Origin of the sequence: Emticicia soli, assembly GCF_037860775.1 — a bacterium.
In the GTDB taxonomy this organism is placed as follows: Bacteria; Bacteroidota; Bacteroidia; order Cytophagales; family Spirosomataceae; genus Emticicia; species Emticicia soli.
Map to the genome: position 1 here is coordinate 1 of NZ_JBBEWC010000001.1, position 57,671 is coordinate 57,671.

Consider the following 57,671-nt stretch of genomic DNA (forward strand, 5'->3'; position numbering starts at 1 on the left):
TCTCCAATTGCTTGAATAATTTTATGAATTATGCATTCTTGCAAAATTCGGGATGACTCATGTTTGTTTTTTATTATGCTTTCTTGATAGTGAAGCTGATTTTATAGTTTTCCAGACTAATCGGGTCAGGCGTTTGTGGATACGGTGCTACATCCGACACCTCAATAACATAAGTAGTTCCGTTTAGTTCTACTGTAGCTTTCGGAGCCCTCGATTTATCGCCTAGTATTTCAACTACGGCCTCTTTAGTAGTATTACCTTCGCTCACACTAAAAAACACTTTTACCATACCTTCCCAAACACATACAACGCTTTTCGGGCAGCGGCTGTCTTCTATTTTAGTAACTTTTACTTCAACACCTTCTTGCAGCACTACTGCTTTAGAATATGCTGTTTCAATTGTACTACCCAACGAAGCCTTAGGGGCTGTTACTTCATCTTTCGAACATGCCATTGCCGCTGCAACCAACATAATAACCATTAACCGTTTCATAATTATTCTTTCTGATTTTTTATAATATCTTTCATACATTCAGAGTCATCTATTCAAAAAATATACCAAGCGTTTTTTGTCTAAATTTCTCTACATTTACTACTAAGATGCCAGATGTGGCTAAAAGGTTGGAATATTCTGAAATATTAATAAAATAACCACTCCGTCAATAATCCAGTCCATTTGTGTAGTTTTTTTTGAAAGATATATTGCTAAACCTCTATATTCGTCATAAAATCATAAACCCAATTATATAGCTATGCGTTCTCACGAAATTGACTACAAAATATTTGGAGAAGACATTCAGATTGTCGAAATCGAACTTGACCCTTATGAAACTGTAATTGCCGAAGCAGGTTCTATGCTCTATATGGAAGACGGCATTCAGTTTGAAACCAAAATGGGCGACGGCTCGCAGCCTCAACAAAGTATTTTTGGCAAATTATTACAGGCAGGTAGCCGTGCACTCATGGGCGAGTCTATCTTTCTGACGCACTTTACTAACCGTGTACCTCAAATGAAACGTAAAGTGGCATTTGCTGCGCCGTATCCGGGTACTATCAAAGCGGTTGACTTAGCAAACATTATGGGCAACACCCTTATTGTACAAAAAGATGCCTTTTTATGTGCTGCTATGGGTACAAGTATCTCTATCCATTTCAACCAGCGTTTAGGCTCTGGTTTCTTTGGCGGAGAAGGCTTTATTCTTGAAAAACTCCAAGGTGACGGTATGGCATTCATTCACTCTGGTGGAGTTGTTATTGAGCGTCAGCTAAATAACGAAGTGTTACGTATTGATACCGGTTGTGTGGTAGGTTTTGAACCACAACTTCAATTTGACATTGAGCGTGCCGGAAATCTTAAATCAATGATTTTTGGTGGTGAGGGCTTATTCTTAGCTACACTTCGTGGTACGGGTAAAGTATGGATTCAGTCATTGCCTATTTCAAAACTTATCCAACGTCTGGCCCCTTATGGTGGTAATGCTAATAAAGAAGGTGGCTCTATCCTGGGTGGCTTAGGCAATATATTTGAAAGCTAAAATTTTATATATTTCTGTTATAAGGCACAGATAGGAGGCTATCTGTGCTTTTTTGTATTAAAACTACTTTAAGGCTTCCTCGTAAAAAAACCATACTTTAAATTCCATTTGTGCTATAAAATCCACTAACTTGCCGTATCTTTTTAAAACCCAAATTCTACGACAAAAAACTATGATTATCAATCGCAGAAAATTCTTACAGCAATCTGCTTCTTTGGCAGCATTAGCCCTTATAGCTAATCGTGTAGATGCCAAAGGAACATTGAAACAATTTGGTTGCCAGCTATATAGTATCCGTGATGTATTGCCTAAAGACCCTAAAGGCTATATGAAACAATTGGCTGATATGGGCTACGAATATTTTGAGAGTTACTCGAAAGACCCACTTTGGGGAATGACTCCTAAAGATTCTAAAAGCTATCTTTCTGATATTGGTGTAAAAATGGTAAGTACACACTTGGGCTTGCCTGATACCAACGAAGAAATGATTGCTAAATGTGCAGAAGCCGGCTTGAAATACGTAATCTGCCCTGGTATTGGTATGCAACCATCGGCTGATGCATGGAAGCAAAAAGCTGATGCTTTCACTAAAAATGGCGAAATTGCTAAAAAATACGGCATAAAATATGGTTACCATAACCACTCTTACTCATTCCAGAATGCTAATGGTGTAAAAGGACAACGTATTTTATTAGAAAACACCGACCCATCGTTAGTAATGTTTGAGTTAGATATGTGCTGGATTGAGGCTTCGGGCGAAGATACTTTGGCTCACTTGAAACAATACGGCAAACGCTACGAATTGTGCCACATAAAACAATTGGAAACCAAAGACCCTAAACCAAAACAAACTGATTTGGAAAAAGGTATCATTGATTACAAAACATTATTGCGTGCAGCTAAAGATGCTGGCATTAAGTATTACTTAGTAGAGCAAGAGCAATACCCTGTAAGCCCGATTGATAGTATGAAAAACGATGCGGTTTATCTGAAAAATTTAAAATTCTAAGATACCCCATTATTTATAAGCCAAACCCTTGTAGAGCCTAGCTTTGCAAGGGTTTAGTATTTTATGCACTTAAAGCTTGTTCGATGATAAGGTGTAAGGCCATATTGCATAATTGCATTGCGGTGGTGAGTGGTCGGATACCCTGCATTTTCATGCCATTTGTAATAGGGAAACTCCAGCCCTAATTTTTCCATCAGGTCATCACGATAGGTTTTGGCAAGAATCGATGCCGCTGCTATTGATAGAAACTTTTCGTCGCCCTTCACAATACAAGTATGCGGTATAAGCGGATAAGTTACAAATCTGTTACCATCTACCAGCAAATGTTCCGGTTTTACCAGCAAAGCATCTACGGCTCTGTGCATAGCCAGAAAACTGGCTTTAGATATATTAATTTCGTCTATTTCGGCTTCTGATGCCTGAGCAACATGATATGCCAGCGCATCTGTTTCTATTTCTTTTCTTAAACGAATCCGCTGTTTCTTGGTCAATTGCTTCGAATCGTTCAGCAACGAATGCTTGTAATCTTTAGGCAAAATTACAGCCGCCGCCACCACAGGCCCGGCAAGGCACCCTCTGCCTGCTTCGTCAATACCAGCCTCTACTACGTTTTCGTTGTAATACGACCAAAGATTTTTTTCTTTCATGCGCCTGCTGTTTCTACAGAAAATTGCTCCGATTTTTTCATTTTATTTACCAGATAATAGAATCGTGTGGTTAATAATACCGCCGACATACTTAAGCCCGCCCATAAACCTATCCAGATACCAACAGCATCTTGTTTTAGCGGAAAACCCAGAAAATAACCCAGCGGCAAAGCTACAACCCAATAAGCAAACATGGTAATCCAGGTCGGAATATTTACGTCAGAAATCCCACGTAATATGCCTAAAGCAACTACCTGTATACCATCTGATAGCTGGAATACAGCCGCTATGAGCATCAACCTGACAGCTATTTCTATCACTTCAACATCTGATATATACAAACCTATCAAGAAGCGTTTTAGCATAATCATGAGTATCATCATGAGTGTCATAAATGCACCCACAATGATAAGTGCCACATTGCCTGACATTCTTATTTTCTGAATATTTCTCAGTCCTCTACCCTCTCCTACCCTTATACCACCAGCTACACCTAAGCCTGATGCCATCATATAGGTTGTAGAAGCCACATTAATAGCAATCTGATGAGCTGCTAACTGGTTTTCGCCCAGCCAACCCATCATTATTACTGCTAACGAAAAAGCGGCGATTTCGAAAAAAAACTGTAAACCACTTGGCACTCCTATTTTAAAAATATGCTTTATTAAATCGCCCACAGGTAATGGGTTATATCTACGGCTCAAGTACTTCTTAAATGTTTTAGCTCTAAAAAGGTATATCAGTATTCCTGCAAGCATAAGTATTTTTGTACAAAGTGTAGAAATAGCAGCACCATTTAAACCCAATGCCGGAAAGCCCAAGTAACCCTTTATAAGTATTGCATTAAAAACAAAGTTAAAAAGAAGCCCCAAAATCGTAATTATCATTGCTACATAAGTGCGTGAGAGACCATCTGATAATTGTTTTGAAGCAAGAAACAAAAAAGTAAATACATTAGATATAATAATAATACCCATAAAGCTCGGCGACTTGGCATTGATTTCGGCCGATTGTTGAAAAACATCAAAGAAAAAAATACAAAGAAAACCTAAAGCCCCCAAAATAAGCCCAAACCAGAAGGCTACCCATAAACCTGCCCTGAATAAACGGTTGATTTCGGGAATATTTCGTTCGGCTTTGGCTTTAGATATTAAAGGTGCAACTACTGCAAGCCCGCCAATACCAATCGATGAAATTACAAAAGCAATAGAATTGGCAATACCCGCCACACCAAGGCCAATTTTACCCAGATAATGCCCTACCATAATGTTGTCGGTTACCCCCATAAGTATAGAGCCCAATTGCGCTACTATAATAGGAATAGCCAGCGACACAGTTTTTTTTACTTCTTCCTGAAAAGGAGCAGATAATAGATTTGTTTTCATAGCATTTGCGAAAAACAACAAGCTGATTGCTTTTAGAATACCGGATTTATTTTGTTGTACAATAGCCTTGGCAGAAGCCCGAAGGTAGGTATATTTTCAGGAGTTAAACACAAGTTGTGCGAAGCTCAGATATTAATGTTCGGTATTTTGACTCATAAAAATAGTACGTCTTTTTAAACAACACAGTCTCGGTGAAAAAAATTTGATGCCCGGCAAAAAAATTTAAACAGCATAATAGTCCATAGAAATAAAACATAACACCTTTATACTCAATACTTTATAAAAACCCTTAAATACAAAGCTGTAATTTACGAAAAATATACAATTTGATTTAAAATTTTTAAATACATAAACAACTCACTGTCAAGTATTTGCAAAATTTAATGAAATTTTAAATCTTAAAATCTCACAATTTTTTATAGATTTGTAACTTCACTTAATTAAAAAAAGAAAAAGTTATGAGTATAATGGGCGTTATGCTTGCCTATTTGTTAGGATCAATCCCAACGGCTGTTTGGTATGGTAAAATATTTCATGGTGTTGATGTTCGCCAACATGGTAGTGGCAATGCAGGAGCAACTAATTCTTTACGTACTTTCGGCCGAAAAGCAGGTATAATCGTACTTATCATCGACTTTCTCAAAGGTTTTCTTGCCGTTTTTTTAGCGCAATATCTATTTCCTGATTCCAATCAATATTTACCTCTCTTAATGGGGGTTGTTTCGGTTATAGGTCATCTTTATCCGGTTTTTGCACAATTCCGTGGAGGCAAGGGAGTAGCAACTGCCTTAGGAGTAATTGCGGCCTCATTCCCTATGACGGTTATTATCTGTATAGCGGTTTTTCTGATAATAGTTTTTACTACTAAGTATGTTTCGTTGGGGTCTATCCTGAGTGCTTTGGCTTTTCCGGTACAAATCGCTTTTAATGTATGGGGTATTAATCCTAATCAGGACCCCTATTACCTAGCTTTTGCTATTGCTTTAGCCCTTATTCTGGTATTTACTCACCGCCACAATATCCAACGATTAATGAACGGAACCGAAAACAAAGTTGGTTCTAAGAAATAAATCAGGCTTTTCCAAAATTCTTGTATTCTCTCTCTCAATTACTTTACTTTGTAGTAAGGTAGCAATATCCTTTTTGCTTTTACTCAAGAACGAATTACATATTTGCCCAACTAGCACGGGCAGTCAACAACACACATATATGAGTACTTATTTAGACCAGAACAAAGACCGTTTTCTGAACGAGTTATTTGATTTTCTAAGGATTCCGTCTGTCAGTGCCGATTCTAAATTTCAGCCTGATATGATTCGTGCAGCCGAATATATTAAAGAGAAACTGTTGGCCGCAGGGCTCGACTCAGCCGAAATAGTACCAACAGCGGGGCATCCGGTAGTATATGCCGAAAAAATTGTAGATGCTTCTTTACCTACTATTCTGGTATATGGCCACTACGATGTGCAACCTGCCGACCCTTATGAATTGTGGGATTCGCCACCGTTTGAACCAACTATCAAAAAAACCAAAATACACCCTGAGGGTGCAATCTTTGCCCGTGGCTCTTGCGACGACAAAGGGCAGATTTATATGCACGTAAAGGCCATTGAAATGATGCTTGCTGATGGTAATCTGCCTTGCAATGTAAAGATTATGTTTGAGGGAGAAGAGGAAGTGGGCTCTGAGCACTTGGGAACATTCGTAAAAGAAAACAAAGAAAAACTCAAAGCTGATATTATTCTTATTTCAGATACGTCTATTATTGCTAACGATATTCCATCGGTAGAAACTGGTTTGCGTGGGCTTACTTATATGGAAGTATCAGTTACAGGGCCAAACCGTGATTTACACTCAGGTGTGTACGGCGGTGCAGTAGCTAACCCGATAAATGTGCTAAGCCAGATGATTGCCTCTTTGCACGATGCCGATGGCAAAATAACTGTAAAAGGCTTCTACGATAAAGTTATTGAACTAAAACAAGAAGAAAGAGACGCTTTAGAAGCTGCACCTTTCAACCTTGATGACTATAAAGCAGATTTAGATATAGCCGAAGTAAGCGGCGAAAAAGGCTACACTACCCGTGAGCGTGCTGCTATACGCCCTACTCTTGATGTTAATGGTATTTGGGGCGGCTATACAGGCGAGGGTTCAAAAACAGTTTTACCATCAAAAGCATTTGCTAAAATATCGATGCGTCTGGTTCCTGACCAGGATTGGGAAGAAATAGCAGAATTATTCGATGCGCATTTCAGAGCCATTGCTCCACCTACGGTTAAAGTAACGGTTACTCGCCATCATGGGGGCCAACCTTATGTAACACCTACCGAATCGGCCGGATACAAAGCAGCCATGCTTGCAATGGAAGAAGCCTACGGCAAAAAACCTGTACCAACCCGTGGCGGTGGCAGTATTCCGATTGTAGCCTTATTTGAAAAAGAACTAGGCTTAAAATCTATCTTATTCGGCTTTGGTCTTGATTCTGATGCCCTGCATTCGCCTAACGAGCATTATGGTCTGGTTAATTTCTTCAAGGGTATCGAAACTATCCCATTGTTTTATAAGCATTATGCAGCCTTGATGAAATAAAAATTCAGATGGATAAACAACCAAAACAAATCGTTTTTGAAGAGTTAAAAGCACTTCTGCACGAACGTGTAGTAGCTGATGAAGCCATTAGAAACGAACATGGTGTAGGATTCAGCTATCATGCTTGTACTCCGCCAGATTGGGTTGTTTATCCATCTTCTACTGAAGAAGTCGCCGAAATCGTTAAGATTTGTGCTGCTTATCAGATACCGATTACTCCCTTTGGTGCAGGTACGTCTGTTGAAGGGCATATATTAGCCTTGAAAGGCGGCGTTTGTATAGACTTTAAGCTGATGAATCAGCTACTTGAAGTCAATCAGGCTGATATGTATGCTACCATCCAGCCGGGTATTACCCGCAATCAATTAGATGATACGCTACAAGATACCGGCTTCTTTTTCCCGATAGGTCCCGGGGTGAATGCCACATTAGGCGGTATGGCAAGCACCCGTGCATCGGGCACAAATGCCGTTCGTTACGGCACCATGAAAGACAATATATTGTCGCTCCAAATAGTATTACCAGACGGAAAAATTATAAAAACCGGAAGCAAAGCCAGAAAATCTTCGGCAGGCTACGACCTAACCCGTCTTTTTATAGGAGCCGAAGGGACTTTAGGTATTATTACCGAACTCACTATTAAACTTCATAGTTACCCACAAGCCATTTATGCGGCTGTTTGTTGTTTTCCTACAGTAGAAGCCGCCGTTAATACTGCTATCCAAACTATTCAGAAAGGCATACCAATTGCCAAAGTTGAGTTGTTAGACGCACAAATGATGATGGCTATTAATAGATACTCGGCGCTTAATTATGAAGAATCTCCCACCCTCTTCTTAGAGTTTCATGGTTCACCGTCAGAATTAGAAGAACAGATTGCTCAGGTAGAACACATTGCCCAAAGTTTTGGCGCAAAAGAATTTATTTGGGAACGAGACGAAGCCGCCCGTACAAAACTATGGCGTGCCCGCACTGATGCCGCACCTGCCTCAGTAGCTCTAAGAAAAAATGCCCAACTGATGTCGACCGATGTTTGTGTGCCTATTTCAAAGCTAGCAAGCTGTATTACGTCCACTCAGCTCGATATTGAGGCAACAGGTATATTAGCACCAATATTGGGGCACGTGGGTGATGGAAACTTCCACCTGACTATTGTAATTGACCCTAACGATGCAGAAGAATTTGCCAGAGCTAAAGCCTTAAATAAACGATTGGTAGAAAGAGCCTTGGCTATGGAAGGTACCTGCACAGGCGAACATGGCATTGGCATCGGTAAATTATCATATATGCCTTTAGAACATGGCGACGCCATAAATACGATGTGGGCAATCAAAAAAGCCCTCGACCCGCTTAACATCATGAATCCCGGCAAATTACTTCCTGCCCAGGATTAAAACTTTACCTCTCTTATCATCCTGAAAGTTTATTGGTTTGAAAGTCGTAATAAATAAATTTTATTTTAAACTTTGTAAATGTTTTACTGACTCCTCTCAAACCTATGAAAACTTTTCTTTACGCACTGCTATTTGTTCAGATTTGTGTTGCTCAAACACCGAAATTTGTCCCACAAACTATTGACAATCAGGTTAGTATTGGCTACGGCTTAGCCATAGGCGATGTAGACGGCGATAAAAAGCCTGACATAATAATGGCCGACCAAAAACAATTTGTCTGGTACAGAAATGGCGACTGGAAACGTTTTGCAATGGCTGAGAATCTGACGACTCGTGATAATGTATGTATTGCAGCAAGAGATATAGATGGCGACGGAAAAGTAGAAGTAGCTGTTGGAGCAAACTGGAATCCGGGTGAAACGAATGATTTAAGTAAATCGGGCTCGGTTCATTACCTGATTCGTCCGAGCGACCCTACGCAAAAATGGGAAGCCGTGGAATTACACCATGAGGTAACTATTCACCGCATGAAATGGGTAAAAACCAAAAACAAATATCAATTGGTAGTTGTACCTTTGCATGGTTTAGGCAACCGCAACGGCGAAGGTGCCGGAGTAAAAATATGGGCTTATGATTTACCTGCGAATCCTAAAACAGAATGGAAGCGTACGTTGATTGACTCAACTATGCACCTAACGCATAATTTTGAAATAAAAGAAGATAAGAATGTTACGTATCTGACCATTGGCGGTAAAGAAGGTTTACGTACCTACCAATATACCGACAAATGGGAGAAAACAGATAAAGCACATAAAAATATGCAGATTGGCGAATTAAAATATGCAGAAGTAGGCAAAAATGGCTATTTTGCGACCGTTCAGCCTATGCATGGTAATAAGTTGGTATGGGTGAGCGATACTAAAGAACCTGTCGTACTGAACGAAAACCTCAACCAAGGGCACGCACTTGCCATGGCCGATTTCCTGAAACTAGGCAGGCCACAAGTTGCCGTTGGCTGGCGTGAGCCTAACAACGATAAAAAGGTAGGAATCAAGTTTTATGTACTTGATGCCGCATTATCAAAATGGATTGAATATGTAATAGACGATAACACAATGGCTTGTGAAGATATGCAAAGCGCCGATTTAGACGGCGATGGCAGAATAGACATAATTGCAGCAGGCAGAGCCACCAAAAATCTGATTATTTACTGGAATCGCTGAAAGATTCTGTAAACATCATCATAATATTACAAATAGCGTTTAATTAGCAAAGAAAATACAATATGTCTCTTGGTTTAGAAAAACTGGCAACAGAATCGAGTTCGCACTACGATAATCTTGAAAAGATGTCGATAAACGAATTATTGGTAAACATCAATAATGAAGATAAAACCGTACCCAATGCCGTAGAAAAGTGTATTCCACAAATTGAAGCATTGGTGAGCCAGATAGTACCTCGCATGAAAGCCGGCGGCAGAATTTTTTATATTGGTGCAGGTACAAGCGGCCGCCTGGGTATTGTTGATGCCTCTGAATGCCCGCCTACCTTTGGCGTACCTCATGGCATGGTAGTAGGTATTATGGCAGGTGGAGACAAAGCTATCAGAAAAGCTGTTGAGAATGCCGAAGATGACATTGAACAAGCCTGGAAAGATTTAGCAGAATATGAGATAGACGAAAACGATACCCTGATTGGCATTGCTGCTTCAGGCCGTACACCTTATGTGATAGGCGGATTAAGAACAGCACGCCAGAAGGGTATTCTGACAGGTTGTGTGGTTTGTAATGCCGGAAGTGCCGTAGCAGCCGAGGCGGAATATCCGGTTGAAGCGGTTGTTGGGCCCGAATTTGTAACAGGTAGCACCCGCATGAAAGCCGGGACAGCCCAGAAATTGATACTCAACATGATTTCTACCGCAGTAATGATTCAGCTTGGCCGTGTACGAGGCAACAAAATGGTAGATATGCAATTGACCAATATTAAACTGGTTGAGAGAGCTACAAGAATGGTAATGAACGAGTTGAACATTCCGCACGAAGAAGCTCACGAACTGGTACTTCGATATGGTAGCGTAAGAAATGCGGTAGACAACTATAAGCAAGCAAAGTAATACAGAAAAATAATTAATCACTCATTTACCAATCACTAATTCACTCAATTAGCGATTCACTTATTAACCCATGTGGGATTGGTTTTCATTTGATTGGCTTAGTTGGCAAACCCTGCGTTCGTTCGTTTGGGCCGATCGTATTTATTTATACTGCATCGCCGGAATCCCCTTTTTATTTGTACTCCGCTGGTTGTTTTATAACAGAGGGCAACAGAAATTGGGTTTGTCGCTCAGTAGCCCTCAGTTACAGCCTCGGCTGGTAAGTTATCTGCGTTTTCTTCCTCCCTTGTTTTTTATTTTGGGCATTGCCTGTGTGTTGCTTTCATTGGCTCGCCCACAACGGGTAAAAGAGAGTAAAGAACAGTTTTCAGAGGGCATTGATATTATGTTGGCAATGGACATTTCTGAATCAATGCTGGAAAAAGACCTGAGCCCAAACCGGCTGGATGCGGCTAAAAACGTAGCTCGTGAGTTCATAAAAGGTCGTTTTCAGGACCGCATCGGTTTAGTGATTTTTGCTGCGGATTCTTACTCCATCAGTCCGCTCACAACCGATTATGATATGCTGAATGAATACCTGAACGAAATCAATAGCAGCATGATTAAAACCTCAGGAACAGCTATTGGTAGTGCTATGGCTACCTGTATAAACAGGCTGAGAGATGTACCAGGCAATAGCAAAGTAGCCATTATCTTGAGCGATGGAGATAACACAGCCGGAACACTCGACCCACTCACAGCCGCCGACTTAGCAAATTCGTTTGGTATAAAGGTTTATACAATTCTGGTAGGTCGATACAGCCAGAATGTAAAAGTAGATGAATCGACCCTGCGTAAAATTGCCCAACAGGGCAACGGCCAGTTCTTTAGAGCCACTGATAATCAGACCTTAAAAACCATCTTCGACCAGATTAATCGCCTCGAGAAAGTAAAAATCAAAGATAGCATCTACCGTGATGTTGAAGACTTTTATTACATCTATCTCAACTGGGCAGTAGTATTTCTACTAATTGCCTTTATATTCAAGAATACTTTTGTGGGGAATATTTTGGAGGATTGAAGGGAGAGGGACAACCAAATTTTTACACAAAAATTTGAAATCATATAACTTATTCGTTATTTTTAGACTCAAACCTTTTGATAATGATTTAACTATCACTTTTCCAGAATTTGAAATTAATTTACCATTGATACTGATATTTTCTTTTGTTTCTTCTACAAAGCTTATTTTTAAAGTTTCACCCTATATATAGTCAACAAGTTCTGAATCATCTACTTTAATAAGTATATACCATTCGCTTTATAAGCTATACGTGTATTGCCCAGATGGTCGGTGTGGAAATATTCATAAGTCCATCCTCCACTTTGATAAACTGCTCTGCCCTCTGGTGTAGCCAGTTGGTAGAAAGCACCATTCTTGAAAACCAGTCCATCAAGATACTCCCAGTATTCTCCTGTCGAATAACTAGTTTTATATAAACGCCCTGAGCCATCATAGAAGTTTTTAATCCATCTGTTGTTGCTGAGCTGTATCTCAATGGGTTGACTTAAATCTTTTTCGTTAGTTACTTCATCTGCAAAATTATAGCCCAAATTGGCTTTATAAACTCTACGAGTTAAGCTCCATACTAAGAAGCCCACCCAATAAAAATTTCGGATGGGCTTTCTTGATAAAATTAATCAACTTATTCCAAGATGAAATAATCAATTTTCCAAAACTGTTTTAATCTTTAATGATGTAGGTTGCTTTAGAATTGATATAATTTTATCTTGATTTAAGGCTAAGTTATTAATTGTATTATCATGTTTCATCATTAGAGTTTTACTTTGTCGCCTCAATTCTACTAAGTTATTTATTCCATACTCTAAAATTTTAAGTAGGTTTTCTGATTTATCTGTATTAGAATAAACTACGATTCTAATACCAGACTTATTGAACTCCTTATCGGATCCATAGTATTTATATTTTGACGGATAACCACTTAAATTGTCGTAAGCTAGTTCATACTCTAATGTATTAATTTGGGATGTGCTAATAATTAAATATATCAAAGGTAATTGATGATTATGGTAGTACTTCTGAATATATTTGTTACATAATATTGCATAATGTTTTTTAATTGTACTATCTGCATCAGTAGATGAAGACGTATATACTACATTCTTCATTTTAACAGTAAAATAAGACTGTGCTCTGCCCTTACTTGCTATAAGTATGCTCGCTATTAAGATGAAAACAACTTTTCTGAATAACATAATTATTTTTTTAAGGTTTTCGCGGGAAATGAAGCCACAACTCCCGTTTTATTATAAATATATACCTGATTACTACTCATCCCAAAAACATATCCCGTTCTATTACCTATATTATCTATATCAATATTTGACAGCGGTTGTGTAAAGCTAAATGTATTAATTTGCCCACTCATCACTATTGTCCCATTGCCTTGCTTGGGACCTTCTTCTATTTGTCCACTTGGATGGCTATGATATTGTGCCCTTGTAATAGCTGTTGTTGTTATATTTAAGTGAGCATGGGAGTCGAATTTAGGATTAGCTACATCTCCAGGACTTTCAACTGTTATTGTACCGTTATTTACTGCCCCTCCATATTCTCTATTATTAGCATTAGATGTCCCTCCTTTTCCATTATCAGCAGATACAACACCTTGCATTTGTTGCATTACAGCTTTATTTTCAATCTGTACAGTATTAGCTTGTACTAAAGGATTGTTTACATCCCCACTCTTAATTGAAGCTTCTGTAGCCTTGGCATCACTTTTACTAATACCACTCACTGCAGGTGCACTCCCATCTTTAATTTGTTCGGGAGAATATAAGTCCGATTGTTTATCAGTTGTCTTAACAATAAATGTCCTATCAGGTTGGTCATTCTTTACACGATAAATTTCTTGGCCACTCCTATTTAAATATATATCATCTAGTGGTGATGCCAACATTCCGTTGGTGTCTATAAATCCTATTGGATTATCATAACAAAATGTATAAGAACTCCAACGTCTTGAAACATCCGCCAAAGGATCAACCCGATCAAATCTTCCTATAGAGCCATTATAGCTCCTTGCTCCAAAGTCAATTCTTCTCAAATTAAACGTACTCTCCTTTTCTTTATTTTGATACTCAAATCTATTTTGAAAAGTATTCACTAAGCCTGCGTCTCTTAACACAATACCCCACGGGTCAAAAGAAGTTTCAGAGGTTTTAGCCAGTGCTGTGCCGTTCGCTTTATAAGCTATACGTGTATTGCCCAGATGGTCGGTGTGGAAATATTCATACGACCAAGCACCACTTTGATAAACCGCTCTGCCTTCTGGAGAAGCCAATTGATAGAAAGCACCATTCTTGAAAACCATTCCATCAAGATACTCCCAGTATTCCCCTGTCGAATAAGTGGTTTTGTATAAGCGCCCTGCGCCATCATAGAAGTTTTTAATCCATCTGTTGTTGCTGAGCTGTATCTCAATGGGTTGATTTAAATCTTTTTCGTTAATCACTTCACCCGCAAAATTATAACCCAGATTGGCTTTATGAGTTAAGTTACCATACTAAGAAGCCCACCCAATAAAAATTATCGGATGGGCTTTACTAGTAAAATTAGTTAACTTTTTCAGAACAAATTAATTGAACATTAATCTGAAAGAGGGTTGCCTTGATTATATTTTGCAATAGTTACTAAGAAGATAAAACCAATTATAAGTAAAGTAATAAATAAACGTTTCGCTTTTTTTATACTTTGCTCGTTCGCTTCATCTGACGAATACTTATCTACTTCATTTAATTTCCAAGTGAAATAATGTAGAATAAAATACATTGCTAACAATACTGGAAGATAACCAATTCTTGTCTTAGGAGTGTTAAAACTAATTTCAATCCAGTGTAAGTTGTTTTCAAATATATTTAAAATGGGTAAAAGCCAAATCCACACTAAAACACAAAATGCTAACTTCGCAATAAAAAGCCTTGCATTACCTTCTGAGTATTTCATACTTTTTTGTCTACTCTGATAAATAGCTACAATCATTTTATTTATTTCATTCATTTTATTTTAATTTTCCTAGTGTCAACTATTTGAGAATTAATTATTCTACTTGAGTTAAAATTATCAATTGTGGTATCAATTGCATTAAAAAAAGAATCTTTACCTCCTGAAGCTCCCCAAATTCCATCAGCTATTCCAATTAAAGGTTTAGCTAAAAGTGCTTCGGGTGCTAGAATTCCAACTGCAAACATTCCTACATCTAAACCTGCCTTTAGCAAATTACCAGTGCTTGGATTATCTATTGCACTCATAGTAGAGCTAACCGCCCCAGTAAAACCTGTAATATTCCCGACTACATCCAATACATTTCCAACCGCTTTAAAACCATCTGCTGCATCTCCTGCTTTATCTAATGACTTTGCTACATCCATTACAGTAGCTTGAAAATCCCCGGTTAATCCGAATGCGTCACTTACTCCGAAGCCTACATCCATAACTGACATTTCTGAGCCTGCTTTTGAAGAAACATTAACTTCGCTTAGCATGGTTGAACTAGTAGCTGTACCATCGGCATTAAGGTTTACTTGTTGACCTTTCTGATTCATATAAACACCTGCTTTTCCTAAGTCAGTTGCTAAGCTTCCATATTTGGCGGCAGCTTGTGCTTGATTGCTTACAGCAGCATCGAACTTAACGCTTCCATCTTCTAGCTTTATCCAGTCAGTTGGTGCCCTACCATCCAGGTCAAAGAATCTAAGCGGATTATTGGATAAATAATTATAAGTACTCCATCTTCTCATCTGGTCAGCCAACGGATCAACCCTATCAAACCTCCCAATACTCGCATTATAGCTCCTTGCTCCAAAGTCAATTCTTCTCAAATTAAACGTACTCTCCTTTTCTTTATTTTGATACTCAAATCTATTTTGAAAAGTATTCACTAAGCCTGCGTCTCTTAACACAATACCCCACGGATCAAACGAAGTTTCAGAGGTTTTAGCCAATGCTGTGCCGTTCGCTTTATAAGCTATACGTGTATTGCCCAGATGATCGGTGTGGAAATATTCATACGACCATCCTCCACTTTGATAAACTGCTCTGCCCTCGGGTGTAGCCAGTTGATAGAAAGCACCATTCTTGAAAACCAGTCCATCAAGGTATTCCCAGTATTCTCCAGTAGAGTAGCTGGTTTTGTATAAACGCCCTGCGCCATCATAGAAGTTTTTAATCCATCTGTTGTTAGTGAGTTGTATCTCAATGGGTTGATTGACATAGGTACTATAAATGATGTCGTTGATAGCTTCGTTCTTGTCAGCTTTCAAAGCTCCGTTTGCATAATAGCTGTAGTCGTCGCTTGCCGAGTTCCGGTTTACAAAATCTACTTCATAATCACCTGTAACAGTATCTTCCACTTTCATTAGTTGGTTTCCTGTATAGCTATAAGTCAGGTTGTCCATTAAGCCGTATGTACTGGTCAGTTTCCCATTTCGTTGCAAGCTAATAATATTGCCGTTTCTATCATAATTAATGGCAGGTAAACTATAGTTTTCTGAGCCTATTCCGTTGTAAGTAGCTGTCTTTAGTCGAGAGCCAGCATCGTAGGTAAAAGTATAAGTACGAATACCCGCAGGCGCATTATTGGTGCTTGCCTGCCAGTATTGTTTACCGATGTTGCCATCATAATAACCGGCAGTTTCGTAATCAAGCTTATAGCTGAATAAATCACCCTGACTGGCATTCGGTACCGGATTACCCGAACCATCCAGGTTAATGCCCCTCAATTGCCCTCTCAAATGATAAGCATAATCAATAGTCTGTAAGCCACTAATAGAAGTGCCATTGGCGGTGTAAGTGCCTGTAGCTCTTATTTTAGCTTGTTTTAAACGCCCTGCTTCATCATATTCTGAGCGTCTGACCTCCGCTACGGCAGTGTTAATGCCATGCGATACTTTCAGGCGTCGGCCGGTATTATCATACTCGTAAGTGGCAAGTGTTTCGGTATTTGCCAAACCATCTACCTGATACAAAACTTTTTCGTTAGTCACTTCACCTGCAAAATTATAACCCAGATTAGTTATAACCGGTTTAGTAGCTAGCGTTTCTCCTCCCTTATCGTGTGTACGGAAGGTTTGCATCGTTCGCCCCTTGTAATCATAATAGAAAACCGAGTGATATAGTTTATTGGGGTCGTCCTGGCTACGAGCTGCGCTTCCTGACAGGAGCCCTTTAGCATTGCTATAATAGTTGCCCGAATTATAAGCAATGCCTGCATTAAATGCCCATTCGGTGGCAATCCAACTATAGGTATCATAAAAATTCCAGGTCTTTTCGGCCGTTGCGCTATACGTAATCGGAAAACTAACTGACGAATACCCCACAGCGCCAAGCCAGGTTTCATACGCTATCGAGATACCATTAAAACTTGTCTGAAGTACAGCCCGGCTAGATGTATTCTCCAGTTCTCCCATAACAATGTTCCGACCAAATTGATCATATTTGGTAAACGACCACTTGTTTAAACTATTCTGGCTGGCATCCTGTGTCAGCACCGGTAAATCGTTCCGGTCATATACAGTATATCCCCAACCTCCTCCGGGCGTATGTTTTTCGATAAGTCTTCCTGCTGCATCGTAATTATAGCCAAATACCCATTTAGTCCAGGCGTCTGAGTCTTTGGCAATGCTTGCATTTAAAGCATAAGCCTCAGGCTGCATAACGGCTCTTAGTCTCTGCCATTGGTCATAAACATAATACGTAATAAGTGTTTCTGCACCTACGGGCTGCTCACGCTGTATCAGGTTGCCCAACTTATCTTTTATTTCAACAGTCGTATTTCCCTGTTCGTCTATCACCCGTATTTTATAAAGACTATTAGCCGGAAAATTTCCGTTGAGCGTAATATTGCCAGAGACGTCTGCATCATAAAGGCGGACGCTAGCACCGGCTATTTCATCAAAAGTCTGAATATTTTTAGTATTGGTGCGCCATGCCTGCCCAGGGCCATATTGTATCTTTAGCCGGTTTAATGGCGAATTATCAAAAGCAGTAATTTCACTATAAGCATAATTATCGCCATAAAAAGTAGAAGCAAGGCTAGACGGATTAGCCTGGTATTCTCCGGTTTGTACAGTAGTAGGAGCTGTCAGGGCTGTTTTGAACGCACGGCCAAAGGTATCATAAGTTTTGCCTTCAAATACAATATCTTTTGCTGTAGGAGACTGCCGATAACCCACCGTTTGGAGTGGGCGGCCCAGGCCATCGGTATACTGTATCGAAATGAGTGCTTTGGTTGCATCACTGGCATCGCTTATACTGGCACCGCTAACACGAAAAGAACTGTGTACAATGGCATTTTTATGATTGGTAATGGTTTGTCCCCAGCTGCAGAGAGGAAACAATAGCCATAAGATTATATTTTTTTTCATTGAAAGTGTAGATTTAAAACGCAACTCTGTTGATATCTATAAATTTGTTTGGCCTATGCCTCAGAAAGTAATAGCATAGAAATACCTGTAAAGGTCTGTCAGGGCTCCCGTATGGTCTTTGATAGCACTTAGCCTGTTGATACTATCATACTCAAAGGTGTTTTTTAACCCATTAGGCGCTTTTATCTGGCTGAGGCCAATGCCCGACCTCATTACGCCTGAAGTTACCATTGCTGAGGGGAGATTATTTCTTAGGTTTGTGCCAATGGTTTCTATATTGGCAGCCGTGTAAATATCTGCGACTTTTTCCAGGCTACCGATTACGGCTTCTACATTGGCTACACTTGCATTTTGTACAGAAGCAACGGGGTACGAGTGCTTGTAGCCCCATACATAAGTAGTTGGTGGCTGGTTAAGCCTTTTTATCTCTATGGGGTTACCCTTACTACTATACTTCCGGCTTTCAAACAATTTAAATTCAGGAAGAACAAACAGAGCCGGATTATGAGAAAGCGTAACCAGCGAAGCATTTTCATAACGGTATATTTCAGCAGGATTTCCGTTAGCGTCAGTCTTAACCATAACTCCATCAACAGTTTTATTATCTACATTGCGGATAACCTTCAGCGGTATGCCAATAATATTTTTGCTTTTTAGTTGGTCAATGTTTGTGTTATTAATGTTGTTAAAGTCATTTGTGTAATAATTAATAGTTATATCTGTTTTACCCTTGCTGTTGGTGGTTGTGGTACTTCTCAGAAGTACTTCTGGCGTATAGATATAACTTATGGTATTACTTAAGGCCACCCCACCCGAATATTCAGTAATAGTAGACGACTGTAAATTGTAGCGATCGCTGAATACAGGAGTAATTACATGGGTAAAATAATCATAACTGAATCCTGACGAAATGGCTTCTTGTGTACAAGCCATAGTTCTGCCTGCTTTAAATCCATACTGAGTAATAGGGTATATAGAAAGAGCACTATAAGTATTTGTCAATTCTTTTACAGGTGTTGAGGCGTCTTTCTCAAATGTTTGCTCTTTTGCCAGATTACCGCTTCGCCAGTTTAAGTTAACAGTGGCTGCATGCGGTGTGGCAGAAACCGGCCCACCAACATAAGAGTTGCCATTAAACCCATATACTTTTTTCCCGTTTTCTCCGGCAGCCCCATAGGTTTCGGTTACTTTTCTATACTCTATCTGATAACCATCCCAGTTATATACATTATTTTCTGATACAAAATATCTTGAACCACAAGAAGTACACGGAGCTGTTGGATATGGCGCACTATTTAGTAAGCCCGATTCAATAGCTGTAACATAATAAGGAATAGCTAAAAGATTAGCTTGTTCGTAAGTTATAATTCTCTCGTTAGATTCTAACGAACCTGTATTATCTACAATACGTGATACACGATTACCCCCTATCTGTAGTCTGATGCCTCCGCCGGGCTGAGAAGTTTCAGGTGTTTGTGTTTTTAAGAAGAAGGGTATCTCCGAAGCATTACTAAAGGTTGCTATATTGGCTTCATAAAAGATCTCTGTAAACCCCTTAGTAGGATAATTTATCTTTTTGAGCATACCTATCTTTGAATACGTATTATCTGCTCGCCTGTCGGCAAATCCGAAATTTGTTAAATGAGTAGAGGTAATTTCAGAATAATTGACATTCGGAATTTTATTAGGATTCCCTGTCATTCCGTTATAATAGCCCCAATGGTCAACCCCATTGTTAGCTGCACGAATACCACTTGGTGTCATAAGAGACGGAATTGGAATATCGTCTCCTATCTTCTCGTAATATTCAAATGAAGTGGTCTGAACAGCCGCATACGGGGCTTGATTTTCAAAGACAGATACCGAATTTAATTTCAGGCGATCATTGGTTCCAATATAACCATATTCAAAACCAATCCGGTTAGTTTCCTGGCTTGCTTCATCATATACTACAATTGCAGAAAGACCTTTGGCCTTCGCACCCTTACTACTTATCAGGTCATTACGATTAAAAAACTGAAAATCTACGGTCTTTCCCTTCCAGGTAATATTGTCCAGAACATACTGTGAAACATTTGTTTCGGTTAAAGTTTTGCTCATGGCAAATCCGCCATTATATACACATAAAGCTCCACCGGTAAACCCTGTTGAGTAAGAAACGCCTTCAACATTGGTTTGGTAAGAAATATCCGGAGCGTAGTTAAAATCTACTACAACGCCATTGGGCGATGTAATTTTTTGAAGATACCACGTAAAACTGCTGAGAAAAGAAGGGTCAATAAACGGATGTACATACCCATCTGTGAAATATCCGACATTATTTACAGACAATGTAAAGGCAAATGCATAACCTTTTTCATCAGTAATAGTAAATGAAAATGGGGCATACTCAATTTTTAGTGGCATTTTGTTCATCAGAATGATGCTGTCGCCAGAAAAATAAAACTTACCACTTCTGCCAAGAAAATTGAATGAAAAAATATCATATTGCGAATCTTGTTGACCATTCAATACTTCGTTTAAATAATTATATCGATCGGGGTCAGGCATTGTTCCTTTCAAATAATTTTGCATTTGTAGCCTAACCCCTGGATTTGTTAATCCGTTACCATTTAAATCAGAAATGCCATTGATTTGCTGAACTATCGTTCCGCCAACTTCCAGGTTCCAGCCATTACCTACCCATGTAGGCACATCCTGAGGTTTAAGACCAGTATTACTATAAACTAACTGAATAGGTATTACTAAATTTTCATCTACCTGAATCTGGTAAAGTGGCATATTGAAATTTAATTGACCTGTGCTGAAATTAATCGGAACATTGCCGAACTCCTGCGTCTTGGCAGCATTAGGAGGCAATAGCCTTAGTCTCCCCGAAGTACCTTCAAAAGGAGAAATGAGTGAAGAGCCTTGTTGTGCCACTGAGCTAATACAGAGGAAGATAAACAAAGCAGAGATGAGTGAATTTTTCATAGAAATTCCTGAGAATTTGATTAATTAATGAAAGAATTAGAAAATTTAAGCCATAGCAAAGCACGCCCAATGATTATTGGGGTAGTCGAATCAAAGATCCGAAACACGTAAGCGTTAACGCTTATCCGGCTTATGAGACGAAATACAAAAAGATTTGCTATTCATCGGAAGTGGAACATGAAGTCGATTTGTCTTTTTTGATTATCACATACAATCAGAATTTACTTGTTATCTTAATTTGTGGAATTAAATAAAGTATGTAAAGGTGCTCTTAAGCCATAGCAAAGCCATCCCAACGATTATTGGACGTAATCTAATCAATTACTCAAAACAAGAGGCTTTAATACTTATGAAACGAAACGCCAGAAGGTTTGGTAATCATCAGAACCAAACTATAAGTTAGTAGTTGCTTTTTTGTCGCATGCAAAGTAATTTATTTGTTTATTTAGTTTTGTGGAATTAAACAGACATGATAAGTCCAGATTCTTGAAGTTAGCGTACCTTCTCATTATCTACGAGTTATCATAAGCCAAAATTAATATGTTTATTTAATAGATTTTTTTTTAAAGAATCAAATATCAACAATCCGTGTTGATAATAGTTTTACATCGGAAATTTTCATCATAGACTTATAATCTGGCTGCCTATATAACTCCCGTTTTCTTACCTAAAGTCAAGAAATTTTGCTTTTTGAACAGATAAATTTGTGCTTTTAATCATTCAAAATAATTACGCAATGAAAAAGTTTAGAACAGTACAAATCTTATTAATCTTCGCTGGCATTATTGGTATAGGCGTAGGCGGTGCGCAGTTGTTTATTCCTGTAGTTTTTGAATCTTCAGCGAGTATCAACCTTGGCAATAACAGTAGCTTATTAAGTGAAATACGGGCTGCAGGAGGCACTTTGTTAATAGCTGGCATTATAATAATGGCAGGTGCTTTTATTCCCCAAATAACTTATAGTTCAGTTGCGCTATCGGCTTTGTTTTACCTGTCTTATGGAGTATCTCGTATGTTAAGTATGTCAATAGATGGTATGCCAAGCGAGTCGCTTGTGATGGCAACCGTAGCTGAAATTATTGTGGGTGTGTTTAGCCTTTGGGTATTTGCTGGTTTGCAGAAAGAAAAAGTGTACTGAGAGTTTATTTTTTCAAGCTTTATTGGCCATTATTCGTTTTCTGATTCTGCTAAAAGATTCGGGAGTAACGCCAATAAAGCTTGCAATTTGGTGCAGAGGAATTCTGTTTAAAAGTTGGGGGTGTTTTTCTATTAAAATCAGGTATCGGTCTTCGGGTTTATAAGCATTAAGTAAGGCAGCATAATTTTCGGCCTTACTATAATCCTGAAGCATTAAGCTGTAGGTAAGGTGTTCAAGTTCAGGATAATTCTTACGCAATTCTTGTTCTTGAGCCCTTGTTCCTGTCAGTAAAACACTATCCTCTACACAAGACAGAAAATAGTTTGTCGGAATTTTCTTTAAGTAACTGGAATATAAAACCGCAGGTTGGCCTTCTAAAAAGAAACTCGTGGTTTTTTCTTGGCCGTCTATTATTTGGTATTGCCGCAAGCATCCTTTTAAAACAAGATAACATTTATCGCTTGTCTTTCCTTCTTTCACTATTAAATCTCCCTTTTTAAAGATTTCTACGGCTGTATGCGCTAAAATCGCATCAGTTTCTTGCGCATTAAACAGGTTGAGCTTTTTGATTAATTGCGTAGCTATTTCTTTCATAATAATGTATTTCTGATTCAGGGTCTAAATTGTTTCTCTTTTAAAACTACCAATTATCAGTTGCACAATATATCTGATTCTTTAATTTTTTCAAACTCAAAAAAGTTTTTTCATAAATCTGTAACGAATGGCTTCGCCTTCATACTAACTGTACAAAAACCTTAAAACAGATAAATATTGAAATAATATGAAAAAGCTCTTTTCTTTCTTTGTTGGCGCAATTTGCCTTGTTTCGCACATCTCTTTTGCTCAGGAAAACAACAGCATGCTATGGGAAGTATCTGGCAATGGACTGCAGCAGCCTTCGTATGTACAGGGTACGTTTCACATGATGTGTGCTAAGGATTTTCAGATGAAACAAAAAACAATAGATGCATTGGGTAAAGTAAAAAGATTGGTACTGGAACTTAATTATACCGACCCAACCGAAATGGCAGCAGTGCAAAAAATGATGCAGTCAGACCAAAAACTTAGTGAAAAACTGTCGGCAGACGAAGCAACAGAACTCAATGAGGTACTGAAGTCTTACGGCGTAACTTTACAAGCAGTAAATAATTATAGCCCTCAGGCTCTATACTCTTTTATTGGGCAAAAAGCTACTCCTTGCCCGCAAACAGAGATTAAAATGTATGAGATAGAGCTATTGACTTTGGCTGCAAAGAGTGGAAAAACCTTTGGTGGCCTAGAAAAAGTAGCTGACCAGACCGATGCTCTAGGGAAATCTTACGATTTGAAAGAAATCATTCGCCAGTTAAAAGCAGGTGACGAGTATGCTATCTTATCTGAAAGTATGATTAAAGCATTTAATGAAGAAAATCTGATTGCTTTAGATGAATTACTTAAAGACGAGCGATTTATGAACAAAGAGCAGGAAGATTTAATGCTTAATAAAAGAAATATAGACTGGGTGTCGAAAAAAATGCCTGCAATGATGGAAAAAGAAAGTGTTTTATTTGCAGTAGGAGGTGGACATTTACTAGGAAAAGAAGGCGTACTTAACCTTCTTAAAGAAAAAGGATATACAATAAAACCTGTGAGATAATACGTGGATTCTAAAGAAAAACAATTTCTGGAGCTGCTAGATGCACATAAAGGTATTCTTTATAAAGTGGGGAGAATGTACACCAATACTGTGGCCGACCGAGAAGACCTTCATCAGGAAATTATTATCCAGTTGTGGAAGTCGTACGATAATTTTAAGGGAGAAAGTATGTTTTCATCGTGGATGTATCGTGTGGCGGTGAATACAGCTATTACCTATTTCAAAAACGAAAAAAGGCATAGTGGAGCCCTTTCGTATGAGCAAATTCAGGAGCCTGCGCAAGAAAACTATAATGCAGAAAAAGACCAGCAGATGGAGGTATTCTATGCGGCCGTGCAACAACTTAATCCGGTCGAGAAAGCTATTATCTTCTATTACATGGAAGGGCTGTCTCATAAAGATATAGGTATGCAACTTGGTATTACCGAAGTAAATACCCGTGTTAAACTCAACAGAATAAAAGAAAAATTACAGCAACTCATAAAAAAAACAGATTATGAATCTTGACGAACTGAAATCTGCCTGGAATAATGAACAAACGAAAGATGTTAAAATTCCGAAAAATATTAATGAGTTAGGCAAAGCAAAACACCCATTAGATAAGCTGAAGCGTAACATGAAAAATGAGTGGTTTGCACAGGTTGCAGCAATACTTTTTTTAGCTTTTGTGCCACAAGTGCAAAAAATCCATTCGTCGCTTTATGTTTTCTACTATGTAGCATATAGCTTTTTGGTTATTATTTCTGTATATTATCTAGGTCAGTTCCGAAGTTTCTACAGCCAGATAACGCATTATTCTGCCGATACAAAAGATAGTTTGACAGAAATATACCATGAGTTCAGACTTAATATAGAACGCTATCATTCTTTCGGATTTTTGCTCTTGCCTTTTGGCTTGGTCTGGATAGGAATTAGTATTTACAGTACCTTACTGGAAGAAGGCAAAAACTTGGATTCGCTTTCAGAAAAAACAAAAATGATATTGTTAGTGGCCATTATTGTTACCATACTTTTATTGGTATTGGCTATTCTGAGTTGGACAAAATATTACTACGGGAAATACCTGAAACAACTAAAAGCTATCTTGGACGAATTGAAATCAAATTAATTTCTGAAAAAGTGTAACGAATCGAAAAGATTCGATACTTACTAAATAAAAATACTACAATGGAAAGATATCAAGTAAAATCATTAGGAAGTGAGCCATTTGAACTTATTAAAGAGAATAGTGTATTGGCAACGCTCAACTATCCAAGTTTATATAATACGCTTAAAGCTGAAATAAAAATAGCAAATCAAAGCGATGTTTTAGTACTAAAATCGCCGGGAATCTGGAAGAAGAACCTTGAACTCTGGAATAGCACCCAATGCCTACTTTCATCTAAACTAGGTTGGAATCTGAGCGTTACTATTCGTATTCAGGAAACCGACTATCAATTAAAAGTAAAGAGCCTCTTAGATGGAATTTTCATATTGCAAGACACCAACGAAAACGTATTGGTAAAAATAGATGCAAGTATGGATTGGGCGTATGCAAAGGCCGATTTTGGCATACAAGTATTTGACAAAACAGAACTTTTTACCCCAGAGGTGTTACTGTTTTTGATTCATAATTGTAACTATTTCTTAGCACTGAGCGGAAACGGTAGCGCCACTGAAGGTATGCTTGCTGCTATGGTAGCATAATGCATACCTATGTATAATTTTATAATAAAGCCTTATTACTCCAGAACTTAGTGCTTTCAATGCATATAAGCTGGAGTATTTTTATTTCCGAATACCTTTCTTACCCAAAATCTTATTAATTGCTTTTTCGTAAGCATCAGCGTATTTCATCATGCCTATGTCAGTTGGGTGAGTACCATCTACGGTTGAGGCAGAATCGAAGCCTATATCTGCGGCTGTAAGTAAGTGAATATTCTTTACACCTTCTTTTTTCATGGCTTTATAGGTTTTGTTCATTACCTCACTGCTCCATTTGTAACGGTTAAAGAAGGTAGTATCAACGCCTACTTCGGGCACACCGCAGCAATGCTCTACAAGCAAAATAGGTACATCGGGGTGATTGGTTTGTAGACTCTTAACCGATGTACGGATACGATTTTCAATATCTCCTGCCGGATACACCTTTTTATCTACCAGATTAGGTTGGCAATCAAGCACAAAGAGTTTGGCGTTAGTTTCGTTCATTAAATCTATAAGCGGTTGTTCCAAACGCCCATTGCCCGAAAAGCCTAGATTAACGATAGGTACATTGAGCTTTCTGTCCAAAATATTTGTCCAGGCCAAGCCCGGTCTGCTGGCGCATGCGCCTTGCATAATAGAAGTGCCATATAAAACTAAAGCTTGTTCGTTACTTACTTGTAGAGGTGTAAAATTTTTGTCTTTACTCACTCCTATCTGCATCCATTTTGGCATATTGTATAGCGGCAAATAAAGCCTGAATTCTTTGATAGGTACAGTACTTATCACATTGGTAAATTTGTATTGCACCGTATCGCCAAAGCTGTAAGCACCTCGTATCCATTGCCAGTTATTGTTGGCATCTAAAGCGTATAAATCAACCCCGCTCACGCCTGTTGCAGGCATGTGGTCCATGCTTTTGTTTTTTGAAATCTGATACCTAACCGTAATTTCGGTGGCGTTGGTCGTAAACTTTATGTATTCTCCTGCAGTGTTTTGCCCTAAAGACCACACGGCTTGCCTTACTGTTTTTTCAGCTTTTGCAGGCAGACGGTCATAAGGCTTTGCAAGATTTGTATGCCAAGCCCGCCCCTCAATCACAGGAAATGTAGCATCGGCCGGATTCCACCAATTTATCTGCTGCGCAGAAGACGAAAGACCAATAAATATCAAGAAAAGAAAAAAAATAGAATTGTATTTCATGGCAGATATTAATTAGGTTGGTATATCGGATAAAATAGTATATCAGAGCAATTATCAGCTACTTGTTTTGAAGCGAATAGCCGATAACCACTCCTATTTTAACTTAAAGTGTATTCAGCAGATGCTTGGCTTTGGCTACAGTTTCCTCCGCGCTCTCGCTTGCTAATTCTTTAATTTCAAATGCCTTTAGTGCCGACTCCAGTTTACTTAGCTGAGCAGTTTGCTGTTTATCCTGATACTCTTTACGTAGCAAACGTATTTTTTCAAAATCCTGTATACCTTCGATTGTTTTCTCAAAACGCACCGACGATAAAGCACCCGGATATACCTGATAGGTATCGCCCGCAGGCCATGCCGAGAAGCGGCTATCAGTAAGCGGCGATTTTGTCCAGCTATTAAATGCCCAACGCAAGTAGCCATCCATATTGGTTGCGGCAGTGTACCAACCCATCCAGACCATTTCGTCAGGTGGTGAAAAAGTGAAAGCATTGGGGTATTTTTCGGCACAGCAAGTGTACCAGGTGCTTAGCTTATTTTGTTGTTTACGTTTTTCCAGAACATCATCAGGGTATTTCCATCTTGAGGCCACGCAATAATCAAAAATATCGCCTTCAATTTCAGGATGATAATCTCCGGCCAAAGACACTTTCCAACCAGTATCAATGCTTTTCAGCAATTTAATAACCGACTGCATGGCTGGCATTGGTCTTTCGTCCATGGCAATGGTTGTAATAGCAAACCACCCTTTCGTTTTCAAATGTTTGGTAAAATCAGTAAGCATTGGTGTCCAGAACGCATTGTATGCAGGTGTGCCAATGGCTTGTGTAAACACCGCTTCTTTGCCTTCGGCTTCGTCAAAATAAGTAAAGGCAATTTTCCAAGGCACCATACTGTAACAATTAATCTGTTTTGTAATGCCACAACTCATTACAAAAGACACGTATTTATCAAACAGACTATAGTCATAAATCCACTCTCCGTTTTTCTTCTTTGTCCATTTTATCAGGCTCGGAAAATCATCATAAGTCTGGTGGCCCCAAGGTTCGTTTACAATGCTGGTTGTGATAATTTTCTGTCCGGCATCGGCAAGCATCGTATAATATTTACGCATAGCTGCAAAATGCGCATCGCTCCAGGGTTCTAGTTTATGCACACGGGCAATGGCATACGGGTGTTGCCAGAAATCTAACCTATAAGCCCACTCAGATGGCGGAGGCAGGGTTTTGTCAACTACTGTTAGTGCGACTTTCAAAGTATATTTTTTATCGGCATCAACTGTAACAGTACCCGCATAAACTCCTGGGCTTGTGGCGGCAGGCACTTTCACGCTCAACCACACAGGTTGAGTGGTATTTGGCTTTACCTGCATACTTTTAATATCAACATTGATAATATCGGCTACTTTCGAAGAGTCAAAATCATAAGGTTTACGATACCCGCAACCATTTCTGAACTCATCGGTCATTACATATCCCAGAAAGCCCGAGCTGATATTCTCTTTTTTTATAAGGTCGCCTTTTGCATTTTTTAAATCGCTTATACTAACTTTCACATTGCTTAAATCGGCTTTACTCCACACCAATATTTGGGTATGCACTTTTTCGCCTTTCCATGCACTGGCAGTCCATGTGTCATTTGTTTTAATATCGGGCGGAAGTTCTTGTGCAAAGCGTTTGCTACTGGTAGCAAAACTCACATTAGTTTTTTTCGATACTTTGTTCCATTGCGAAGCCAATTGTGTAGGGCTGACATCGGGCTTTTTTTGTAGTGCCAAGCTCACATCTTGTGCCATTGCTACCTGTGTAAATACGCAGCAGGCAATTAATGTTAAATGTTTCATTCGTGTGTATTGTAGGTTTTGGTTGAATTTGTTTTCAAATTAAGTAAAAATAGTTTAGACCCATAGCCTATACCCTTTAAAAAGAACAATCGACTATTAACCACACACAAAATTTACTTACCTTTACTCAACCTTAATCATTCAGCTTATGAAAAAACTCTCTGCCCTTATTGTGCTGATTGCGCTTATCAGCTCATTTACATTTAAAGAACTTTCGTGGGTTGCCATCGGCGATTCAATCACCTACCTGAACGACCACCAGAAAGAAACCGATAACCGTATCACAAAAGGATACATGACGCTTGTTAGCGAAAAACTACCGTATATTAAGTATATCAACCAGGGCCATAATGGGTGGACATCAGGAGGAATTGCTGAGTCTATCGAAAAACTAAACTTGACTAAAGCAGATATTTATTCAATATTTTTAGGCACTAACGATTGGTGGAGAGGAAGACCATTAGGCCAACTAACCGACTATAAAAATAACACTGGTAATAATACTGTTTATGGCTCTTTCAGAATCATTGTAGATAAATTGCGTAGCCTTAACCCGCAGGCGCCAATTATTCTTATTACGCCTATGCAAAGGGTAGATTTTGTTTATATTGCCAATTTTAAAAACAATGCGCATGGCTCGTATAAACCTAAAAACAATCAAACACTTGAGTCGTTTGCCTATGCCATTGATTCTATTGGTAAGTTTGAGAAGTTTCCGGTAGTAGACCTTTATCATACCAAAGGATTGGAAATGGAAAATCTGGTTAAATATAAAAGGCTGAAAGACCCACAAACGGGCAATTATACCAATTATCCTTTCCCTGATTTCATCAATATCCCGTTTAACCCTGAAACCGACGAATACCCTTATCCGATAGAATCTATTAATAAAACGTATGATGGCTTGCATCCTTCCGACAAAGGCTATGAACTGATAGCCAAGCCACTCATAAAGATTATGAAGAAATATTAAGCTTGTGGGGCGAACTTCCAGTTCGCCTTTTTCTAATATTACAGGGCTATTTCTTTCTTACTGTTCTATTCAACTCCTCCTCGAGCACTTTATTGAAAGAAGATTTACCCAGTAAATGCTCTTCAACATAAGCACTTGTGAGTTTTGTAATGGTTTCATAAAGCTGAGCATTTTTACAATTACCCGAAGACTTCACTACAACCGGATAAGCTGAAAAATCACCATGTTCGGCAGAGTCGAGTTTTAGAATTGTATAATTCCTAGAGACTCTTTCTAAAAAGTTATTTACTGAATCTTTAGCTGTTTTTTGATTAATAGGCGCACTTTCAAATCGTAAGTACGGGCTTTTCAAAGCCATTTGCTGAAAATCAGAGCTATTTCTGATACCTTCAAAATCAGCATCTTCTTCTTTGTTATAGCCATAATGATGAAACTCTGAGCCCTCAAGAGACACAATACATTTTATATTCGGAATTTTAGCTGCCACCAAAGCACCTATCAATCCGCCCCAGCTATAACCCATTACGGCTACATTATCAAACTTGATATTTTTGTACGTTTTCAGATATTTAATAGAAGCCAGCGCATCATGTACCTGCTCCACTGCATCTTCTTTTTTCATCGTCATATCTCCCGGGAAACGGCCTATTGAGTTGACACCTATTACTATAAATCCTTTTTTGACTAATGTTTCAAATAGCAGATAATTTTCGTAGCTCATGCCATTGTAGCTTGCCATATAGACTATTACAGGAAAGTTTTCTTCTATATTTGGGGCATTTTTATAGGTTTGCGTAGCAAGTTTCAGCAAACGAGTAGAGTCAGCACATTCAAAGCCTTCGGCTAGCATCTGAGCAAATTTAGAGGCCATACCATTGCCGGCATAAGAGGCGGTATAGAAGTTGACTCTCTCTTCGAACAGTTTCAGATAATCGCCAAATGTAATTAAAGAATCACCTAAAGAAGCTTCTGTCGGATACCAAATATCAATATCTACAGGCCGATAATACAGGCTATTAGTAGAATCAACATCTGGTTTATACTTCCGTGTTTTATCACTTATCCGAATAGTCTTAAACCCAACTTCATACTCTTTTTTTTCTTTTGTTCCGAAGCTATTACAGCCTAATAGACAAACAATTAAACCAAATAAAAGGCAATGTTTCATGTAGAATAGATACTTTAAGGTGATAGCTTTTATTGGTATATATGCAGAAAAAAACTATAAGGTTGCCTACAGAAATAAGAAAGATTATAAGCTCATAGCATTAGGTATTCTTACCTATTATCATATTCTAATAGTTTTTTGTCCATTCTTTTACATTTTGCTTGATTGATAATTAATTATTCTAAAAATATTCTTTATTTGTATCCCTTAAATTTACAAAACTGCAATCTGAAATAGAGATGAGTTCTCCAGGAATATATACCAATAACTTAACCGATTCTCAGCTGTGGCAACAGTTGAAAGAGGGTAGTGAATTGGCACTAGGGAAGCTACTCAAGAAATACTTCAACCCTTTGCAAAACTATGGGTATAAGTTTATCAGAAACAGAGACTTTGTAAAAGACTGCGTGCAGGAAGTTTTTGTAGAAATCTGGAATCGTAAAAATACCATAGCACAACCCGATAGTGTAAGGGCCTATTTGCTAAGTTCGGTTCGGAAGAAAATACTCCGTGAGAGTGTTCGGCAGAAATTAACTCAGGAAAACGAAATTATAGATATCGAAAATGATATAAACTTTGTAGAGTTCTCACCAGAATTAAAGATTATCGAACAAGAGAATAGCCAGGAAACTATTAAAAAAGTATCTACCATTCTTAATTCATTACCTAAAAGACAACGAGAAGTAATTTATTTAAAGTATTACCAAAACCTTGAACGAGACGAGATTGCTGAGATTATGGATATTAACACACAATCTGTTTCAAACCTTTTGCAAGTGGCATTTCAGACAATCCGTCAAAGTTGGCCGGGGAGTTTCGCACATTATCTATTGCTGTTAAATTTCATACTGTAAAAAAAATATTCCGTATAGGCAGTATTTTAAAACAGTTATTGGCATCTTATACATATACCTTCTTTAACGATGAATTTAGATTACCGCAACTATAGTGTTGAAGACTTTAGCCGAGACGAATCGTTTCGTGCATGGGTATTCAATACCGACAATAAAAATAAACTATTTTGGACAAATTGGCTTGCACAAAACCCCGATTGTGCCGAGAAAATAAACTTGTCCAAGGCATTTTTATTGACTCTCCACGAACACGACATAGCCTTAGATGAAGATGAACTAGGGGCAATTACCCAAAAAATTATTAGAGAAAATAAAGCTGAAAAGGCCGTAAAAATATTGATTTGGAGCAATAAGGCATTTAGAGTCGCAGCTTCAATAGCCCTTATTTCAATAATCGGCTTCTTTGGCGTAAAATATTATAATCAAAAACAAGAACTGGCTTCGTTAGAAAAACTAACTGATAACCTAAGTATAAACTATATCGAAACCGAAAACTCAGAGAATATTCCTAAAGAGATAAGCCTTGCCGACGGAAGCGTTATCATGCTTTATCCTAAAAGTAAAATAAGGTATCCAAAGCAGTTTCCGACACAGGTACGAGAAGTGTATCTGGTAGGACAAGCTTTTTTTGACATCGCCAAAAATCCGAAACAGCCCTTTTGGGTTTATACCAACTATATCTCTACACAAGTGTTAGGCACTAGTTTTATGGTGAAAGCATTTGACAACGAAAAAGACATAAAAGTTGAAGTGCGCACCGGAAAAGTTTCGGTTTATAGTAGGAAGGATATAGAGAAAGCAAAACTCCAGAAAAACAATGCATTGATGGGTATTATTCTTACACCGAATCAGGCAATTGAATATTCTGTTGCAGATGCCCGACTCTTGAAATCAATCAGCAAACACCCTGAGATATTAAGAAGCGAAACACTACCCAACTTTGTATTCGATGAAGCCCCTATTGCAGATGTCTTTAAAGCACTCGAAAAAGCCTATGGCATTCAGATTATATATGACGAGAAAACAATGGAAAAATGTTATTTAACAGCCTCTTTGTCTGACGAATCGCTTTATGAGAAGCTAAACCTCATCTGTAAGATAACTCGCTCAAGCTACGAAATCATTGATGCTCAAGTAGTTATACATAGCGACGGATGCTGAAAAATATTTTTTTGCATTATTTCAAAAAAAACTTTCATAAAAACAAGTATCTACAATATTCCTTTGCCATCCATAGATAAAACCAACATTATCTATGGATTCAACCCTAACCACTACCCCTCTTTCAAACAAAGCGCTTAAATGTAGCTCTTATAACATTGCTCTGCTATCACTAACAATCCTTAGTGGCTAGCGCAGCTTTGTCTTCATTCTAGGCAAATAAAATAATTCTAATTTATTCTTTGATAAAAAATATATTAACCCTAAATTTTATCTTATTCTGATGAAAGAGTTTTTCTCCCCCTTACTATTAAAGAAACTTATGAGGGTTTCATTTATACAATTATTATTAAGCTTGATTGGTCTGGGTATTTCGTATGCTCATTCTGCCATAGGGCAAGAGGTGCTCGAACAAAGGATTAGCGTTAAAGTAACAAACGACAATTTAAAGTCGATGCTTAATTATATTGAGCATAACGTAAAAGTTAAGTTTGTTTATAATCCAAGAGAAATAAACATAGGCCAAAAAGTTTCGTTCGAAGCAAAAAACGAAACGCTGAAAGAGGTGCTGGCAAAAATCTGCAAGCCTTTACAAATCTCATATGAAGTTAATGGGAAACAAATTTTACTCTATAAAGAAAATGTTGGCTTTGTAGATAAACCTCAATTAATGCTACCTGGCAATGAAATTGAAATAGTAAAACCGCTGAAAGCTATTTCGGGCAAGGTGAGTGATGAGAAAGGTGAGGGAATCCCCGGCGTAAGTGTGGTTATAAAAGGCACAAACAAGGGTATTACTACTGATATAGACGGTGTGTATCGCTTAGATGTACCCAACGAATCAACGATACTGGTTTTTAGTTATGTAGGTTATCTTACGCAAGAAATTACGGTAGGTAACCGAACTATAGTTGATATAAAGCTCGTACCCGACGACAAAGCCCTTGATGAGGTAGTAGTGGTAGGTTATGGTGAACAAAAAAAGAGTGATTTAACAGGAGCAGTAGCATCAGTACAAAGCAGAGACATTGTAAGAGGAAACCCCGTACTGGCATCGAAAGCTCTACAAGGGCAAGTAGCAGGTGCAACAGTTACAAAAGCCGATAACAGACCCGGTAGTTCTTATAATATTACCATAAGAGGCGAAAACACCATCAATAACTCAACAGCACCTTTGGTTGTAATAGATGGCTTAATGGGCGGCGACTTAAATAATCTGAATCCTAACGATATTCAGTCGATGGATATATTAAAAGATGCTTCGTCAACGGCTATTTATGGCGCAAGAGGTGCCAACGGGGTTGTAATTGTTACTACAAAAAAAGGTTTATCTGGTAAACCAAGAGTAAGCTACGATAGCTATGTGGGTGTAAAAATACCAGCACACTTACCTAGACTGATGAACAGTGCAGAGTTTTTTAAAGCAACACATACTGACCGATTGCTGGAAGGGGCTACCGAAGCCAAATTTACAACTATTGAGCTAGAGAACATTAAAAATGGCAAATCGACCGATTGGGTTGACTTAATTACTGCCCCCGGTGTACAAACCAATCAGACTTTGAGCATATCAGGTGGTAACGAAAAAACTACCTATCGGTTTTCGGGCGGTTTTCTTAACGAAGACGGCAATGTGCTTAGTACCGATTTCAGAAGATATAACCTGAACGCAGGCCTCGACAGTAAACTTGGCGAGCGCTTTAAAGTTGGTTTTACCTCTTATGTTACCCATTCTATTCAGAATTTAGGTTCGCAGGAATCATTAAGAGGTGCTTACCGTGTAAGGCCAACCGGAGTTGCTTATTACAGTGATTTAATCAACCCTTCTGAAAATCAGGATATTGATATAAATGGTTTGGCTTTCTGGATGGGAATTAACGACAAACAAGTACCTAATCCGCTTAATGATGTTGACCCTAATCAGTCAAAACTACGGACTACTGTTGCCAATATTATGGCCAACGCTTATGTTGAGTATTCACCTATTAAAGGCTTAAGCATTCGCTCTTCATTATCGACCAATTATGGTACAACTCAAGTAGGTGATTTTAGAGGAACGTGGTCTAAAACCCAGATTGGTGCGAAACCAAGAACCCAATTAGACAACAGATTAATAGCAAGCTATACACTTGATAATATCATTACTTATAACCTGGACTTAGGCAGACACAAAATTAATTTAACGGGTCTTCAAAGTGCTTTCTATCAGAAAAACGAAGCCTCATCTATTGCAGCAAGAGACTTACCTTATGACTCAGACTGGTATGCAATTAATACCGGAACTGTTACAGCCTATAGCAGCTCTTTAGTTGAGCGCTCTTTGTCTTCTTATATGGGTCGCTTGAATTACGGTTTCAAAGATAAGTACCTATTTACAGTTACAGGCCGTGCCGATGGTGCTTCACAATTAGCCCCTGGTAATAAATGGGCGTTCTTCCCGTCTGTAGCATTGGCCTGGAGATTAATTGACGAATCGTTTATTCAGAACATCAAAGGTCTTTCGAACCTGAAATTAAGAGTAAGCTATGGCGAAGTTGGTAACTCAACTATAGCCCCTTATAGCACACAAGCTAACTTATTAAACACAGGATACGATTTTGATGGTACAGCGGCATTTGGTTTTGCCCCTGCAAACCTTGGTAATAAAGACTTGCGCTGGGAAAGAAGTAAAGAGTTGAACCTGGGTCTCGACTTCGGTTTTTTGAGAAATCGTATATCAGGTACGTTGGAGCTTTACGACAGAAAAACAGTTGATTTGATTCTGAACCAGAAACTACCTACAGCCTCGGGTTTCTCGCAGGTAATATCAAACGTTGGTAAAATACAAAACAGAGGGATAGAGTTGTTGTTGAACACTGTTAACGTAGCTACGCCTGATTTTACATGGAATACTACATTGACCTTCACCAAAAACAACAACAAATTACTTGAAATATATGGAGATGGCCAACAGGCAGATAAAGGAAACAAACTATTTGTTGGGTATCCGATCAGAGCCAATTTCGATTATAAGTTTGATGGTATCTGGCAAACAGCCGATAAAGAGCTAGCAGCAAAATACAATCAGGTGCCAGGTTCGGTGCGTGTTGTAGACCAGAATAATGATGGAAAAATTTCTTCTACCGATGGTATAGATGACCGTGTTTATCTGGGTTCCGAACTACCTAATTTCCTGATGGGTATGACCAACCGCTTTAAATACAAAAACTTCGATTTATCATTCTTTCTTTATTACCGAAACGGAACACTCTACAATAACAGAACTTTGTCGGGTACATTCGGAGAGATTAACTCACAGCGTTATAACAAATTAGCTGACCTCGATTACTGGACAAGCGAAAATCCATCGAATACTTATTTTGGTGTGGCTGCAGCAAATCCATATCGTAGTGCTATCAACTATCAGGATGCAAGCTTCCTACGAGTTTCAGACATAACCATTGGCTACAATATCCCTAAAGGACTGATGGACAAATGGAAACTTTACAACGCAAGGGTTTATACACAGCTCATCAATCCGATTATTGCTACAAAGTTTGTTGGATTTGACCCTGAGTTTAACTCAGCAATCTATCAGGACGACGTCCCATCTATGACTATCAGCTTGGGAGTTAACCTTAGTTTCTAATCTATTTTAATCGAAAGACAATGAAAGCAATATATTCAAAAACTAAATTTTTACTTATCACGAGTTTGTTACTTGTTTCGGTGAGTTGTAAAGATTCTTTTCTGGACGAAAACCCAAAAACAACCCTTACCACTGATGTTTATTACAAAACCGAAGAAGGTTTTGAAGACCTGATACGCTCGTGCTACCCTTTGTTGAGAAACATTCATCAGAACAGAATACTAGTACTTAATGGCACTGATATTTTCTCTTCATTGCCTGGTTGGAATCCGTCGGCAGTAAACGGTAAAGAAACGCCGAGTAGTTTGTTTGATGTGTACGATGCCCGTTTTAATGCTACGCTACCTGAGCTTCAAACCATGTGGCAATTATTATATGCCGAAATAGCACGTACCAATACGGCTATTACCCGTTCTAAAGATATTACTACAATGGCTGCTGCCTTGAAAGAAACCCGGGTTTCGGAAGCGAAGTTTTTAAGAGCCTTGTGTTTCTTCTATGCGGTTCAGCAGTGGGGCGATATTCCGATGCCTTTGTCTGAGATTAATACACCTCAAAAAGATTTCCCAAGAGTTGCGGCGGCCGAGGTTTACAAACAAATCATTGCCGATTTGCTTGAATGTGAGGCAAAATTACCTGTAACGGCCTCAAACTATGGGAGAATAAATAAAGGTACTGCGCAGTTTTTATTAGCAAAGGTTTACCTTACCAGAGGCTGGAACTTCAACAATTCGCTGGGTGGCTCAAATGCCGACTTCGATTTAGCACTTCAGTATGCCGATAAAATAATTGAGGCATATCCATTAGCAGCCAATTACAAAGATTTGTTCCCGAAGAGATCAGATAATCCGCTGACACAATACACAGGTGCGCAGAATGATAAAAATCCGGAAATCATTTTTGCAGTACAATACAACTCTGATGTATTGACAAATAAAACCGACCCTGCTTTTCTACAAGATGCAGCCGGAGGAAACGACCAACACTCACGTTTTGGGCCAAGTGGCGAGGGCTTTATTGGTAGCAAAGGCCGTACGACTGACTATAACCGTTCTACGGGAATCCATCAGGTAAATACTGCTACTTATCGCTTATTTGACCCACAAAATGACTCACGTTATGCGCATAATTTTGTAAGCGTAGGTTATTCGCTTTCAGCCGTGAAAGATTACAAACCGCTTCCGTTGACCAACCCTGATTTGAAAATTAACTTTGCAGTAGGCGACACCGTATTACTTTGCCGCCCTTGGAATAATCCGGCTACAACAATAGCGGAAAGAGGGGTTGATTTAGGCGGCACTAAAAAATATGCAGTTGTGAATACCGATGAATATGGCGGCGGGTATCCGATAGATAACTCCGGCCTCAACATTCAGGCTCCGCTTATGTGGAAATTCTGGCAGCCGGGTATTCCTAATGGTGATGCATACGGCACATTCAACGAAGCTGTATTCCGTTCGGCAGAGGCTTACCTGATTGCTGCCGAGGCTATTGTAAAAGGTGCCAAAGGTGGCAAACTAGGCACAGCCGAAATCTATTACAACAAAGTGCTCGACCGTGCCTTAGGCACAAAACAAGGCACTGACCCTAAATGTGCAGCAGCGCCTGAAAATCAGAAATCTTTAGAGGCGGTTTCGTACCGTGCTACGGCTTCAAATATTACTGTTGACTTGATTCTTGATGAAAGAGCACGTGAGCTAATGGGTGAATATGGCCGCTGGTTTGATTTGAAAAGAACCGGAAAACTGGTTGAGCGTGTAAAAAAATATAACCCTTGGGTAAAAGGCCAATCAATAAGCAACATACATAATTTAAGACCTATCCCTCAATCTGAAATAGATCTTTCTTTCCCTCGAATGTCGCAAAACGCAGGCTATTAATAGCAAACCATCTTATTTCAGAGAGAGAAGGAACGCCGTTTCTTGTCTCTCTTTGAAAACATTCATTCAACCTAACCACTATGATAAATTCACGTAAAATAGCATTCTTCGGAATGCTATTTCTAAGCTTTGGCGCAGAAGCGCAATGGAAAGACCTTTTTAATGGAAAAGATTTGAAAGGTTGGATAAGACGAAACGGAGAAGCCGAATACAAAATAGAAAACCAGACTATTGTTGGCGTATCTCGTCAAAACACCGCTAACTCTTTTCTTTGTACCGAACAACTATACGGCGATTTTGTGCTGGAACTTGAAGCCAAAATTGATGTGGGTTTAAACTCAGGAATCCAGATAAGAAGCATAGCCGACCCATCCATTATGAATGGCCGTGTGCATGGCTATCAGGTTGAGATTGACACGTCTCCACGTGCATGGAGTGGGGGTATTTTTGATGAGTCGCGCGATGGTTGGTTATATCCGCTATCACTTAATCCGCAAGGACAAAAAGCATTCAGAAACGGGCAGTGGAACAAATATCATATAGAAGCCATCGGCAATACTATCAAAACCTGGGTAAATGGTGTACCATGCACAAACCTGCTCGACTCTCAAACAGCAAAAGGTATTATAGCGCTACAAGTGCATAAGATAAAAACAGCAGCACAAGAGGGCTTAACTGTGCAATGGAGAAACATCAGAATAGCCACCGAAAACCTGAAAGATGTAGTATGGAAAGGCGGCCAAGAAGCACCCGAAATAAATTACCTGCCTAATCAGCTTTCAGAAAGTGAAATACGAAAAGGCTGGAGATTACTCTGGGACGGCAAAACATCTACCGGATGGACAATAGCCAACGGAAAATCTTTCCCGAAAGAAGGCTGGCTGATGGAAGATGGCGTACTAAAAGTATTAGGCTCTAAAAAAGACAGTGTACGCAAAGGCGGAGACATACAAACAGCACAGGAGTTTTCAGACTTTGAGCTCGAATTAGACTTTAAGCTGGGCACAGGGGCTAATAGTGGTGTAAAATACTTTGTAGCAGACGACCCAAAACGCAAAGAGGGTACAGGTTTAGGCCCTGAATTTCAGCTTCTGGACGATAAAGAACACCCCGATGCTAAAGCTGGGGTAAATGGCAACAGAACAACGGCATCGTTGTATGACCTTATGACGTCTGAAAATCTCTCGGAAGGGACAAAAGACAAACGCATGAATCCGCCAGGGAAATGGAATAAGTTGCGAATTGTATCAAGAAACGGTCATGTAGAGCACTGGCTCAATAACCTTAAGGCGATAGAATATGACCGCTACTCTCAGATTTTCCGCAACTTGGTTGCCAAAAGCAAATACGTTACCTATCCGAATTTTGCACAAGCCAATGCAGGGCATATTCTATTACAAGACCACGGCAACGAAGTGCATTTCAGAAGTATTAAAATAAGAGAATTTTAAAACTAGGTACATCAACTTTGTCAGCAAACTCTTTTTGACTTATTACCCTACTATGAAACGACGCACATTTGTAAATACAGGCATACTTTCGGTTTGTTCAGTACCTTTCTTAAATCTTAAGGCTTATTCCACAAATGTTTCAACCAAGCCTGATTGGCTTGTAGAATGGATAAAAATAAACGAGCAACAATTACCCGGCTTCAAGTCGTTGAAAGTTACCAGTACTGCAAATAAGTATTTTGGTGGCTATACCGACCACGTAGAAATACCAAACCCGCATACAACGAGTAGCTTTATTCTTAAAGCATGTATGCTCATGTTTTGTCCTGAATCAGTCTATTACCAATCAAAAGACCTATTAAAAGAAGTCGAAGAAGCGGCTAATGCCATGCTTAAGTTTCAGCATAGCGATGGCACTATTGATTTGCTAGCTACCAATTTCCATTCAACGCCCGACACCGCTTTTATTTTAGAAAACATAGTTCCGGCCTATAAGTCTCTGAAACAATTGCCACTTAAAGGCACCGAAAAAGCCTTGTCAGCATTAGAAACTTTTATAAAAAAAGCAGGCGAAGGGCTCATTGTGGGTGGTATTCATACACCCAACCACCGTTGGGTAGTTTCGGCGGCACTCACTAAACTAAACGAACTGTTTCCTGACAAACGCTATCTTAATCGCATAGACCAATGGTTAGCTGAACATATAGATATTGACCCCGATGGGCAATACACCGAAAAAAGCACCAACAGTTATTCACCAATCGTTAACCGCTCGTTGATAATCATGGCGAGAGGTCTCGGTAAACCTGAATTATTAGAACCCGTTCTAAAAAACCTTGAGATGACACTCTATTACGTGCACCCCAACGGTGAGGTTGTTACTGAGGCCTCTAATCGCCAAGACAAAGGCACAATCGGCAATATGTCTAAATACTACTATTGCTACCGCTTTATGGCCTTACAAAAAAACAATGGTGAAATGGCCGCCATGTGCCGCCAAATTGAAAGAACAAGTACCAAAGAACAACTAGCAACGTATCTGGACTATTTTCTGGAAGACCCTAGCCTATGGCGAAGCCTCCCGGCAGATAAACCTCTGCCTACAAGCTATGCAAAAGCGTTTCCGTACTCGGGTTTAGTCAGAATCAGAAGAAACAATTGGGATACTACTATTCTATCTAACAACCCGGGATGGCTCACTTTCCATAAGGGCAATGCCGTTTTACAAGCTATGCGTGTAGCGGCTTCGTTCTTCGGCAAAGGTCAGTTTCAATCTGAAAAAATTGAACAAACAGGCAATACTTGGGTATTGAAAAAGCACCTTGAAGGCCCCTATTATCAGCCATTAGATAAAGACAAAATTTCGCCCGATGGTGATTTGGACAAAATGCCTCGCACATTACGCAAACAAAGCGAGGTTCAGCAGCTTGATACCACCGTAAAAATTCGGGAGGTGAATAATGGCATTGAAGTAGAAATAGACATAAGCGGAACCGATGAGGTACCTGTTTCACTTGAATTGATTTTCAGGGCAGGCGGTAATTTCACAGGAGTAGCCAAACATCCGACAAATGCCAACGCTTATCTTTTTTCAGAGCAGAAAGGCTCTTATTCGGTAGGCAATGATACCATCAATTTTTCATCAGGCCGAATCGAGCACAAAAATATTCAGCTACGTGGGGCACTACCTGCTTTAGATGCCCCAAGCGTTTACCTGACAGGTTTTACTCCGTTTAAACATACGATACGTTTCTCCTGACATCAGGCACAAATATTCAACCCTATTATGAACAAAAAAATAGTTTTACTATGTGTGTTGGCTTTGCTAAACACAGGTATTGTTGCGCAAAAAACAAAAGACGTCTGGCTAGATGATTTACCAATTAAATCATTTTCAGAGGGCATTCCGGCTGTACTTCCTAAAACAAATGCAGCAGGCGATTCTATGAAAATCAAAGGTATTTATTATATACATGGCGTAGGTGTAAATTCTACTAGTGTACTTGCATTTTACCTAAACGGCATGGCTACCGAGTTTTCGGCGACAGTTGGCGTAGACGACCGGGGTATAAAGAATTTGCCACATAAATTTTATGTAATAGGCGATAAGAAAATATTATTTGAGAGCGGCGAAATGCGATGGGGCGATACTCCTAAAGATGTAAACCTAAATGTGCAGGGTATAAAACAATTAGGCTTATTGGTATTGGTTGATATGGATATAAATAAAACATATTCTAATTGGGCCAATGCAAAATTCAAGATGAAAGACAATGCACTTCCGCAAACCTTACCTAATAGTAACGAAAAGTATATTCTGACACCTCTACCTGATAAAAAGCCTAAAATCAATTCAGCCAAAATATTTGGTGTGCGCCCCGGAAATCCGTTTTTATATACGATTGCCGCAAGTGGTGAGCAACCTATCTATTTTACAGTCGAAAACCTGCCTGAAGGTCTTTCAGTAAATCCCAAAACCGGAATTATCACTGGCCAACTTGGGCAAAAGGGCACTTATAAGGTAAATCTTAAGGCTAAAAACGCTGTTGGTGAAGCACAAAAAGAACTTAGAATAATAGTTGGTGATACCATTGCACTTACTCCCCCAATCGGATGGAATGGCTGGAATAGTTGGGCAAAAAATATTGACCGAGCAAAAGTAATAGCCTCGGCTGATGCCATGGTAAAAATGGGCTTAAGCCAACATGGCTGGACATACATTAATATAGATGATGCCTGGCAAGGGCAAAGAGGCGGCACGCTTAATGCTATTCAGCCCAACGAAAAATTCCCTAAATTTAAAGAGATGGTAGACTACATTCATGGCCTCGGCTTAAAGGTTGGCGTGTATTCTACACCTATGATTACAAGCTATGCTGGTTATATTGGTGGTTCTTCTGATTTTGAAAATGGCAAGATTACCGATTCAATCATCAATAATAAAAGGGCATTCCGCTATATTGGCAAATATAGATTTGAGCAAAACGACGCACATCAAATGGCTGCCTGGGGTGTTGATTACCTGAAATACGACTGGCGGATTGATGTAAATGCAGCCGAGCGAATGTCGGTTGCACTAAAAAACTCAGGCAGAGATATTGTTTACAGCATTTCAAACTCAGCACCTTTTTCGCATGCCAGCGATTGGGCACGATTAACCAACACATTCAGAACAGGGCCTGACATTCGTGACAGTTGGTTGAGCCTCTATCACTCGGCTTTTACTTTAGATAAATGGGCACCTTTTGGTGGCCGTGGGCATTGGCTAGACCCCGACATGATGATTCTGGGAAATGTTACCACTGGCTCGGCTCTACACCCTACCCGCCTAACGCCTGATGAGCAATACAGCCATGTAAGCCTCTTCAGCCTATTAGCTGCCCCTCTGTTAATTGGCTGCCCGATTGAACAATTAGATGCCTTTACACTAAACCTGCTTACAAACGATGAGGTAATTGAAATCAATCAAGACCCACTAGGTAAATCTGCTCGCTTGGTATCAGCAGAAAACGGCGTGCAAATCTGGCTCAAGCCATTAGAAGACGGCTCTTTTGCTCTTGGAATTTTCAATATTGCCGAATTCGGTAAAACACCTCAGTCTTATTTTCGGTGGGGCGACGAACAGCCCATCAATTATGCGCTTGAATTTAACAGAATCGGACTAAAGGGCAAATACAAACTCCGTGATGCATGGCAACAAAAAGACTTGGGCATTTTCGATAAATCCTTTCAGACTACTATTAATCATCACGGCGTAATACTATTAAAGGTATTTCCTGTAAAGTAAAATAGCAAAACCATGCATAAATTAAATAAGTATCTAAGCACTATTTTTATAATTCTGTCATTGGGGGTATCAGCTCAGACAAGTAAAACAGTCTGGCTCGATGATTTGCCCATACAGTCATACTCCGAAGGAATTCGCCCCGTTCAGGCCAAGAAAAACTATGCTATTGATACTTTGCGTATCAATGGACAAAGATTTTCACGTGGCTTGGGGGCGCAATCTCCCTGCGTATTAGCTTTTTTATTAAACGGAAAAGCTAAAAAATTTTCAGCGTTAATTGGTGTCGACGACCAAGGGAATAAAGAAATCCCTCTTACTTTTTATGTATTAGGTGACGGAAAAGTACTCTTTCAAAGCCCTGAAATGAGCATCGGAGATGCCCCTTTGCAGGTTGACGTAAACTTAACAGGTATTAAGCAGCTAGGGCTTCTGGTAACAGACAAAGTTGGAGGGATAAACAATAAAAGAACGTATTGTAACTGGATAAACGCCCAACTGGAAATGATTGGCAATAACAAGCCACAATATGTAACAAATACCGACAAGAAGTACATTTTAACCCCAAAACCATCAGCAAAGCCTAGAATTAACTCAGCGAAATTGTTTGGTGCAACACCTAACAATCCGTTTCTATACACTATTGCAGCTACTGGCCAGAAACCCATCCGTTTTTCGGTAGATAACTTGCCTGAAGGCTTAACAGTCGATGTCCAAACAGGCATAATAAGTGGTAGTATCAGTAACAAAGGCACATATAAAACCCTACTTAGAGCTCAGAATGCACTTGGTGAAGCAACAAAAGAATTAATTATACAGATTGGAGACACTATTGCGCTCACACCTCCTATTGGTTGGAATGGCTGGAATAGCTGGGAATCACATATTGATAGAGAAAAAGTTATGGCTTCGGCCGAAGCTATGGTAAAAACAGGCTTAAAAGACCATGGCTGGACTTACATTAATATTGATGATGCCTGGCAGGGGAAACGAGGTGGCGCCGATTATGCGCTTCAACCAAACGATAAATTCCCTGACATGAAAGGACTTTTTGACTACATTCATTCGCTTGGGTTAAAAGTTGGTTTGTATTCTACGCCTTATATTTCAAGCTATGGTGGGTATGTTGGAGCTTCTTCTGATTACGAAAAAGGAGGAGAAACCCACGAATCAATTATCGTAAACAGGCGCTCGTTTAATAGAATCGCCAAATACAGATTTGAAGAAATTGATGCCAGGCAAATGGCTGAATGGGGTACTGATTTTCTGAAATACGACTGGCGGATTGATGTAAATTCGGCTGAACGAATGAGTAATGCCCTAAAGCAGTCGGGGCGGGATATTGTCTTTAGTTTATCTAACAATGCTCCCTTCGAAAAAGTAAATGATTGGGTAAGAACTTCTAATATGTATAGAACAGGCCCCGATATTAAAGACAGTTGGACCAGCCTTTACCTTACTTCTTTTTCGCTTGATAAATGGGCTCCGTTTACAGGTCCGGGACATTGGGCAGACCCTGACATGATGATTGTTGGCAAGGTAGCTATTGGTTCTGTTATGCATGACACCCGTCTTACACCCGATGAACAATACAGTCATGTAAGCCTTTTTAGTCTTTTAGCTGCACCTTTATTAATTGGCTGCCCTATAGAGCAATTAGACGATTTCACACTCAATTTATTGTCGAACGATGAGGTAATAGAGATTAATCAAGACCCTTTAGGTAAAAGCGGACGCTTGGTATTGAATGAAAATGGGGTTGAGGTATGGCAAAAAACACTACAAGATGGCTCTTATGCAATCGGATTGTTTAATACTGATAATTTTGGTAAAACCCCACAGTCTTATTTTCATTGGGGGAACCAAAAGTCTAAACCTTTTAAGCTCGAGCTCAACAAAATCGGACTGAAAGGCAAATATATTATTCGTGATGTATGGCGGCAAAAAGATATAGGTACTTTCAGTCAATTTTTTAAAACCGAAATACGCCATCATGGTGTAGTTTTCTTACGTCTATTTCCGGCAACAAAATAGAACTACTAATTATAAGCATATAAACCTAAATCAATGCAAAAACAACTTATAATTAAGCTAGCAATAATACTTGGGTTATTGGGTTTTTCGTCAGCAAAAGCCCAGCAATCTGCTAGTGTATTTACACAAAAATACACATACCCAACTTTATCAGTTTATCAAAAAAAGCTTTTTAATACTTTTCTTGAAAACGAAATACCTGAAGGACTCAGCATTGAAAATACTTTAACCAATGAAGCAAGTTTAAGAACAAAAACACGTGTAGCCCAAGCTCTATTATTCAGAAATACCAAGGGAGATAAAGAAAACGCCACAGCTATTTTACAGTGGATTCTAAAAAATCAATATCAGGATGAAAGTTCGAAGCTTTATGGCATCTGGAAAACCTCTGTACTGCAAGATAGGTTTGACCAAAACTGGCGTGAATTTATTGGTTGTGATTTAATAATTATCCGCCATAAATTCGGTCATCTTTTACCGAAATCACTTATAGCCGAAATCGATCTGAGTCTTATCCATGCCGCTAAAGGTGCTTTCAAAAGAAATGTTGGTGCCGACTACACAAATATCTCTATTATGAGTGCTTTCCTGATGGAGTATGTAGGCACAGCATTTGGTATAGAATACCTCAAAAACGCAGGCATTGCTAAAGCACACGAAATTTTCAGGTTGTATCAAACCAACAAAACATTCAGCGAATATAATTCTCCGACCTACTATGGGGTAAGCCTCATTGGGCTTGCACTATGGCGAGAAATGGCTTTTTCAGAAGAATTACAAACCATGGGCAAAGCCCTCGAAAAAGACTTCTGGCACGAAATCGTTACCTTTTATAACCCTACCCTTAAAAATATGCCTGGGCCTCATTTCAGAGGCTACGGCATAGACATGACCAAGTATTTTTCTATAACAGGTATCTGGATTGCCCTAGCCTTAGACAAGCAGAGTCTGGCCCCCCTACCTCCTGAAAAAGGCCCTAAATATGGTGAAATGAGCAACCTTCCTACTATTCTTAATCTGGGATTGGCAATTCCGGCAAATGATTTAAAAGCCCTGCAATCGTTCTCAAAATCACAGTTCGTCAGCCGAGATGTACCCAACAATTATAAAGGAGATAGTATTAAAAAAGTAAGTGCTAGCATAAAAAAAGACTGGATGATGGGCGGCCTATGGGGCAACAAAAGAGTTTGGGAACAAATAAAAACAGGAGCTATCCACTGGCAAATGCCAAACGGTAATATAGGCTGGTTAGCAATTTTAGGAGATGGAAACACGAATATGAAAGTAACTGAAAATGTTATGTCTGTATATACCAATACTATGGTTTCTTCAAGCCTTGAAGTGCTTATTTATGCACCCAATACACCAAAAGAAACTTTCACCAAACAAGTGTGGGCTTTACCGGGCATAAAGCTAATTACCAAAACCTTGCTGAAAGTAAGCCAGATAGAACAGGTTTATCAACAAAATGCAGAAAAGAAGTATGCCATTGCCGACGATATACCTTATTTCTATAAAGTAGTTTATGAAATTCCTGCCAATTGGGATACAACCAAACCTGTAGTAGAAATCATACCTGAAAAATAATTTATTCAACCCTAAAATTTAAATATATGAGCTCTCGTAGAAATTTCATAAAAAATACAGCCACAGCTATTGGCGGCTTGGGGCTAATAGAATTGTTGCCATTAGAAGTACTTGCCTCAATCAGAAAAAAAGTTGCCCCAAGCGATAGAATCAATGTAGGATTGATTGGCGTAAAAAATCAAGGCTTCAACAATATAAGAGCGTTTTTGAAACTAAGTGAAATAAACCTCGTAGCGATTTGTGATGTAGACGAAGACCAGATAGCCAAGCGCAAGGCGGATTTAAGTAAAGCCGGATTCCCGAATCTTACGGTATATAAAGACTACCGCAAAATGCTGGAAGACAAAAATCTTGATGTGATAATAGTTGCTACCCCCGACCATTGGCATTGCTTGCAATTGGTTGACTCGCTTTCGGCAGGCAAACACGTATATGTTGAAAAACCAATAGCCAATTCGATTGGTGAGGCAAAAGCAATGGTGCGTGCTGTTGAAGCATCGGGCAAAGTGGTACAGGTAAACCAGTGGCAACGCAGCCAGAAGCACTTTAAAGATGCTGTAGCTTTTGTACACTCGGGTAAGCTAGGCACAATTATTAACACTAAAACCTGGATGTATCGTGGCACAACACCATTAGCGGCAGTTCCTAACAGCGCAACCCCTGCCGGAGTAGACTATGACTTATGGCTTGGCCCGGCAGCTAAACGCCCATTTAATAGCAATCGTTTTCATTATGAGTTCCGTTGGTTCTGGGATTACGCCGGAGGTTTGATGTGCGACTGGGGTGTTCACTTACTAGACATTATGCTTTGGGGAATGAATGCAAAAGAACCGCTTTCAGTTTCATCTGTCGGAGGAAAACGCATTCTTACCAATGATGCCCGCGAAACGCCCGATTACATAAATGTAATGTATGATTATGGTAATTTTACAAACACTTGGGAGCATTATATGGGCACTGGTGCAGGGCAATATGGCCGTGGGCACGGTATTGCATTTATAGGCACTAAAGGCACTTTGGTTGTAAGCCGCACGGGTTGGGAAGTAATACCCGAAAGAGAAGGACAAGGCTTTAGAATGGAGGCAGTGCCATTCATCGAGAAATCGGATATTGGCATGGATTTACACATTCAGAATTTTGTTGAGGTAATGAAAAACGGTAAACTAGACCAACTGGCTTGCCCGATTCATACAGGAGCTACAGTAGCCCTCAATGCACACATGGGTAATATTTCGTTGCGTAGCAGAGGGAAGATTAATTGGGATGCCGCCAAAGGAAAATTCGATAACAAAACCGCAAATGCTTTAATAAAACCAACCTATCATAATGGGTTTGTTTTTCCGAAGGTATAAATTAAGGGTGTGAAAGCACCCTATATCAATCCATTTTAGTTCATAATTATGAAGCATACGCTTTTAGGAATACTTTTCTCTTTAATGGTTTTTGAATCAAAAAGTCAGGCACCGTTTCGGTTGCGCTGCGACTTGCTACTCAATACCCATAAAGTGTATAAGAGTGGTATTCTCAGCCATGAGCCTCTCGAGTCGGCCATTAAGCAAAAACAACACTTACAGTTTGCCTTTGTAAGTAAAAAGCAACCGCATTTCAGTTGGGAGCTAGATAACTCGGTGAGTAAAATATCGGCTTATAGACTTCTTCTTGCTTCAGACAAAGAATTATTGAAACAGAACAAAGCTGATTTCTGGGACTCTAAAAAAGTTAATTCGAACAAAAACAAAGCGGTTTATCGTGGAAAGGCTTTAGAATCGGGCAATATTTACTATTGGAAAGTACAAATATGGGATGATAAAGGCCAAAGTTCGGGATTCTCAGAAGTATCCGCTTTTTATCTGGACGAACCCAATAAAGCTCAACCTTTTGCTCATCATCCCCTATCGGCCGAGATTCAGGAAGCTGTTCAGATTACAAAAACAAGCCCAAATGCATACTTTCTGGATTTTGGGAAAGATGCCTTGGGGCAATTGATACTTCGTTTAACGAGTCCTAAAAATGATTTTATCTGGATTGAAGTTGGGGAATCGATAGAACGTCCAAATGTTATTCATAAAAACCCTGGCCGTAATATTCGTTACCTGAAAATTCCTCTTTTGCTTAAATCAGGCACGCATGATTATCCAATTACTTGGCCTGCAAATGAGAAACGTAATAGCCGTAATCCGATTTTAATGCCTGATTATATTGGCGAGGTTTACCCTTTCAGATACGTAGCCATCCATAATTTTGAAGGCACTATTGATAAACAATCTGTCAAGAGAAAGATTGTCTTTTATCCTTTCGATGAAAACGCCTCACGTTTTGTATCGAGCGATACAGTACTTAATCAGGTTTGGGATTTATGTAAATACTCCATGAAAGCCACGAGTTTTATGGGTTATTATGTTGATGGAGACCGTGAACGAATTCCTTATGAAGCCGATGCACTTATTAATCAGCTATCGCATTATGCAGTAGATGCAGAATATAGTATCGGGCGACGCACTATGGATTACCTGATTTATAATCCGACCTGGCCTACTGAATGGAGTTTGCAAAATGTATTAATGGCTTGGAATGATTATCTATATACCGGAGAACCAACCTTACTAAAAAAATACTACAAAGACCTGCAAAACAAAATGTTAATACCATTGGCAGGCAAAGATGGTTTAATAAGTACCCGCACCAATAAGCAAACTGATGAGTTTCTGAAAAGCATTCATATCACCAAAACTTTCGACAAAAGGCGGGGTTTGCATGATAATGTAGATTGGCCCCAAACAGGAGACTATATCGGTAACGAAAAAGAATATAAAGGCGAAAGTGATGGCTTTGTTTTTAATACCTACAATGCGGTTATTAATGCTTATTACTACCGAAACCTGATTTTGATGCAAAAAATAGCTAATGTTGTAGGTAATAAAGCAGATGCGCTTACTTACGCAGCAAAAGCCAAAGTAGTGTATAGCTCTTTCCTGAAAACGTTTCAAGACCCTGCTTCAAGGCTCATAAAAGACGGCGACAGTACCAATCATACTTCTCTGCACGCCAATATGTTTGCCTTGGCATTTGGGCTCATTCCTGAAAAAGATGTAAACAAAGTAGTACAATTTATAAAAAGCCGAAAAATGGCTTGTAGCGTGTATGGCGCTCAGTTTCTTATGGAAGCTTTGTACGAAGCCAAAGAAGCAGACTACGCCCTTGAATTGCTTTCGTCAACTGCTCAACGAAGCTGGTATAACATGATTCGGGTAGGTTCAACCATTACGCTAGAAGCATGGGATAAAGTATATAAACCGAACCTTGATTTGAATCATGCATGGGGCGCTGCGCCTGCCAATATCATTGTAAAAAAACTCATGGGAGTTGAGCCTTTAAGCCCTGGCTTTGAAACTTTTCAGGTTAAGCCTCAACTCGGCAGATTGACCTTTGCCAATCTTAAAACGCCAACTATCAAAGGGGCTATTTTAGTTTTGTTCAAAAAAGACGCCACTTCTACCATTATGGAAGTTGTAGTGCCGGGAGCAACAAAAGCACAAATATACATACCCTTTGACGACAAAAAGCCTAACCTAAGTATCAATGGTCAACGCCGTACTTTGCCTAAAAAAGACGGCTATTTTGTAATGACCGATGCAAAATCGGGCACTTATACATTTGAATTAAAGTAAACTTGATTATAAACAGTTTTAACAATGAAGAAGAAATATTTATTAACTATACTCATTTGTTGGCAAATGCTCACAGTGGGATTTGCCCAAAAGCCCAATATCATTTATATATTAGCTGATGATTTAGGTATCGGAGATGTTTCTGCTTACAATCCGAATGGAAAAATACAAACCGAAAATATCGACAATCTTGCCAAATGTGGAGTTAAGTTTACTGATGCTCACACAACATCATCGGTATGTACGCCCACCCGTTATGGAATTATGACAGGACGGTATAATTGGCGAACAACCATGAAAAAAGGAGTTTTACATGGTTATGATACCCCTTTAATTGACCCTAAACGAGAAACGGTGGCATCGTTCCTACAAAAACAAGGCTATAAAACAGGCATAGTTGGTAAATGGCACTTGGGTTGGAACTGGGGCAACATTGAAGAAGGGCCAACAAAAGTAGATTTTTCGAAACAAGTGAGCAATGGCCCAAACGGCAATGGCTTCGATTACTCATTCTGTATTCCGGCATCGCTCGATATGCCGCCTTATGCCTATGTAGAAAATGGCTTTTGCACAGCTATTCCTAAAGATAGTTGTGAGGGCCGAAAAGGCATTGAGTTATTCAGGGCAGGGCTTAGTGCACCCGATTTCAAGCCAGAAGAAGTAATAGGTAAGTTTACCGAAAAAGCACTGAGTTTTATCAACCAAAATGCCAATAAAGACAAGCCATTCTTCTTGTATTTTCCGTTAGCAGCACCGCATACACCTATTTTACCTATTGGCGAGTTTTTAGGTAAGAGTAAGGTTTCGCCATACGGAGACTTTGTTTTAATGGTAGACGACGTAGTAAAACAAATTGTTGCTACGCTCAAGAAAAACGGTATTTATGATAATACCATAATCGTTTTCACTTCTGACAACGGCTTTGCCAATTCGGCCAATCTGCAAGCGCAATTATCTAAAGGGCACAATCCATCGATTGATTACAGGGGTCTGAAAACCGATATTTTTGAGGGTGGACATCGAGTACCTTTTATCGTTTCTTGGGGCAATGTTATAAAAAAAGGTAAAGTATCAGACAAACTACTGTGTAGCACCGATTTTTTCAGAACAGTGGCCGAACTGAACAATGCTCAACCGACAGATGATACTGCCGAAGACAGCTATAGTTTCTTGGGCGAAATAACCAATAAAAAATCTAATTTTGAGCAAAGGGCTTCGGTTATTCATCATTCTTCCAATGGCTTTTTTGCCATTAGAAAAGGCCATTGGAAACTGATTATGTGCTCGCATTCGGGTGGAAACGGCAAACCTAAAGCTGATAGCGAAGATGCCAGGGGGCTTCCGCCAATACAACTCTACAACCTCAAAAATGATATAGCTGAAACCCGAAATGTATATGCCGAACACCCCAAAATTGTGAAAGAATTAACAGATTTGCTAACTAAACATATACAAGAAGGCCGAAGCACAAAAGGCAAAATACAGGCCAACGATGGGCCTACACATTGGAGTCAACTAACATGGTTAGGCAAATAATTACATGAATAAAATTTATAAGCATGAGTAAAGTGAAGTATATTCTTTCGTTTCTGATTAGTGTTTTTATAATCAAGACCTCTTTTTCGCAAAAAGCACGCCCTGTCGATATGGTAAATCCGTGGATTGATACGGCAAATTCGAGATGGTTCTTTTTTAATTCAGCTTCTCGACCATTCGGAATGGTTAATTTAAGCCCTGACACAGGCATAAATTCTGACTGGGGCTCGGGGTATCGTTACCACTCCGACAGTATCAAGTGTTTTAGCCACGTGCACGGCTGGCAATTATCAGGCATACCTGTAATGCCAACAACCGGAGATTTTAAAGGACATTTAGGTAATAAAAGTTATGGGTCGGCTTTCTCGCACAATAATGAGATTGTTAAACCAGGCTATCATAAAATTACTTTAGATGCCTATAACATAACTGCCGAACTCACCTCAACCACACGTGTGGGTTTTCATAAATATACTTTCCCAAAATCGGCACAAAGTAATATTCTTTTTGATTTTGCAACTTTTCTGGGGCCATCAGATACCCAGAAAGGCTACGTAAAGAAAGTTAGTAACAAAGAGCTTGAAGGCTACGCCATCATGGCTCCGACTGTGCGCCGCCCTAAAACCTTAACGGTTTTCTTCGTGGCTGTATTTGATAAACCTTTTGATACTTTCAAGGGCTGGCGAAAAGGGGAATTAGAAAAAATAGGCGATTCAATGGAGGGAGAAAAGACTGGCGTATATGTTGGTTTTAAAACTGCTCAAGGAGAAGTTCGTAAAATGAAAGTGGCCATTTCTTATGTAAGTGAAGAACAAGCCCGGCTGAATCTTAAATCAGAACTGGCTCATTGGGATTTTGAAAAAACTGTAAACGAAAGCCAAAACGACTGGAACAACTGGCTGAGTCGCATTGAAATAGAAGGTGGCACGCAAAAAGAACAAAGTCGCTTCTACACCGATTTATGGCATGGGCTTTTAGGACGCCGAATCATTTCTGATGTAAACGGAAAGTATTCAGACATGACAGGCACTGAACGTAGAATTAAACAAATTCCGTTGGGAGCTGATGGGAAGCCTAAATTTAACCATCATAATTTTGATGCCCTTTGGGGTGCGCAATGGTCATTAAATACACTTTGGCATCTGGTTTATCCTGAGGTAACAGAATCGTTCGTCAATTCGATGTTGCTGATGTATGAAGATGGCGGACTAATACCACGTGGCCCGGCCGGAGGAAATTATACATCTGTGATGTCGGGAGCACCTGCTACCCCATTCATTGTAAGTGCGTATCTGAAAGGCATACGTGGTTTTGATATTAACAAAGCCTATGAAGGTATGCGAAAAAACCATTTCCCGGGTGGCATGATGAGCAAGGCAGGCTACGAGCACAAGACCTTTAAAGGTGGTGGTATTGAGTATTATATCGATAGAGGTTACGTGCCGCATCCGCTTACCAATATCAAATATGGCTTTCACCAAGATGGCTCAACACAAACATTAGAATACGCCTATCAGGATTATACGCTGGCGCAAATGGCAAAATCTTTGGGCAAAACCGACGATTATAATCTATTTATGAAGCGTGCCGAAAACTATAAAAACATCTGGAACCCTGAAATAGGCTGGATGTGGAACAGAACGCTCGACGGAAAATGGGGAGAACCTGTTGATATACTGCGCTACGACAACGGCTGGGAAGAAGGCAACGCCGCACAATATACATGGTTTGTACCACACGATATTCAAGGATTAATAAACCTTATGGGAGGTCGTGAGGCTTTTACTACCAAACTCAACTCTTCGTTCGAAAAAGCACAAAAGCATGATTTTGTTTCAGGTAAATCGCACGATAAAGAGACATTGGAACAATATCGCAAGGTTTATATCAATTATGGTAATCAGCCTTGTATGCAAACACCATTTTTGTTTAATTTCTCGGGTTCTCCGTGGTTGACCCAATACTGGACACGCCAGATTATCGACAAAGTTTATAGCGATATGTCGCCCGACTTTGGTTATAGCGGAGACGAAGACCAAGGCTTAATGGGTAGCCTGGCAGTTTTACTAAAAACTGGTATATTCTCTACCAGCGGTGGTACTACGCCAAAGCCTTATTATGAAATCAGCAGCCCTCTGTTTAATAAGATAACTTTCCATCTGAATCCGAAATATTATAAAGGCAAGGCTTTTGTGATTGAAGCGCCCAAAAATTCGGCAGATAATGTGTATATCCAATCAGCACAGTTAAATGGTCAAGCACTTAGCAGACCTTGGGTAATGCATCAGGATGTTGTAAATGGTGGCAAACTCACCTTAAATATGGGGCAAAGCCCTAATAAAAACTGGGGCGCTAAGCAAGAAGATGCGCCGGTGTCGATGTCATCAGAAAAATAAACAATATGCCATAAATACCCCTGATCTCTTGAGGTTGGGGGTTTTTCGTTTAAATATCAGCCCAAAACACTTACAGGCTTTTTGTCTTCACCTATGGCTACAAAAGTAAATATGCCTTTTATGGCCTGCTCTCTTTTCTCTTCATACATTTCTTCTTTGTAGATTTCTACTTCAACATCAAGGCTTGTATTACCTACTCTTATAATTCGGCCTACAATCTCGATAATCGTATCAGCCGGAATAGACTTAGTGAAATCTATTTTGCTTGACGAAACCGTAACAACCCTTTTGCGGCTAAATCTGGTAGCGGTAATAAAAGCTACTTCGTCCATCAGGTGCATGGCGGTGCCACCAAATAGCGTATCGTAGTGGTTGGTTGTATTAGGGAATACCACTTTAAATATTCTGGTTTCTGAAAACTTTATTTTTTCTTCTATGCTCATTCTATTAGGGTAATAGTTGTTGGTTCTATAACAAGTTTGTGCTATTCATCTTTATCTTTCTCAATAGCCAGAAAATGCGTTACCTGCCCCTCGGTATTTTTAAGCGGATAAATCTTGATTTCGCATAGATAAGGCTCATTGTCTTTTCTATAATTTATCAGTCGGGCACTTACAGTTTCATAGCGTTTGAGTTGTTCGCTTATTAACTCAACTTGTTTTTTGTTGGTTCTGGCTCCTTGTAAAAAGCTTGGTTTTTGGCCTATTGCTTCTTTTGGTGTATAGCCTGTCATATTAAGAAAATTGCTGCATACCCATATAATCTCTTTTTGCAGATTTGTAATAACAATCGAAAATCCATGAGCCAATAACTTGTTATAATCTAAATCCAGCTCCCATTTATGAAGTTTAATAAGCTTTTTAAGCTGCGTAACATCTTCCTGAATCTGGATATGCCAGGGTAAGAGCGGATTTGCAATGTCCCACGAGAGTGGAAGTTTCGATTTGGGCAAAGACTCCAGGCGTTTTCTTAAGTTAAACATGGTTTTATCTTTTATATGAGTAAGTCCTTGCTGACATTGCACCAGAAAGGATTGATTAGAATGAACCTGTTTAAATTTATTTCTTTGCCTACGAATGGCTGATTTTTACTGCGCGGCAGCCGCTCATTCTCGTCATAAAATAAAAAATTCAAACAGGTTCTATAAATAACTATAAAGCCTCGGTTATGTTTTTACGAACAGCTTCTGCAGCGGCTACCATGTTTTTCAAAGCGGCTTCTGTTTCAGGCCACTTACGGGTTTTCAGACCACAATCCGGATTCACCCAGATATTTTCAACAGGCAATACTGTGCTGGCTTTTTCGAGCAAGTGCACCATTTCTTCAGTAGTTGGTACACGTGGGCTATGAATATCATAAACACCCGGCCCGATTTCGTTCGGATAATTAAACTCATTAAAAGCTTCAAGTAGTTCCATCTGCGAGCGTGACGTTTCAATCGTTATCACATCGGCATCCATAGCTGCTATGCTTTCAATAATATCGTTGAATTCTGAGTAACACATGTGCGTATGAATCTGCGTTTCGTCTTTTACCGACGAAGAAGCTACCCTGAACGAGCGAACGGCATTATCCAGATAAGCCTTTCTATCAGCTTTGCGCAAAGGTAAGCCTTCTCTGATAGCCGCCTCATCAATCTGAATAATCTTTATTCCAGCTTTTTCTAAATCACTCACTTCATCTCTGATAGCCAAAGAAAGTTGAAGCATAGTTGTGCTACGAGGCTGGTCATCTCTTACAAACGACCATTGCAAAATAGTAATTGGTCCTGTAAGCATACCTTTCATATATTTCTGGGTAAGCGACTGCGCAAAGCTCGACCATCTTACCGTCATTGCTTCTGGTCTGTCAATATCACCAAAAATAATTGGCGGTTTCACACAGCGTGAGCCATAGCTTTGTACCCAGCCATTTTGGGTAAATACATAGCCGTTTAATAGCTCGCCAAAGTACTCAACCATGTCGTTACGCTCAAATTCTCCGTGCACCAATACATCAAGGTCGATATTCTCCTGCCATTCGATGGCACTTTTAATGTGTTCTTCAATTGAAGTTTCGTATTGCTCAGTACTAAGGTCGCCTTTTTTGTATCTGGCTCTTAGCTGACGAATATCGTCTGTCTGAGGGAACGAACCGATTGTTGTTGTAGGAAACAAAGGAAGGTTGAGCAAAGATTTTTGCTTTTTCTGACGCTCAACGAAAGGACTTGTTCTTTGCGCATCTGCTTCTGTCAATGCCGCTACTCTTTCTTTTACAACAGGTTTATGAATCAGGGCAGAAGCTCTTCTGCTTTCGATACTTGCCTGATTGGCTGTCAATAATTCTTGTTTACCATTCGCTGAAATTTCGTATAAATCGTTTACTTCGCTAAGTTTTTGTTTAGCAAAGGCCATCCAATCTTTTATTTGTGCAGGGAGGCATTCTTCGTCTTTCTCTAATGCTAAATCACATGGCGAATGAAGCAATGAGCACGATGGTGCAATCATTACACGGTTTTCGCCAAGTTTTGCAATAGCTTCTTTGATGAATGTAAGTGATTGCTGATAATCGTTTTTCCAGATATTACGGCCATCAACTACACCCAAAGAAATAGCAGTAGACTCTTTTAATGAGCCTAGAATCTCAGTAAATTGTTGAGGATAACGCACTAAATCAACATGAAGAGCCGCTACCGGTAATTGAGAAGCAGCCAACAGGTTATCTCTCAAGCCATCAAAATAAGTAGTCAACAAAACTTTCAACTTAGGAAATTTAGTGCTGAATTGCCCATAAGCTATACGTAAAGCATCTTTTTCGTGGTAGCCTAAATCTAAAGCTAAACAAGGCTCATCAAACTGAATCCATTGTGCACCTAAAGCCAAAAGTTTTTCAATAATTTGCTCATAAACAGGCAATAAAGCTGTTAGGAGGTCGAGACGTTTAAAACCGTCTTCTTTTTCTTTACCTGCCAATAAATAAGATACCGGGCCTAATATTACAGG

At 39.3% G+C, this 57,671-nt stretch carries 43 protein-coding genes (1 of these 43 running past the window's edge); 27 read left to right on the top strand and 16 right to left on the bottom strand.

Annotation, left to right across the window (positions count from 1 at the left end; translation table 11 throughout):
* Positions 1-73: 73 nt before the first annotated feature.
* The gene (locus WAE64_RS00005) at positions 74-493 is read right to left on the bottom strand and encodes a hypothetical protein (RefSeq protein WP_340232989.1); all 420 of its coding nucleotides are present in this window, start codon (positions 491-493) and stop codon (positions 74-76) included.
* Positions 494-752: 259 nt separating this feature from the next.
* On the opposite strand from WAE64_RS00005, the gene WAE64_RS00010 reads away from it, so the two are divergent.
* Both WAE64_RS00010 and WAE64_RS00015 read left to right on the top strand, forming a co-directional pair.
* On the top strand, positions 753-1,535 hold the full coding sequence (locus WAE64_RS00010) for a TIGR00266 family protein (protein WP_340232991.1): 783 nt from the start codon (positions 753-755) through the stop codon (positions 1,533-1,535).
* A 172-nt stretch (positions 1,536-1,707) separates the two neighbouring features.
* Positions 1,708-2,544, top strand: a complete 837-nt coding sequence (locus WAE64_RS00015) for a sugar phosphate isomerase/epimerase family protein (RefSeq protein ID WP_340232993.1) — start codon at positions 1,708-1,710, stop codon at positions 2,542-2,544.
* A 53-nt stretch (positions 2,545-2,597) separates the two neighbouring features.
* Here the strand turns inward: WAE64_RS00015 and WAE64_RS00020 are convergent, their stop codons facing one another.
* Both WAE64_RS00020 and WAE64_RS00025 read right to left on the bottom strand, forming a co-directional pair.
* Positions 2,598-3,191, bottom strand: a complete 594-nt coding sequence (locus WAE64_RS00020) for a ribonuclease HII (protein ID WP_340232995.1) — start codon at positions 3,189-3,191, stop codon at positions 2,598-2,600.
* A complete protein-coding gene (locus WAE64_RS00025) occupies positions 3,188-4,576 on the bottom strand; it encodes an MATE family efflux transporter (protein WP_340232997.1) in 1,389 nt (462 codons plus the stop codon). The genes WAE64_RS00020 and WAE64_RS00025 overlap by 4 nt, the downstream gene beginning before the upstream one ends.
* Positions 4,577-5,034: 458 nt before the next feature.
* On the opposite strand from WAE64_RS00025, the gene plsY reads away from it, so the two are divergent.
* From plsY to WAE64_RS00055, 6 genes are all read left to right on the top strand, one after another.
* Positions 5,035-5,646 carry a glycerol-3-phosphate 1-O-acyltransferase PlsY gene (gene plsY, locus WAE64_RS00030; protein ID WP_340232999.1) on the top strand — a complete coding sequence of 204 codons (612 nt, stop codon included), beginning with the start codon at positions 5,035-5,037 and terminating at the stop codon, positions 5,644-5,646.
* A gap of 139 nt (positions 5,647-5,785) precedes the next feature.
* On the top strand, positions 5,786-7,165 hold the full coding sequence (locus tag WAE64_RS00035) for a dipeptidase (RefSeq protein ID WP_340233004.1): 1,380 nt from the start codon (positions 5,786-5,788) through the stop codon (positions 7,163-7,165).
* A gap of 8 nt (positions 7,166-7,173) precedes the next feature.
* Positions 7,174-8,559: an FAD-binding oxidoreductase gene (locus tag WAE64_RS00040; RefSeq protein WP_340233006.1), complete on the top strand. Its 1,386-nt coding sequence runs from the start codon at positions 7,174-7,176 to the stop codon at positions 8,557-8,559.
* Between the two features lie 104 nt (positions 8,560-8,663).
* Complete coding sequence (locus WAE64_RS00045) at positions 8,664-9,782, top strand: FG-GAP-like repeat-containing protein (protein WP_340233008.1); 1,119 nt, start codon at positions 8,664-8,666, stop codon at positions 9,780-9,782.
* Positions 9,783-9,844: 62 nt separating this feature from the next.
* Positions 9,845-10,672 carry an N-acetylmuramic acid 6-phosphate etherase gene (gene murQ / locus WAE64_RS00050; RefSeq protein ID WP_340233013.1) on the top strand — a complete coding sequence of 276 codons (828 nt, stop codon included), beginning with the start codon at positions 9,845-9,847 and terminating at the stop codon, positions 10,670-10,672.
* 70 nt (positions 10,673-10,742) lie between these two features.
* The gene (locus WAE64_RS00055; protein ID WP_340233015.1) at positions 10,743-11,732 is read left to right on the top strand and encodes a VWA domain-containing protein; all 990 of its coding nucleotides are present in this window, start codon (positions 10,743-10,745) and stop codon (positions 11,730-11,732) included.
* Positions 11,733-11,944: 212 nt separating this feature from the next.
* Here WAE64_RS00055 and WAE64_RS00060 read toward each other — a convergent pair whose 3' ends face one another.
* The 6 genes from WAE64_RS00060 to WAE64_RS00085 form a co-directional block, all read right to left on the bottom strand.
* On the bottom strand, positions 11,945-12,313 hold the full coding sequence (locus tag WAE64_RS00060) for a hypothetical protein (protein ID WP_340233017.1): 369 nt from the start codon (positions 12,311-12,313) through the stop codon (positions 11,945-11,947).
* Positions 12,314-12,376: 63 nt separating this feature from the next.
* Positions 12,377-12,928 (bottom strand): hypothetical protein, encoded by a 552-nt coding sequence (locus WAE64_RS00065; protein ID WP_340233022.1) that lies wholly within the window; start codon positions 12,926-12,928, stop codon positions 12,377-12,379.
* Between the two features lie 2 nt (positions 12,929-12,930).
* Entirely contained in the window at positions 12,931-14,187 is a 1,257-nt protein-coding gene (locus tag WAE64_RS00070) for an RHS repeat domain-containing protein (RefSeq protein ID WP_340233024.1), read from the bottom strand.
* 134 nt (positions 14,188-14,321) lie between these two features.
* Positions 14,322-14,732 (bottom strand): hypothetical protein, encoded by a 411-nt coding sequence (locus tag WAE64_RS00075; RefSeq protein ID WP_340233026.1) that lies wholly within the window; start codon positions 14,730-14,732, stop codon positions 14,322-14,324.
* Entirely contained in the window at positions 14,729-18,097 is a 3,369-nt protein-coding gene (locus WAE64_RS00080) for a DUF6443 domain-containing protein (protein ID WP_340233028.1), read from the bottom strand. The genes WAE64_RS00075 and WAE64_RS00080 overlap by 4 nt, the downstream gene beginning before the upstream one ends.
* Before the next feature lie 60 nt (positions 18,098-18,157).
* Positions 18,158-21,070, bottom strand: coding sequence for a hypothetical protein (locus tag WAE64_RS00085; protein ID WP_340233030.1), 2,913 nt, complete (start codon positions 21,068-21,070; stop codon positions 18,158-18,160).
* Between the two features lie 736 nt (positions 21,071-21,806).
* Here WAE64_RS00085 and WAE64_RS00090 point away from each other — a divergent pair.
* The gene (locus tag WAE64_RS00090) at positions 21,807-22,208 is read left to right on the top strand and encodes a DUF4345 domain-containing protein (protein WP_340233032.1); all 402 of its coding nucleotides are present in this window, start codon (positions 21,807-21,809) and stop codon (positions 22,206-22,208) included.
* A gap of 12 nt (positions 22,209-22,220) precedes the next feature.
* On the opposite strand, the gene WAE64_RS00095 is transcribed toward WAE64_RS00090, so the two are convergent.
* Positions 22,221-22,802 carry a Crp/Fnr family transcriptional regulator gene (locus WAE64_RS00095; RefSeq protein WP_340233037.1) on the bottom strand — a complete coding sequence of 194 codons (582 nt, stop codon included), beginning with the start codon at positions 22,800-22,802 and terminating at the stop codon, positions 22,221-22,223.
* 187 nt (positions 22,803-22,989) lie between these two features.
* Between WAE64_RS00095 and WAE64_RS00100 the strand changes: the two genes are divergently transcribed.
* The 4 genes from WAE64_RS00100 to WAE64_RS00115 are packed head-to-tail and all read left to right on the top strand — an operon-like array spanning position 22,990 to position 25,530.
* On the top strand, positions 22,990-23,844 hold the full coding sequence (locus WAE64_RS00100; protein ID WP_340233039.1) for a TraB/GumN family protein: 855 nt from the start codon (positions 22,990-22,992) through the stop codon (positions 23,842-23,844).
* Between the two features lie 3 nt (positions 23,845-23,847).
* The gene (locus WAE64_RS00105) at positions 23,848-24,351 is read left to right on the top strand and encodes an RNA polymerase sigma factor (protein ID WP_340233041.1); all 504 of its coding nucleotides are present in this window, start codon (positions 23,848-23,850) and stop codon (positions 24,349-24,351) included.
* The gene (locus WAE64_RS00110; RefSeq protein WP_340233043.1) at positions 24,341-24,952 is read left to right on the top strand and encodes a hypothetical protein; all 612 of its coding nucleotides are present in this window, start codon (positions 24,341-24,343) and stop codon (positions 24,950-24,952) included. Before WAE64_RS00105 ends, WAE64_RS00110 begins: the two co-directional genes overlap by 11 nt.
* Positions 24,953-25,011: 59 nt before the next feature.
* Positions 25,012-25,530, top strand: a complete 519-nt coding sequence (locus WAE64_RS00115; protein WP_340233045.1) for a hypothetical protein — start codon at positions 25,012-25,014, stop codon at positions 25,528-25,530.
* Between the two features lie 81 nt (positions 25,531-25,611).
* Here WAE64_RS00115 and WAE64_RS00120 read toward each other — a convergent pair whose 3' ends face one another.
* A complete protein-coding gene (locus WAE64_RS00120; protein WP_340233048.1) occupies positions 25,612-26,730 on the bottom strand; it encodes an SGNH/GDSL hydrolase family protein in 1,119 nt (372 codons plus the stop codon).
* Positions 26,731-26,833: 103 nt separating this feature from the next.
* On the bottom strand, positions 26,834-28,570 hold the full coding sequence (locus tag WAE64_RS00125; RefSeq protein WP_340233050.1) for a DUF4091 domain-containing protein: 1,737 nt from the start codon (positions 28,568-28,570) through the stop codon (positions 26,834-26,836).
* Positions 28,571-28,718: 148 nt separating this feature from the next.
* On the opposite strand from WAE64_RS00125, the gene WAE64_RS00130 reads away from it, so the two are divergent.
* Positions 28,719-29,543, top strand: coding sequence for an SGNH/GDSL hydrolase family protein (locus WAE64_RS00130; protein WP_340233052.1), 825 nt, complete (start codon positions 28,719-28,721; stop codon positions 29,541-29,543).
* Positions 29,544-29,589: 46 nt separating this feature from the next.
* On the opposite strand, the gene WAE64_RS00135 is transcribed toward WAE64_RS00130, so the two are convergent.
* Positions 29,590-30,711 carry an alpha/beta hydrolase family protein gene (locus WAE64_RS00135; RefSeq protein ID WP_340233055.1) on the bottom strand — a complete coding sequence of 374 codons (1,122 nt, stop codon included), beginning with the start codon at positions 30,709-30,711 and terminating at the stop codon, positions 29,590-29,592.
* A gap of 239 nt (positions 30,712-30,950) precedes the next feature.
* Between WAE64_RS00135 and WAE64_RS00140 the strand changes: the two genes are divergently transcribed.
* The 13 genes from WAE64_RS00140 to WAE64_RS00200 all read left to right on the top strand — a co-directional run bounded on the left by WAE64_RS00140 (position 30,951) and on the right by WAE64_RS00200 (position 54,690).
* Complete coding sequence (locus WAE64_RS00140) at positions 30,951-31,565, top strand: RNA polymerase sigma factor (protein ID WP_340233057.1); 615 nt, start codon at positions 30,951-30,953, stop codon at positions 31,563-31,565.
* A gap of 69 nt (positions 31,566-31,634) precedes the next feature.
* Positions 31,635-32,726, top strand: coding sequence for a FecR family protein (locus tag WAE64_RS00145; protein ID WP_340233059.1), 1,092 nt, complete (start codon positions 31,635-31,637; stop codon positions 32,724-32,726).
* A 322-nt stretch (positions 32,727-33,048) separates the two neighbouring features.
* Positions 33,049-36,354 carry a TonB-dependent receptor gene (locus tag WAE64_RS00150; protein WP_340233061.1) on the top strand — a complete coding sequence of 1,102 codons (3,306 nt, stop codon included), beginning with the start codon at positions 33,049-33,051 and terminating at the stop codon, positions 36,352-36,354.
* A gap of 20 nt (positions 36,355-36,374) precedes the next feature.
* Positions 36,375-38,234, top strand: coding sequence for a RagB/SusD family nutrient uptake outer membrane protein (locus WAE64_RS00155; RefSeq protein ID WP_340233063.1), 1,860 nt, complete (start codon positions 36,375-36,377; stop codon positions 38,232-38,234).
* Between the two features lie 80 nt (positions 38,235-38,314).
* The gene (locus WAE64_RS00160) at positions 38,315-39,685 is read left to right on the top strand and encodes a 3-keto-disaccharide hydrolase (protein ID WP_340233066.1); all 1,371 of its coding nucleotides are present in this window, start codon (positions 38,315-38,317) and stop codon (positions 39,683-39,685) included.
* A gap of 52 nt (positions 39,686-39,737) precedes the next feature.
* A complete protein-coding gene (locus WAE64_RS00165; protein WP_340233068.1) occupies positions 39,738-41,444 on the top strand; it encodes a hypothetical protein in 1,707 nt (568 codons plus the stop codon).
* A 27-nt stretch (positions 41,445-41,471) separates the two neighbouring features.
* Entirely contained in the window at positions 41,472-43,472 is a 2,001-nt protein-coding gene (locus WAE64_RS00170; protein WP_340233070.1) for an NPCBM/NEW2 domain-containing protein, read from the top strand.
* Between the two features lie 12 nt (positions 43,473-43,484).
* Complete coding sequence (locus tag WAE64_RS00175; protein ID WP_340233073.1) at positions 43,485-45,503, top strand: NPCBM/NEW2 domain-containing protein; 2,019 nt, start codon at positions 43,485-43,487, stop codon at positions 45,501-45,503.
* Positions 45,504-45,536: 33 nt separating this feature from the next.
* Entirely contained in the window at positions 45,537-47,090 is a 1,554-nt protein-coding gene (locus WAE64_RS00180; protein ID WP_340233075.1) for a hypothetical protein, read from the top strand.
* Positions 47,091-47,116: 26 nt separating this feature from the next.
* The gene (locus tag WAE64_RS00185) at positions 47,117-48,442 is read left to right on the top strand and encodes a Gfo/Idh/MocA family protein (protein ID WP_340233077.1); all 1,326 of its coding nucleotides are present in this window, start codon (positions 47,117-47,119) and stop codon (positions 48,440-48,442) included.
* 48 nt (positions 48,443-48,490) lie between these two features.
* Positions 48,491-50,758, top strand: a complete 2,268-nt coding sequence (locus WAE64_RS00190) for an alpha-L-rhamnosidase-related protein (protein ID WP_340233078.1) — start codon at positions 48,491-48,493, stop codon at positions 50,756-50,758.
* Between the two features lie 24 nt (positions 50,759-50,782).
* Complete coding sequence (locus tag WAE64_RS00195) at positions 50,783-52,294, top strand: sulfatase family protein (RefSeq protein ID WP_340233079.1); 1,512 nt, start codon at positions 50,783-50,785, stop codon at positions 52,292-52,294.
* 23 nt (positions 52,295-52,317) lie between these two features.
* On the top strand, positions 52,318-54,690 hold the full coding sequence (locus tag WAE64_RS00200; RefSeq protein ID WP_340233083.1) for a GH92 family glycosyl hydrolase: 2,373 nt from the start codon (positions 52,318-52,320) through the stop codon (positions 54,688-54,690).
* Between the two features lie 56 nt (positions 54,691-54,746).
* Here the strand turns inward: WAE64_RS00200 and WAE64_RS00205 are convergent, their stop codons facing one another.
* The 3 genes from WAE64_RS00205 to metE all read right to left on the bottom strand — a co-directional run.
* Positions 54,747-55,133: an acyl-CoA thioesterase gene (locus WAE64_RS00205; RefSeq protein ID WP_340233085.1), complete on the bottom strand. Its 387-nt coding sequence runs from the start codon at positions 55,131-55,133 to the stop codon at positions 54,747-54,749.
* A 41-nt stretch (positions 55,134-55,174) separates the two neighbouring features.
* On the bottom strand, positions 55,175-55,672 hold the full coding sequence (locus WAE64_RS00210; protein WP_340233087.1) for a PAS domain-containing protein: 498 nt from the start codon (positions 55,670-55,672) through the stop codon (positions 55,175-55,177).
* 169 nt (positions 55,673-55,841) lie between these two features.
* Positions 55,842-57,671, bottom strand: the 3' portion of a protein-coding gene (gene metE, locus WAE64_RS00215) for a 5-methyltetrahydropteroyltriglutamate--homocysteine S-methyltransferase (RefSeq protein WP_340233090.1). The gene runs 480 nt beyond the window's last position; 1,830 of the gene's 2,310 nt are visible here — the last part of the coding sequence; its start codon lies beyond the right edge, outside the window; the stop codon is at positions 55,842-55,844.

Bases quoted from the DNA above. Each gene is read 5' to 3' on its own strand.
- WAE64_RS00005 (WP_340232989.1), bottom strand. From the start codon at position 493: ATGAAACGGTTAATGGTTATTATGTTGGTTGCAGCGGCAATGGCATGT.
- WAE64_RS00010 (WP_340232991.1), top strand. From the start codon at position 753: ATGCGTTCTCACGAAATTGACTACAAAATATTTGGAGAAGACATTCAG.
- WAE64_RS00015 (WP_340232993.1), top strand. From the start codon at position 1,708: ATGATTATCAATCGCAGAAAATTCTTACAGCAATCTGCTTCTTTGGCA.
- WAE64_RS00020 (WP_340232995.1), bottom strand. From the start codon at position 3,191: ATGAAAGAAAAAAATCTTTGGTCGTATTACAACGAAAACGTAGTAGAG.
- WAE64_RS00025 (WP_340232997.1), bottom strand. From the start codon at position 4,576: ATGAAAACAAATCTATTATCTGCTCCTTTTCAGGAAGAAGTAAAAAAA.
- plsY (WP_340232999.1), top strand. From the start codon at position 5,035: ATGAGTATAATGGGCGTTATGCTTGCCTATTTGTTAGGATCAATCCCA.
- WAE64_RS00035 (WP_340233004.1), top strand. From the start codon at position 5,786: ATGAGTACTTATTTAGACCAGAACAAAGACCGTTTTCTGAACGAGTTA.
- WAE64_RS00040 (WP_340233006.1), top strand. From the start codon at position 7,174: ATGGATAAACAACCAAAACAAATCGTTTTTGAAGAGTTAAAAGCACTT.
- WAE64_RS00045 (WP_340233008.1), top strand. From the start codon at position 8,664: ATGAAAACTTTTCTTTACGCACTGCTATTTGTTCAGATTTGTGTTGCT.
- murQ (WP_340233013.1), top strand. From the start codon at position 9,845: ATGTCTCTTGGTTTAGAAAAACTGGCAACAGAATCGAGTTCGCACTAC.
- WAE64_RS00055 (WP_340233015.1), top strand. From the start codon at position 10,743: ATGTGGGATTGGTTTTCATTTGATTGGCTTAGTTGGCAAACCCTGCGT.
- WAE64_RS00065 (WP_340233022.1), bottom strand. From the start codon at position 12,928: ATGTTATTCAGAAAAGTTGTTTTCATCTTAATAGCGAGCATACTTATA.
- WAE64_RS00075 (WP_340233026.1), bottom strand. From the start codon at position 14,732: ATGAATGAAATAAATAAAATGATTGTAGCTATTTATCAGAGTAGACAA.
- WAE64_RS00080 (WP_340233028.1), bottom strand. From the start codon at position 18,097: ATGAAAAAAAATATAATCTTATGGCTATTGTTTCCTCTCTGCAGCTGG.
- WAE64_RS00085 (WP_340233030.1), bottom strand. From the start codon at position 21,070: ATGAAAAATTCACTCATCTCTGCTTTGTTTATCTTCCTCTGTATTAGC.
- WAE64_RS00090 (WP_340233032.1), top strand. From the start codon at position 21,807: ATGAAAAAGTTTAGAACAGTACAAATCTTATTAATCTTCGCTGGCATT.
- WAE64_RS00095 (WP_340233037.1), bottom strand. From the start codon at position 22,802: ATGAAAGAAATAGCTACGCAATTAATCAAAAAGCTCAACCTGTTTAAT.
- WAE64_RS00100 (WP_340233039.1), top strand. From the start codon at position 22,990: ATGAAAAAGCTCTTTTCTTTCTTTGTTGGCGCAATTTGCCTTGTTTCG.
- WAE64_RS00110 (WP_340233043.1), top strand. From the start codon at position 24,341: ATGAATCTTGACGAACTGAAATCTGCCTGGAATAATGAACAAACGAAA.
- WAE64_RS00115 (WP_340233045.1), top strand. From the start codon at position 25,012: ATGGAAAGATATCAAGTAAAATCATTAGGAAGTGAGCCATTTGAACTT.
- WAE64_RS00120 (WP_340233048.1), bottom strand. From the start codon at position 26,730: ATGAAATACAATTCTATTTTTTTTCTTTTCTTGATATTTATTGGTCTT.
- WAE64_RS00125 (WP_340233050.1), bottom strand. From the start codon at position 28,570: ATGAAACATTTAACATTAATTGCCTGCTGCGTATTTACACAGGTAGCA.
- WAE64_RS00130 (WP_340233052.1), top strand. From the start codon at position 28,719: ATGAAAAAACTCTCTGCCCTTATTGTGCTGATTGCGCTTATCAGCTCA.
- WAE64_RS00135 (WP_340233055.1), bottom strand. From the start codon at position 30,711: ATGAAACATTGCCTTTTATTTGGTTTAATTGTTTGTCTATTAGGCTGT.
- WAE64_RS00140 (WP_340233057.1), top strand. From the start codon at position 30,951: ATGAGTTCTCCAGGAATATATACCAATAACTTAACCGATTCTCAGCTG.
- WAE64_RS00145 (WP_340233059.1), top strand. From the start codon at position 31,635: ATGAATTTAGATTACCGCAACTATAGTGTTGAAGACTTTAGCCGAGAC.
- WAE64_RS00150 (WP_340233061.1), top strand. From the start codon at position 33,049: ATGAGGGTTTCATTTATACAATTATTATTAAGCTTGATTGGTCTGGGT.
- WAE64_RS00155 (WP_340233063.1), top strand. From the start codon at position 36,375: ATGAAAGCAATATATTCAAAAACTAAATTTTTACTTATCACGAGTTTG.
- WAE64_RS00160 (WP_340233066.1), top strand. From the start codon at position 38,315: ATGATAAATTCACGTAAAATAGCATTCTTCGGAATGCTATTTCTAAGC.
- WAE64_RS00165 (WP_340233068.1), top strand. From the start codon at position 39,738: ATGAAACGACGCACATTTGTAAATACAGGCATACTTTCGGTTTGTTCA.
- WAE64_RS00170 (WP_340233070.1), top strand. From the start codon at position 41,472: ATGAACAAAAAAATAGTTTTACTATGTGTGTTGGCTTTGCTAAACACA.
- WAE64_RS00175 (WP_340233073.1), top strand. From the start codon at position 43,485: ATGCATAAATTAAATAAGTATCTAAGCACTATTTTTATAATTCTGTCA.
- WAE64_RS00180 (WP_340233075.1), top strand. From the start codon at position 45,537: ATGCAAAAACAACTTATAATTAAGCTAGCAATAATACTTGGGTTATTG.
- WAE64_RS00185 (WP_340233077.1), top strand. From the start codon at position 47,117: ATGAGCTCTCGTAGAAATTTCATAAAAAATACAGCCACAGCTATTGGC.
- WAE64_RS00190 (WP_340233078.1), top strand. From the start codon at position 48,491: ATGAAGCATACGCTTTTAGGAATACTTTTCTCTTTAATGGTTTTTGAA.
- WAE64_RS00195 (WP_340233079.1), top strand. From the start codon at position 50,783: ATGAAGAAGAAATATTTATTAACTATACTCATTTGTTGGCAAATGCTC.
- WAE64_RS00200 (WP_340233083.1), top strand. From the start codon at position 52,318: ATGAGTAAAGTGAAGTATATTCTTTCGTTTCTGATTAGTGTTTTTATA.
- WAE64_RS00205 (WP_340233085.1), bottom strand. From the start codon at position 55,133: ATGAGCATAGAAGAAAAAATAAAGTTTTCAGAAACCAGAATATTTAAA.
- WAE64_RS00210 (WP_340233087.1), bottom strand. From the start codon at position 55,672: ATGTTTAACTTAAGAAAACGCCTGGAGTCTTTGCCCAAATCGAAACTT.